Origin of the sequence: Actinoplanes sp. G11-F43, assembly GCF_050589265.1 — a bacterium.
Lineage (GTDB): Bacteria > Actinomycetota > Actinomycetes > Mycobacteriales > Micromonosporaceae > Actinoplanes.
The window spans coordinates 1-57,671 of the sequence record NZ_JBNZCE010000018.1 but is presented as its reverse complement, the minus strand read 5'-3'; the positions used below and the strand labels follow the sequence as shown (position 1 = coordinate 57,671).

Sequence of the window (57,671 nt, the reverse complement as noted above, 5' to 3'; positions counted from 1 at the left end):
GGGTTGCGCAGCATGGTCTGGAAGGTGACGCCGCCGATGCCGAAGCACAGGCCGGTGATCAGGGCCAGGACGGCGCGGGGCAGCCGGAGTTCACCGACGGTGAAGGAGGCGCCGGGCACGGTCTCGCCGAGGACGACCCGGAGCACCTCGCCGGGGGTGTAGAAGGTCTGCCCGACCATCAGGGACACGGCGAAGATCGCGGCGATGGCCACGACCAGCACGGTCAGCACCGCGCGCCGCCGCCGGCCGCGCCGGACCCGTCCACGGGTGACGGCTTCGAGCGTCGTGGTGGTCATAGTTCCCGGACCTTCTGGCGGCGGACGATGTAGATGAAGAACGGGGCGCCGATCAGCGCGGTGATGATGCCGGCCTCGATCTCGTCGGGGCGGTTCACCACCCGGCCGACCACGTCGGCGGCGGTCAGCAGACCGGCGCCGGCCAGGGCGCTGAACGGCAGCAGCCAGCGGTGGTCCAGGCCGACGAGCAGGCGGCACATGTGCGGGACGATCAGGCCGACGAAGGCGATCGGGCCGGCTACCGCGGTGGCGGCGCCGCACAGGACGACCGCGCCGAGGGCGGCCACGCCGCGGACCAGGGCGACCCGTTCGCCGAGTCCGGCGGCGAGTTCGTCGCCGAGGGCCAGGGAGTTCAGGGCGCGGGCGCTGAGCAGGCAGATGGCCAGCCCGGCGGCCAGGAACGGCACGACCTGGCCGATGCTCTCCCAGGCCGCTCCGCCGACTCCGCCGACCTGCCAGGACTGGAAGTTCTCGGCGACGTCGCCGCGGGGCAACACCACCGCGACGACCAGCGAGGCCAGTGCGGCGGAGGTGGCCGCGCCGGCGAGTGCGATCTTGAGCGGGGTGGCGCCGCCGCGGCCGAGGGAGCCGACCGCGTAGACGAAGATCGCCGAGAGGGCGGCGCCGGCGATGGCGTACCAGATGTACTGGGTGGCGGTGTAGAGGCCGATGGTGGTCATGCCGACCGCGATGGCCAGCATGGCGCCCATGTTGATGCCGAGGATGCCGGGGTCGGCGAGCGGGTTGCGGGTGACGCCCTGCATGACCGCGCCGGACAGGGCCAGGGCCGCGCCGACGAGGGCGGCGAGGACCGTACGCGGAATGCGTTTGACCACCGCCGCCTGGTTGAGGGTCTCGTCGGTGCCGCCGAACGCGGCCACGATGTCGGACCAGCCGACGATGCGGGACCCGAGGGCCACCGACGCCAGCATCACGAGGACCAGGGCGGCCAGGACGGCGAGCAGCCACCCCAGACGCACCCGGGCCGGGCGCCGCAGGATCGCGACGTCCGGCCCTTTCACTGATGTCATCAGATCTTGTCGGCGGCTGCGCCGAGCAGGTCGACGTAGTCCTTCAGCACGAAGGAGACGGCGAGCGGGGTGGGGTTGGCCGCGGTGGCCACCGGGGTGCTGCCGGGCAGCGAGACGAACGAGCCGCGCTGGATCGCCGGGATCTTGTTCAGCAGCGGGTCCTTCTGCAGGGTCGCCAGGGTGGTGCCCTCGGCGTCACCGTAGGTCACGATGATGTCGACGTCGCTGAGGTTCTGGACCTGTTCGGCGCTCTGGGTGAGGCTGAACTCCTCGGTGGCGGCCGACGCCTTCTCGATGCTGGCCGGGTGCTTCATGCCGAGGTCGGTGAAGAACTGGGCGCGGGTGTCGTGCGTGGTGTAGAAGCTGATCTTGCTGAGGTCGGTCGGGTCGATGTGGGTCAGGAACATCACCGACTTGCCGGCCAGCTTGGGGTAGCGGGCCGCCTCGGCCTTCATCTCCCCTTCGATCTTGGTGATCAGCGCGTCACCCTCGGCGGCCAGGCCCAGGGCCTTGCTCTCCAGCTTGATGCTGTCGCGCCACGAGGTGGCCCACGGCTTCTTCGGGTACGCCACCACCGGCGCGATCTTGCTGAGCGTGTCGTAGTCCTGCTGGGTCAGGCCCGAGTAGGCGGCCAGGATCACGTCCGGCTTGGTGTTCGCCACACCCTCGAAGTCGATGCCGTCGGTCTCGTCGAACAGCGGCGGGGTGGCGGCGCCCAGCTCCTTGAGCTTCGCGGCGTCCCACGGCAGCAGGCCGTCGCCGTCCTCGTCGCCGAAGTTGGCCTTGGCGTACCCTACCGGGACGATGCCCAGCGCCAGGGGGACCTCGTGGTTGGCCCACTGGACGGTGGCGACCCGCTCGGGCTTCTTCTCGATGGTGGTGGTGCCGAAGGCGTGCTCGATGCTGATCGGGAACGACGCCCCGGCAGCGGCGCTGCCGGTCGCGGCGGGGGTGTCTTCGCTGTCGGTTCCGCCGCAGGCGGTGAGCGCCAGGGCGGTGGTCGCGGCGACGATTCCCGCGAGGAACCGGGATGCACGCATGGTGTGAGCTCCAAACTTTACTGATAAGGCTTGGCTAACCTAACAGTAGGAGTTTCCGCGTCTTGATCGACTCCCTGTGATAGACGCGTCGCTATGTGAACGTCGGCCCTTGAGTTCAACCCAGGTTGAGGTTCTACCGTGGCGGCGTGTCATCTCCGGACGATCTGCTCACCGTCGGTGAGGTCATGGAACGGACCGGCGCGCCCGCGTCGGCGCTCCGGTTCTGGGAGGAGCTGGGGCTGATCGCCACCGAGCGCAGTTCCGGCAACCAGCGACGGTACCGCCGGCACATGCTGCGCCGGATCGCCCTGGTGCTGGCCGCCAAACGACTCGGCATCCCGCTCGGTGACGTCGCCGGCATCCTGGCCGTCCTGCCGGCCGGCCGGGCGCCGAGCCCGCGCGACTGGGAGCTGGTGTCGCAGCGCTGGCGCGACGACCTGGAGGCCCGCCGCCGCTACCTGGCCAATCTGGAGAGCCAGCTGACCGGCTGCCTCGGCTGCGGCTGCCTGTCGATGCCGTCGTGTTCGGTGCGCAACCCGGACGACCAGCTGCGACGCCAGGGCCAGGGCCCGGTGCGGCTGCTGCGCTGACCATCGGGTTTGGCGGGGGAGAGCCGGGGCATCCAGTCGCCGTGAAACTCCCCACCCCTCGTGGCCCGGTGTCGGCGGCCCTGGTCAGCGCCCTCGCCGGGGCGCCCCGCGAACTGTCCGGCGACCTGACGCCGGACGATGATCCGCTGACCGGCGAGGACCTGCAGCTGTCGTTGTTCGTCATGTACGAGCTGGCCTACCGTGGCTGGGACGGCGTCGACGACCGCTGGGAGTGGGAGCCGAGCCTGATCCGGTTGCGCACCGCAGCCGAGGAACGGTTCGAGGCCGGCCTGCGGGCGCTCGTCGCGCCGTACGACGACCGGCTCCCCGATGTGATCGACGCGCGCGGGATCGCCCGCACGCTGGTGGCGATGACCGGTGACGACAGTGGGCCGTCGCTCTCCGGCTACCTGCGGGGCCGGGCCACCCTCGCGCAGTTCCGGGAGTTCGCCGCACACCGGTCGGTCTACCACCTGCGTGAGGCCGATCCGCACACGTTCGCGATCCCCCGGCTGGGCGGCGCGGCCAAGGCCGCCCTCATCGAGATCCAGATCGACGAGTACGGGTCCGGCCGGGTCCACCGCATGCACCAGGAGCTGTTCAAGGCCACCATGACCGGGCTGGGACTGGACACCACCTACGGCGCGTACGTCGACGTGGTCCCCGCCCTGACCCTGGCCACCAACAACCTGATGTCGCTGTTCGGCCTGCACCGGCGCCGGCGCGGCGCGCTGCTCGGGCATCTGGCGGCCTACGAGATGACGTCGACCGGACCCAACCGGGCGTACGGCAACGGACTGCGCCGCCTCGGTGGGGACGCCGACGCGACCCGTTTCTACGACGAGCACGTGGAGGCGGACGCGGTGCACGAGCAGGTGGCGGCGTACGACATGTGCGGCGCCTTCTGTGCCGCCGAACCGGAGCGGGCGGCCGAGGTGCTGTTCGGCGCCCGCTGCGCGCTCGCCCTGGACGGATTGTGGGCGAGCGCGGTCCTCAGCAGCTGGGAGCGCGGCGAGAGTTCACTGCCCGGCCTGGTCTGACCGGGGCGCGGGCGTCTGCCGGCCGGCCTCGGCCCGGAACCGGATCGCCTTGTGGGTGCCGTCACAGAACGGCTTGGCCGCCGACTTGCCGCACCGGCACAGGGCGATCGTGTCGCGGCCCGGCTCGATCGCCGTACCGTCCTGTGCCAGCAGGGTGAAGTCCCCGCGCACCAGCAGCGGGCCGTCCTCGCAGACGACGACGCTGGCGCCCGGCACCTGATCTCCGATGGTCATGCGGGCCGCAATGCCCCGGACCCGGCGGCCGAAACCCGCCGGTCCGCGGTGAGCAGCACCAGGGCGATCCGTTCGGCGTGGGCGTAGGCGGGGCCGTCCAGTTCCTCGCCGTACGCGTCCGGATCCATCTCGCGGTAGCCCCACTCCAGATCGGTCCCGTCCAGATGGCCGTGCAGCGCCTCGTGGAACGGATCGGTGCCGTCGGTGATGCCGGTGCCGGCGAACAGCACCAGCGTCCCGCCGGGGGAGAGCCGCCGCACGGCGGTGTCCACGATCGCCAGCGACAGTTCGTGACCATGCGGGCCGCCGTCGCGGTAGGTACGCCCGACCGGATCGATCATGAACGGCGGATTGGTGACGATCAGGTCGAACATTCCGGGCACATCGTCGAGGAGGTCGCTCTTCACCGGGCGGACGTTCGGCGTACCGGCAAGCTCGGTGTTGACCTGGGCGAACCGTAACGCGGCCGGATTGATGTCCACCGCCAGCACCTCCGCCCCCGGCAGACGTTTGGCGATCGTGATCGCCCCGGCGCCGGTCCCGCAGCCGATGTCCACCGCCCGCCGCACCGGCCGGTCCCGGGCCTCGGCCACGGCGATCGCGGCGTCCGCCATCCGGTAGGTGTCCGGCCCGAAGAACACCGCGTCGGCCTCGGTGGTCGGGAACGCCGAGTGCGCGAAGATCTCGCCGTCGTAGCTGGAGTAGCGGACCAGGCTCCGGCTCAGGTCACCGTCGGTGACCAGCAGTCCGGCGGCGTCGACCAGCGCCACCAGGTGATCCGGCAGCACGCCGGGGGCGAACGGGCGACTCCAGCCGAACACGTCCCGGACGTCGCGGGCCACCTCGTTGCCGGGCCTGCGGTTGACCCGCTCGTGGGTGGCGGGGGTGGTCGTGGTGAATCGGTATCCGGAGTCGCGCAGCGCCGCACCGAGCGCCACCAGTGGTGTGGTGATCGTCATGTCGGCCCGGATCCCCCGCGTCACCGCCTTCAACCGCTCCGCCAAAGGTTGACGCTTCAACTAATGCGGCCTAGGGTTCGGCCATGACCAACCCCGTCGTCGCCACCGCCGGATCCACCGACCCGCGGGCCCCGCTCGTCGTCCTGCTGCACGGCCGCGGCTCCCACGAGCAGGAGATCCTCAGCCTCGCCGGGCACCTGCCGGCCGGGCCGGCCTACGCGGCGGTGCGCGCCCCGATCGCCGAGGGCGGCGGATTCGCCTGGTTCGCCAACCGGGGCATCGGCCGTCCGCTGCCCGAGTCGCTGCGAGCCAATGTCGACTGGTTCCGCGGCTGGCTCGATACGGTGGCCCCCGACGACCGCCCGGTCGTGCTGGTCGGATTCAGCGGGGGAGCGGCGTTCGCCGGCGGCGTGCTGCTCGACGATCCGCGACGGTTCGCCGGGGCAGCGGTGCTCTACGGCACCCTGCCGTTCGACGCCGGAGTGCCCACCACGCCCGGCCGGCTCACCGGGATCCCGGTCTTCGTCGCGCACGGTGAGCACGACACGGTCATCCCTCGCGACCTTCAGGACAAGACCTGGGCTTATGTACGTACGGAGTCCGGCGCCGTGGCCACCACCCGTCGTGACCCGGTCGGGCACGGCATCGCCCCGTCCGCACTGCGCGACCTGAGCGCGTGGGTGGAGAAGTTGGTATGACCATCCCGGAGTCGGCTGTCGCCCCGGTTCCGGGACCCGACGAGGACTGGGGCTATCGGGTGCGGGACGCCGGCCGGGCGCACCGGATCGCGGCCGGCGAACGGGTGATCGGCGCCAACCCGGGCTGACCGGTGCGGCCGGGTTCGTGGTCGGCGAGTGGACGCCACTCACCGCCACCGGCGCCGCGATCCTCGGCCATCCACTGCGCGCCGTCGTTCATCTGGCCCGTCACCTGCACCGTCGTGGTGAGACACGGCCGGCCGGATCGCGGGTGCCGACTGGGGCGCTCACCGACGCCGTGCCGGTCCAGCCGGGCGTCACCTACCGGCCGGCGATCACGCGCGTGGGAGCGTGTCACTGGAAAGGCTGACGGCTGCCAAAAATAAATGTTTGCTCTGTGGCAAAGGAGGGGACCAGGGATTTCGTTCATCCCCGGCCGGTAATTAGGAGTTCCCCCGCATGAGCGTGATGACCGACACCGCAGTCAGGACCGAGGCCGCGTCGAGCACCGAGCCGGCCAGCCAGCTGATCAACGCGATGGCCGCCCTCCCGGCCGGCCACCCGTCCCGGGCCCGGCTGCGTGACCAGGCCATCGAGGCGTGGATGCCGCTCGCCCGGCACCTTGCCAACCGCTACGCCAACCGCGGCGAGCCCCGCGACGACCTGCAGCAGGTGGCCGTCCTCGGCCTGATCAAGGCGGTCGACCGGTTCGAAGCCGACCGTGGTGTCGACTTCGCCGGCTTCGCCATCCCGACCATCGTCGGTGAGCTGAAGCGCCACTTCCGCGACAAGACCTGGTCGGTACGCGTCCCGCGCCGCCTCCAGGAACTCCGCCTCGCGATCACCGGCGCGAACAGTGCCCTCAGCCACACGCTGGGACGGTCGCCGACGGTCGCCGACATCGCCGAGTACCTGAACATCAGCGAGGACGAGGTCCTGGAGGGTCTGGAGGGCGCCCGCGCCTACAATTCGACCAGCCTCGCCACGCCGGTGACCGAGGGCGGCACCGAGCTGGGCGAGACCCTGGGCGGCGAGGACGCCGGCTTCGAACTGGCCGAACTGCGCATCGCCCTCGGCCCGGCCCTGGCCAGCCTGGACGAGCGCGAGCAGAAGATCGTCAGCCTGCGCTTCTACGGCAACCTGACCCAGAGCCAGATCGCCGAGCAGGTCGGCATCTCCCAGATGCACGTCTCCCGCTTGCTGGCGAAGGCCCTGACAAAGCTCCGTACCCGCCTGGACGGCGCCATCGCCTGACGGACCGGTCCGCGCTGCTCCATCCGCCGGCCGCATCACGTGTCGGACAGAACGTTCGTTCTTCCGCACGCCGCACGCCGCACGCCGCACGTCGCACGTCGTCGCATCGCTTGGCTGAAAGAACGTTCTTTCTCTCGTGCACCCGCCCGACAGGCAGAACGTTCTTTCTTCCATGCTGCGCGCCTCACGTTGCGCGCCTCTTGGTGGATAGAACGTTCGTTCCTCCGTCAGCCGCGCTTCGCGGGCAGAACGTTCGTTCTTCCGTGAGTCGCTTCGCGCTTCCCCTGGCGGATAGAACGTTCGTTCTGTCTTGCATCGCCAGGCGGGCAGAACGTTCGTTCTTCGGCAGGGCGGTCGACGGACATCTGCGCGTCTCGGGGCCCCGGGGCGGGGCTGACGGCTGACATCATGGCTCGGTGAACGTACGGGAAATCGGTGTCGCGTTTTTTGACCGCCTCAACCGGCATGATCCGTTGGGCGCGAGTCTTGTCGGATTGACCGCCTACGACGCGTTGTTGCCCGACCCGCGGGCTTCGGCCGACCGGGATGCCGCACGGTTCTTCCGCGCGACCGCCCGGTCGGCCGAGTCGTCTCCCGGCGACGACATCGACCGCGCGGTGCTGACCTGGATGGCCGACACCGCCGCCGACGAGGCCGAACACTGTCTGTGGGAGGCCAACGCGTCGGCGATGGCCTACGGTTCACCGCAGTCGTCGTACTTCATGGCCGGCCGCGACCACTCCCTGCCCGGTGCCGCCGCGTTCTTCGACGCCCTGGCCGACCGCTATCGCGACGCGTCCGGCCGTGGCCGCCCCAGCACGCGGGCTGGTCTGGAGCAGGCCGCCACCCAGTTGGAGGCCTACCCGACCGGCCCCCGCACGTCGCCCCAGGCATTCCCACCGCCGACCTCGGCCAACACACCCGCCGGTCAGCAGCCGACGCCGACCAGCGGGTCTACCGTGCAGGCGACCAGCGGGTCTACCGGGCGGTCCACCGGCGGGTTCGCCGGTCAGCAGTCGACGCCGGCCGGCGCCCCCGCCGGACCGGAGCCGGTTTCGGGGGACGCGGCGACCGGGCGGCGGCCGATCCCGGACGATGTGGCGGCCGCCATGCGCCGGCTGCTCGCCGCCTACCGTGGTGACCTGGCTGAAGTGGCCCGCGACGACGAGCACGTCGGTATCTCAGCGGTTCGGGGCGGCGAGGCCGGATATCTGGCCGCGGTCGCCGCGCACACCACCCTGCCGGTGACCCCGCGTCAGGTCCACGAGCTGGGCCGGGAATTGCTCGCCGACCTGGAGTCGCAGTGGTCGGCGCTCGGCAAGGAGGCTTTCGGCATCGGCGATCCCGCCGCCGTCCGAGCCCACCTGCGCGACGAACCCTCCCTCCGTTTCACCAGCGGCGACGAGATCCTCGCCACGGTGGCCGCCGCCCTGGAACGCGCGTCCGCCCGCACCGCCGACATCACCGCGATCGCCGCGTCCGCCCCGTGCGCGGTGGAGGAGGTGCCCGCCGAGGAGGCCGAATCCGCACCCGCCGCCTACTACTGGCCTCCGGCGGTGGACGGCAGCCAGCCCGGCAAGGTGTTCATCCTCACCGCTGATCCGGGGCAGCGTTCCCGGTTCGGTTTGGAGGCGCTGACGTTCCATGAGGCGGTGCCCGGCCACCATTTCCAGGCGGTGGCCACGCAGGGCCTGACAGAACTTCCCGACTTCCGCCGGTACGTCGACACCCGCCTCGGCGCCTACGTCGAAGGCTGGGCCCTCTACGCCGAACAGCTGGCCGACGAACTGGACCTCTACTCGTCACCGCTGACCCGTCTGGGTCGGGTGAGCCTGGCCGCCCTCCGAGCCGCCCGCCTGGTCACCGACACGGGCTTGCACGCTTTCGGCTGGTCCCGCCAGCAGGCCCGGAACTTCTTGACAGACAACACCGTCCTTTCCGTACGGGACGTACGCCAGGAGACCGACCGTTACATCGCCTGGCCCGGGCAGGCACTCGCGTACAGTGTCGGCGCCCGCGAGATCCTCCGTCTCCGCGAGTCCGCCCGCACCGCACTGGGCTCACGTTTTGATCTGGTGGCCTTCCACGACCAGGTCCTGGGAGCCGGAGCGGTCCCGATGCCGGTACTGGCCACCATCATCAACCGCTGGACCAGCCGATGATCGAACGGCTGACACCGGCTCACCTGCCCGAATGCGCCCGCCTCTACGTGGAGACTTTCAACGCCCCACCGTGGAACGAGGCCTGGCGCGAAGAGGACGCCACCCAGCGCCTGAAGGACTACCTCGACACCCCACGCTCCCACGGCGTAGGTCTGACCAGTCCCGACGGCACCATGCTGGGCTTGGCCCTCGGCCACCGAGAACGTTACGGCCCAGTAGACCATTTCCTCCTGAAGGAACTGTGCATCCACCCCGACCACCAGAGACAGGGCCATGGCACCACTCTGATGAACGCGCTGGAATCCCAACTCCCCGACATCCACCACTGGCACCTGGTAACCGCCAGAAATAGCGAGGCCGCCACTTTCTACCAAAAACTAAACTTCCGCCCAGCCGCCCGAATGGCAGTTTTCGTGCGCACCCCTCAGTAGGAAAACAAATCCTACGGTTTCCGGCCTCAGGAACAGCACGGAAACCACCACAACCCCGAGCGGCCCACAATACGTCGAGTGCCACCCCGGCCACCATCCCGCGCCGGCCACACTCATGCAAGAAAACCCGCCACGATAGCCGCAGAACCGCAGCCTTTGAACCCATCCGATATGTTCCGGACTCGCTGACCGGGATGAATGGTCCGCCCGAGCTGAGCGGGCTGGATGGGGGCGGGCAGGCGGCTGAGGTGGGCGGGTTCTCCCCACCGGGCGGGCTGACCGTCGGGGATCTGCGGGCCCGCGCCACCCGGCTGGACCTCGTCGACGTGCCTGGCGGTTGATCCAGTTCCGACGAGATCACCGGCCGGCGGGTGGCCGCCCACAACACCGAGATCGGGTGGCCGGCCCCGTGCTGGGCGACGGCCTGCGGCGAGCGAGCTCGGGCCTGGCCGGGCACGGGTGAGTGGCCGAGCACGGGTGAGTGGCCAGGCTCGTGGGCGGCCCGAGTCGGGAGGGCGGCAACCGTGCCGAGTCCCGCTGAACAGGCCGCCGTCGGTGAGCCCGCCGGATCCCCGTCGGGCTGAGGTGGTTGGCCCGAACGCTTGTGCGCTGCCGGTGGCTTGGAGTCCACCCCGTTCGGCGGGAACGAGGTGGACGGCAGCGGGAGCTTCAGGCCCGCTCGCAACGAGAGAGGATCTGGCATCGGAGGAGGAGCCGCAGGAGGAGTAGCAGGAGCAGGAGGGGCAGGAGGAGCAGGAGGAGCAGGAGGAGCAAGCGTCGGGGAAAGAGCCGGTGCCGGAGGAGGAACCGGTAGCGGGGTAGAAGCCGACGGTGAGATAAGGGTCGATGGCGGCGAGGAGATCGTCGGCGGGAGATACGCCGATTGCAGGGGAGAAGGCGGTCGCGGGGAAGAGGAAGGCGGTTGCGGGAGAGAGGGCACCCGCGCGGGAGCAACCGGCTGTAGGGAAGACCTCGACCGCGAGGGGGAAGCCGGTCGCGGAGGAGGGACCGGAGGCGGCGGGTAATAGTCCACCGTCTCCACGAAATCGTTTCCATGCAGGCGGCGTAACTTTTCCGCATGGCGACGTTTGAGACCCCAATAACGACGGACCGCGTGCTCGCGGCGGAACTCGTCCCGGCTGGGCGAATAGTTTCGCGCTCTTGTTCGGTCGCGGATCCCGGCATCACTGAATAGCGCCAACTGTCCCATGCCTGAAATTCTTCCGCATCCGGGACCCGAACTGTCAGCGCTGGATCATGCCAAATCCGGTCGGAAGATTGGCAGGTGACGTTGCCTACAAAAGGGAACGCGCGCGGTCCGGCGACACCGTTTCGGAGAGGTGGCGGACCAAGGTGTTGACCGCGTCCCGGCCGGCTCGGTTGGCGCCCACCGTGGACTGGGACGGGCCGAAACCGATCAGGTGTACGCGTGGTTCGCCGGTCACCTGGGTGCCGGTCAGGCGGATGCCACCCTCGGCGTTGCGCAAGGCCAGTGGATCCAGGTGGGTCAGCGACGCCTTGAAACCGGTCGCCCACAGGATCGCGTCCACCGAGGTGAACGAGCCGTCCGCCTCCCGTACCCCGTAGGGTTCGATCGCGGTGAACATCGGCCGGCGGCTCAGGGCGCCGCGCTCCCGGGCCGCCAGCGCGTACGGGGTCCAGATCAACCCGGTGTATGACACGACACTGCCGGTCGGGCGGCCGGCCTCGACGTCCGCGGTCACCTTGGCGATGGTTTCCCGGCCGGCCACCTCGGGCTCGAAACCGTCCCGGAAGACCGGCTCGCGACGGGTGTACCAGAACGTCTTCGTCACCCGGGAGATCTCCTCCAACTGCTGGAGTGCGGAGATCCCGCCGCCGACGACCGCCACCCGCATCCCGGCGAACCGTGCCGCCGACACATAGTCCCGCGTGTGCACCTGGAGGCCGGTGAACGTGTCGATCCCCGGATACCGCGGGCGGACCGGGTTGTCCCAGGTCCCGGTGGCGTTGATGATCGCCCGCGTGGCCCACGGCCCATGATCGGTCTCCACGATGAGCCCGCCGTCGGAGGAAGGGCGAACGGCGGTCACCCGCACCGGCCGTACGATAGGAAGTCCTGATTTTTCCTCAAAAGAGGCGAAATAGCGGGGTATGGCGGTCCGGCTCGGCTCGTCCGGGTCGATCGGTGGCTTGGGGAATCCCGGCAGGTCGAAGATCCCGTTGACGGTCGACATGTGCAGGGACTCCCAGCGCTCCCGCCACGCGCCGCCCGCACCGTCCGCCGCGTCGAGCACAACGAAGGTGTGCGCCCCAGGGCTGGGCGGAGGAGATGAAGGCGGCAGGGATGAAGGCGAGGGCGAAGAAGCGGGCGGAGAGGAGGGTGGCAGGGCAGAAGACGGAGGAGCGGAATACGACAGAAGGGAAGCCGGCGGAGAGGGCGACGGCAAGGCAGAAGGCAGAGGCTGGAGGGAATCCGGCGCTGAGGAAGAAGGAAGGGAACCAGGTGGAAGCGAGGGAGCCGGAAGGAAACCGCGCCGCCGCAGGTGATAGCCCGCCGAGAGCCCCGACTGCCCGCCGCCGATAACCACCACCGTAGCCGTCCTCATACGCCCGCCAACCCCCGCCACCGGCCGGGTATTTCCGGTCAGACCGGAGTTGTGATCCTCGCCGCCAACCGGTCCCGCAGCACGGTCAGCCGCTCGATCTCGGCGTTGAGCGCGGCCACCCGCCGCCCGGCGATCCCCTCGGACGTGGAGCACCTGCCGGGCACGTCGGCGAGGTCCAGCCGGCCGGCGCACGCTCGCAGGTCTCCGACGGTGAAGCCGCTGGCGAGCAGTTCCCGGATGGTCCGGATCCGGGCCACGTCCCGGGCCCCGTAGACACGCTGCCCGGTGGAGGTCCGCCGGGCCGGTGGCAGCAGCCCGTTGTCCTCATAGAACCGCAGCGCCCGCGGTGTGGCCCCGGCCGCCGCCGCAGCGTCCCCGATCCGCATCCGATCCCCCTACACCTCGATGATCACTGTGCCGGCATACCGCCCGGCCAGCACGTCCTGCATCGCCTGCGGCGCCGCCGCGATCCCACCGATCCGCTCATGCGGGAAATGGATCCTCCCCGCGATCCGGGTCAGCCATTCGCCCCGCACCGCGTGGTCCCCCATGGAACTGTATCCAGTGACAGCGATCTGTTTCAGCACCAGCGCGAACGAGTCGATCTCCACCGGCGCCGTGGTGCCCGGCCCGCTCGCCGACAACTGCCCCGACAGCGCACCGACCAGCGCGAACCTCGCCCCCGGCCGGGCCGCCGCGATGGCCGCCCGCAGATCGTCACCACCGACGGTGTCGAACAGCACGTCCACCTGCTCCGGCGCCGATCCCCGGGGCACCACCTCGTCGTAGCCGAATTCGGTCAGCATCCGTTCGGCTTTCCACGGCGACCCGGTACTGCCGACCACCCGCCCGGCACCGAGCAGGCGCGCCACCTGGCCGGCGATCGACCCCAGCGACCCGGCCCCACCGGAGACGAACACGGTCTCACCCGGCCGCACCTGAACAGCCCGGGTGAGCGCACCGTACGCGGTGGCCCCCTGCGCGAGATGCACCAGCGGATCCGGTAGCCGCTCGTCGAGGGGCAGGCAGGAGCCGACCGGCACGACCGCGTACTCCCGCCACCCCAGCAGATGCTCCACCAGATCACCGGCACGCAGCCCACTGTCCGACGGCGCCGACACCACCTCCCCGAGCGCCGGCCCGAACAGCGTGTCCCCGGCCCGCGGGCCACTCATCCCGGCGAGCAGGGTGCGCAACGCCGCGAACACAGTGAAATACCTGTTCCGGACCAGCACCTCACCCGCCCCGGCGACCGGAATCGGCACCTCGGCGACGGCCAGATCATCGGCCCGGGGCAGTCCGTGCGGGAGCGCCGCGACTCGGATTTCTCTCATGCCGGGGAAAGTACGACCTTCCCCATACGTCAAGGGCAAGCGCCGATGCCGTAGACAGTTCCCGTGACAGATGGATCTTCGATCAGGTCGGCGGGGCGGAATCTGGCCATCGCGACGCTGGCGTCCCGGATCGCCGGGTTCGTGCGCATCGTGGTGCTGGCGGCGGCTCTTGGGCTCGGCACCCGGCTGCTGGACACCTACAACGTCGCCAACACCCTGCCGAACCAGGTGTACGAGCTGATCGTCGGCGGCACCATGGCCAGCATCGTGGTGCCGTTGCTGACCCGGGCGGCGCTCAGCGAGGACGACGGCGGCGTCCTGTACGCGCAACGCCTGCTGTCCCTGATCGTCTACGTGCTCGGCGTGATGACCGCGGTGGCGATCGTGGCCGCGCCGCTGCTGATCGACCTGTACGCCCCCGGCTTCACCCCGGAACAGCGCGACCTGGCGATCGTTTTCAGCCGCTACTTCTTCCCGCAGATCCTGTTCTACGGCCTCAGCGCCACCGCCGCCGCGATCCTCAACATCCGCGGCCTGTTCGGTGCCCCGGCGTGGGCGCCCCTGGTCAACAGCGTGATCGTGATCGCGGTCGGCCTCACCTACGCGGCGATCGGCGGCAGCACCACGACCACCCTGTCCACCGATCATCTGCTGCTGCTCTCGGTCGGCACCACGGCCGGGGTGTTCGCCCAGATGACGCTGGTGGTGTGGGCGCTGCGCCGGTCCGGGTTCCCGATCCGGCTGCACCTGGATCCGCGCGGGATCGGCATCCGGCGGATCGGCAAGCTGGGCCTGTGGGTGCTGCTCGGGGTGGTGGCCCAGCAGATCCTGGTGGCGGCGGCGACCCGGGCCGCGTCGTGGAGTGGCGCCGGTGGCATCACCGCCTTCCAGAACGCCAACGCCATCTACCACGTGCCGTTCGCGGTGGTCGCCGTCTCGATCATGACGGCGATGCTGCCGCGGCTGAGTCAGTACGCCGCCCGCGAGGAGCACAACCGGGTGGTCACCGGGCTGTCCCGGGCGATCCGGACCGCGCTGGTGGTGATGGCCCCGATCGCGGCGGCGTTCCTCCTGCTCGGCCCGCAGATCGCGATCGTGCTTTTCGATCACGGCAACAGCAGTTCCGCTACGGTACGGGTCCTCGGGCTGGTCCTGGCCGCCTACGGTCTCGCACTGGTCCCGTTCACCAGTTACATGATTCTGCAGCGGGGCCTGTACGCCCTTCAGGACACCAGGACGGCCGCGGTGATCACGGCGGTGGTGGCCGCGGTCGGGGTGGCCGGCTGTGCGATCGCCGGCTGGCTGCTGCCGTCGGAGCACATCGTGATCGGTATTCCGGTGGCGTACGCGGCGGCCTACTTCACCGGCTTGAACCTGACCGCGATCGTGCTGCGCCGCCGCCTCGGATACATCGACGGCAAGCGCCTGATCCGCACCCATCTGCGGGTGGGTGTGGCCGTCGGCGCAGCGGTGGCCTGCGCCGTCCTGGCGAGCTGGGCGCTGCGCCCGGTGCTGGACCCGGCGGCCTGGACCGGCGCCCTGCTGACCGGCCTCGCGGCCGGTCTGGCCGGTGCGATCGGCTACCTGGCCGCCGGTCGCCTGCTGCGCCTGGCCGAACTCCGCCACCTGCTGCACGCCGCCCTCCCCGGCATCCGCACCTGGTGAACCCCGGCCGGTCCAGGAGCGCAGTTCGCGTGCCGATTTCCGGCTCGAATCGAGCCGGAAATCGGCACGCGAACTGACCGCGACCACGGACGGCCTCCAGGAGGACCGGCTGGGTGAAACGATGCCGGCCCGGCCGCGTGGCACGACGCTGGGCCGGTTGTGTGACACGATGCCGGGCCGGTTGTGTGACACGACGCTGGGCCGGTTGCGTGGCTCGACGCTGGGCCGGTTGCGTGGCTCGAAGTCGGGCCGGCCGGGTGATACGAGGCTGGACCGGTTGTGTCAGACGGATCCGGACTGGCCGCGCAGTTCGACGAGCAGTTCGGACAGGGCGGCGGGGTCGGCCGCACCGATCGGCGTGGTCCGCTCCCGCTGCCAGTGCTCGGACTGCCGCTCGTCGACCCACACCTCGGTGATCCGGAACTCGTCACCGGCCCGATACCCGGACGTCGGCATGCCCGGTCTCATCTCGGCCACCAGCGCCAGCCCGCCCGGCAGCTCACGGATCAGCTGGGTGTGCTCCCGGCTCTCGAGGTGGTACCCGTTGCCCAGCCACCCGGCGCGCATCAGCGCCAGGATCCGCTCCACGACGATCGGCCCGGTGCCGGGCACCGCGAACCCGGCCCGCTGCCGGTCCCCGAACGTCACCACCGGCCGGTTGACCTGTGGGAACGGTTGCAGGATCTCGTAGTCGGCGAACAGCTGCGCCCACCCGGTCAGCTCCTGGCCCAGATCGGCCGGATGCACGATGCCCAGCGGGGTGTCCCCGGCCACCACGGCGGTGTGATCCTCGCGGTCGGCGAGGCTGCCGTCCTCGGCCACCCGCAGCGCGCGGACCAGGCGCCGGCCGTCGTATTCCCCCCAGAGCAGCCGCCGGGCCAGCGGCCCGAGGATCGGATGCGGCAACAGGACACTGGGCAGGTCCCGTGCCGGGCGCAGCCGCCGCCGCAGCATGTCCTGCTCCAGCCGCCCGGTCTGGAACACCGCTGTCGCCCGCAACTCCTTCTTGAACCCCAGGAACCATTGGTACGCCTCGGGCCGGGTGTCCTTCACCCCCGGTTTCGGCGGGCGGGCCAGCATCCGGCCGTCGGCGGCCACCACGTGCGCGACCAGGTGCTCGTCCGGCCGGACCGGAAACGACCGCGGCCCGTAGTCGACGGCCAGCCCGGCGTCCAGACCGTGGGTGATCGCGGTCCGGTCGGCGAGCTGGGTGACCGTCAGCCCGCGCGCGGCGGCGGCCTGGCCGAGGTAGGCGGAGGCACGGTCGTTCATCGGGCCGCCCACCATGTTCGCCTCGATGGCCAGGAGGTGCCGCAGCGCGGTGTCGGTGCCGGCGGCGGCCAGCACCGCGTAGCCTTCGGCGGCCCGCGCGTGCCGGCCCTTCGCCGGCCAGGACCGGATCAGCGGCGCCAGTCTCTCGTTCGTCTCCTCGTCGCCGATGTGTGCCTGCGCGCACACCACCCACGCCTCGGCGGGTGGCATGCCGGCGTCCACCCAGCCGTCCAGCAGGGCCCGCCCGAACGCGGCCAGACCCGTCGGCTCGGCCTCGCCGATCAGCCGCAGCGTCTGCGGATCGGCCGGGCGGACCATCGGCTGGACGGCGGACGCCGACTCGACGGCCCGGGGCGGTTCGAGGTCACCGGGCGCCGGTTCGGGCGGGTCGTCCAGGCGTGAGCCGGTCAGCGCCCCGATCAGCCGGGTGACGTGGTCCTCCGGCATGAGCGCGCCGGCGGCCGTCCGCAGTGGTGGCAGGTTTTCCGGCAGCAGCCACTCAGGAGTGCGGCCGGAGCGGGCCGGAGCCGCGGGGGCGCCTGCCGAAAGGGCTTCGACCAGATCGTGCGCCGGTGGCCCGTACACCATCGCGGTTTTCAGCAGAATCGGACCGTGACCGCTCGCGGACAGGAACCGCAGGGCCTCCTCCGCGTTCTGCCGGGCCCGGCCCGGACGGCCCGCGGCGGCCGGGATCAGCGCCCGCGCCGCGGCCTCGGCGTGCCGGCACAGCCACAGCCGGGCCCACAGCCGCGCCGACCCGGTGTGCCGCAGCCAGCCCGCGACCAGGGTGGCCACCGCCGGACCGCGGAACGGCATCACCAGATGGCCCAGCAGGTCGGCGCTCTCGGCGGCCTCGCCGAGCGCGAACTCCTCAGCGTCCAGCTCGAACCGGGCCACCGCGACCCGGCCCATGTCGGCCCGCCGCCGGTGCCGCAGGAACCGGGAGGTGGACAGCAGCGCACGGGCCGGCGCGTCCGGCCCCTTCGCGATCAGCCAGGGGATCTGCTCGGGCGCCAGATCGGACAGCTTGCCGGCGCGGCTCGCCGCCAGCGGCCAGTCATCGCGCTCACGGCCGTGATCGAGCGCCGCGGCATGCGACCACCAGCGCTCCCGCTCGCCGTCACGCCAGGCCATCCCGGTCGGATCGTCGCAGGTCAGTCCATCGATCACGACCAGCTTACGCACTCGTCCCACCGCCACCGTCCCGCCTCCCCGCTTCGCCGGTCCGCAGACCGTACCGTGCAGGTGTGACACGTTCGCGACTCTCCTATCCGGAGGCCGTCCGGCTGCTGCTCGGCGGCGACGATCCGGTCACCCTGCTGGGCCGTGCGGCCGGTGGCGCGATGCTGGTCGCGGCCCCTTTCGCCGAGGGCGTGCTCTCCTGGTTCGACTACAAGGGTGAGGCGAACAACATTCTCCGGGAGCTGCTCGGGCGGGCTCCCGCGCGGATCCGGGCGGTCCGCGGGCGGCGGCACTTCGAGCTGCTGGAGGCCGCGCACACCGTGCTGGTGCTGGCGGCGTTTTTCGAGTCGCTCACCGAGCACGTGGGCGACCGGTTCGCCGAGCTGGAACTCACCGACGGTGACCGCGGGCGCATCGGCGCGGTGGACGCCGGGATCGCCATGCCGGACGCGATCACCGGGTTCACCGAGAACCTGCCGGCGGTCGAGCGCGCCTTCCGGGCCATGCACGCCACGTTCTGTGACTTCGCGGACGGCCTGGCGGCCGCGCAGGACATGACGATGCCCGAGGCCGGCGGCGTGGTCACGGTCGCGTCGCGGATCTACCGGGACAATTATGTACGCCTGTCGGTCGACATCCCCGAGTTCGGTGTCTGGGCACAGCTGGACGAGTTCGCCGCCACCCGCGCCGAGGTTCGCCGCCACACCGAGACCCTGACCGGAGTCGCCGCCCGGCTCGCCCGGCTCGTCGACGCCCCCGCCCCGGCCGCCGTCGCCGGGCTGGCCAGGCACTACGCGCGCGTGCTGGAACGGCCGTTGTGGCGCTCGGACGCCCCCGCCCCGGACGGCCTCGTCTTCCCGCCGGTCGCCGACGGTTTCGTCAGCCCCCGGTTCCGGCTGGCGGTCTGCGCGAACGACTCGGCACTCGGCGACGAGTCGTGGTGGCGCGACCGGGAGATCCGGGAGGACCTGGACGGCTTCCTGTCCGGCTACCTCACCGCCGTCGGCAGCACCCAGCGCCCGATGATCGTTCTCGGCCATCCCGGCGCGGGCAAGTCGCTGCTGACCGAGGTGCTGGCGGCCCGGATCCCGGCCACGGCGTACACCACGATCCGGGTGCCGCTGCGCCGCGTCGACCCGGACATGCCGGTCCACGACCAGATCGTCACCGCCGTCGAGATGATCACCCGGGAACGGCTGTCCTGGGGTGAACTGTGCCGGGGCGCCGACACCACCAAGGTGGTGCTGCTCGACGGCTTCGACGAGCTGGTGCAGGCCACCGGGGTCACCCAGTCGCACTACGTGGAGCAGGTCGCCGCCTTCCAGCGGGACGAGTGGGACCAGGACCGCCCGGTGATCGTGCTGATCACCTCCCGGACGCTGGTGATGGACCGGACCGTGGTGCGCGACGGCACACTCGTACTCAAGTTGGAGCCCTTCGACGAACCGCGGGTGGTGCGGTGGACGCGTGCCTGGAACACCGCCAACCGGTCCCGCCCCGGATTCCGGCCGCTGACCGGTCCGGAACTATGGCGGCACACCGAACTCGCCGGTCAGCCGCTGCTGCTGCTCATGCTGGCGGTGTACGCGTCCGAGAACGGTCACGGCGGCCTGGACACCGACGACCTGTCCAGCGATCAGTTGTACCGGCGGCTGCTCGACACGTTCATCCGCCGCCAGATCCGTGAGAAGTCCGGCGTGGACCTCGGCGACACCCGGTTCGCCCGGCTGGAGGCCGCCGCCCGCCGCGATCTCGCCGCGGTCGCCTTCGCCATGTTCACCAGGCGGCGGCAGTGGGTCGGCGAGGAGGATCTGAGCCGCGACCTGGAGGCGCTGCACCCGGAGGACGACCCGGGCGAGCCCGGCGTGGGCGAACCGGTGAGCCGGGCCCGCCGTACCGTCGCGGCCTTCTTCTTCGTCCATGTCGCCAAAACCGACGACGAGGTACGGGTACCGGGGCGCCGCTCGTACGAGTTCCTGCACGCCACGTTCGGTGAATACCTGGTCGCCGAGCACACCGTGGACCTGCTTTCCGAGCTGGCCGGGGACTGGGCGCGGGCGCGGAGCCGGGCGTACCAGCCCCGCCTCGACGACCGGGTGCTGCGGGCATTGTCGTCGCATCAGCCGTTCAGCAACGGCGAACGGATCCTGCCGTTCCTGATCGACATGATCTCGCTCCGGCCGGACCGGGACGACCTGCGTGAACTGGTGCTGGAACTGTTCCGGACCGCCCGGCAGCGGGTGTCCGACGACAGCTACCGCCCGACACCCTTCGACGTGGTCACCCGGGCCGCCGCCTACACCGCGAACCTCGCCCTGCTGGCGGTGATGTGCGGCCCCGGCCAGCGCCTTCCGGCCACCGACCTCACCGGATTCGAGTCGACCGTCCGACTGTGGCGTAGTGGGCTCGACCCTGAGGTCCAGCAGAGCCTGTTCGTCACGTTGCGCCGGTCGGGCGGCCTGCTGACCCTGGACAGCACGGGGGAGCACGTCTCGCTCGCCGTCCACGAGGCGGATCTCGTCGGCGACGTCTTCACCGGGGCGGCGCTGCGGGCCGGGCGGGCCACCCTGCTGACCGCGGAGACCGGGCGGCGGCCGGACGGCGACCCGGATCTGCAACGGTCCTTCCACGCCCGGGTGGTCCGGCTGCTGGTGCTGTGCTGGCCCGCCGCCGGGCTGGCCCGGCTCAACCCGTACGACGAGGAGCAGTACGCCGGCCTGGCCGCCTGGCTCGACGATAACGAGTTCCGGGACCCGCTGATGAGCAGCCTGTACGTCCTGGGACAGTGCCTGCTGCGAGACGGCATGGATCTCGCCGACGACACGCTCGACCGCCTGCTGCGGCACTTCGGCGACCGCTGGCGGCACTGTCCCGACTACGGGGAGATCCCGGTCGCACTGCTGGCCCTGAACCGGCCGGCACTGATGGACCGGCATCCGTGGCTACGGGACCTGGTACTCGGCACCGGCCTGTCCGCCTATCTGCACGAGGTGGCCCGCGTGCACCGGGACCGGGATCCCGGGCGCCTGGATCCGGTCGTCGCCGAACTCCGCCGCAGCCTGGCCGCCGCCGACATCGGGGTGGTCGTGCCGTCGATGGTCACCGGGCTGCGCTCAGACCCGCGCCTCATTCAGCAGCTGATGATCGGCCTGTCCGGCTTCGAGGACCTGGTCTGGTCGCAGATCGCACCGTCGGACCTGTCGCTCGCGCTCGGCCCGGCCTATGGATGGGACGAGCGGACCGCCCTGATCGTGGCGGACTACGTCGCCGCCCGCCGGGAGGAGGCCTTCGACGGCCCGGACGCCGAGGCGTTCCGGTCCCTCTGGGCGGGCACGACCACGCTGCCCGGCCGTTTCAGCGTGGGTGGCGTGCCGGTGACACCCGCGACCGGAACTCGGCAAGGGTGACGACCGCCGCGTTGACCTCCTCGACCGGGAAGATCGCGATGTCGGCGTCGTCCTCCTCCAGCTGGGGGAGCCACTCCTTGAGGAACACCTTGAGCGGGATGCGGATGGCGTGCTCGCCGTCCACGTCGCCCTCGTTCTCCAGACGGGCCACCGTGGCATAGGGCCAGATCGGCAGCAGGTTGCGGCGCCGGCCGTCCTCGGTGAACAGGATGTCGCCCTCGTCGCCCCACACCCACAGGGCGCCCCGCTCGGCGATCACCTCGAAGGTGCCGGCCGTCCGGTCCTCGGCGCCGAGGGCGAGCAGGCGCTCCGCCTCGCGGCGCGAGATGTCATCCGATGCCACAATATCTCCGATTTTCCGGTTCCGGTGTTCCGCGGCGATGCTATCGGGCATCAGCCGCGGAACACCGGGCGGCCGGTTCTTCGGCTACCTCTCTCCTGGCGGGCGGCCGTTTCTCACCCCAGGCGGCGGCGGTCGCCGAGCTGGTCGTCGATCGGCAGGTCGACGGCCTTCTGCTGAGCCAGCGGCGCGGTCACTCCGGCCCAGCGGCGCAGCGTGGCGGTGGCCGTGGCGGAGTCCTCCGGGGTCAGCCGGGCGATGTTGGCGCCGTGGTTCGCGCCGGGCGCCACGAACAGGTGCGAGTCCTTACGGCTCGGGGTGAAGCGCTCGGCACCCCACGGATCGTTCTCGCCGTACACGAAGAGCATCTGGGACGCCTTGGTACGCACCCACAGGTCCACGTCGATCATCGGCAGCGGGTTGTGGGGCCGGCGCAGCTCCTTGGGCAGGGACGAGTTCGCGGTGTACAGACCGGGGTGTGCCCGCAGCCCGCGCAGGTGCTCGAACTTCAGGCCGGGCGCGCCGAGCTGGGTGGCGGCCTGGTAGTAGTACGGCCAGTAGTACTCCAGGGACTGGTCGGTGTAGAAGCTCCACCCGGCGACCGAGTCGATCCAGTCGTACAACTCGTCGTCGGTGGCCGTCGCGGCCGGGACGGCGGCGCAGTCGGCGGCCACGCTGTACTGCCAGAACGCCCACACCGTGTCCAGCACGGTCATCTCGAACGAGCGGTCCGCGGTGCCCAGCGTGCGGCTGAAGGTCCAGCCGTTCTCGGCCGCGGCGGCCTCCACCCTGGGTACGAGACGGTCACGCCGCAGCAGCGCCTGCCGTTGCACCTCGTCCAGGGCGGCGCGGCACTCCGGCGTACCCACGGTGTCGAGGAATCTGTCGTACGCCCGGTCCTCGGGGTCGATGACGTCGTCGGGGGCCACGTAGGCGACCACACCGTCCACGTCGTTCGGGTAGAACCGGCGGTGGTAGACCGACGTCATACCGCCCTTGCTGCCACCGGTCTGGATCCACTTCGCCGGGTAGAGATCCTTGAACGCGCTGACGATCCGGTGCTCGTCGGTGGCCTCCTGCCAGATGGTCAGGTCGGACCAGTCGGCGGGCGCGGGCCGTGACGGGGTGAAGAACCGGTGCTCGACCGACACCTGGTTGGCGCCGAGCAGAGCGGTCGGCTCGGTCTGGGAGGGGCGCGGGCTGGCGGCCAGGCCGTAACCGTTGGTGGACAGCACCACCGGCTGCGTCTCGGACCGGTGCAGCAGGGTGACCCGCTGCTCGAAGGTGCCCCGGCCGGGATGCCGGTGATCGGCCGGCTGGCGGTAGGTGAGGACGAAGAACCGGTAGCCGGCACCCGCGGTCTCGGAGACGACGGTCAGTCCGGGGATGTCCTCCAGCTGGTCCAGCAGGGGATCATCGGCGGCTTGGGCGGCGGTGGCGGGGGTGAGGGCCATCAGCAGAGCCGCGGCCGCGATGCGTAGCTTCACGTCCCGCACGATATCGACGATCCGCTATCGCCGCGAGGGGCGGCCGCCGTACGGCAGCCGCCCCGTCAGCGTCAGGCGTAGCTGTAGCCCAGCGCGGTGATGTCGCGTACCGCGGACGGCGTACGACCGGCGCCGAACGGTCGCATCACCTCGTTGTTGTCGACTACGCCGGAGGTGAACCCGGTCCGCGGCTGGTAGGTGTCGACGCCGCGGTTCTGCTGCCACAGCCACCACAGCCGGTCGATGTTGCAGTGGTGCAGCCAGAACACCGGGTCGTTGGGGGCCTCACGGGTGCCCATGTGCCCGCCGACGTAGTTGTGCACCCGGTTGTGCAGCTCGATCTCGTTGCGGTTGCGGTAGCTGTTGGAGACCGACCCGTTCCACGGCGACTGGTCGTACACCGTGTAGCTCTGCACGTTGTTGACGTTGTTGCTGCTCGGACGGCTCGCGCCCTGGCCGAGACGGCGCTGCAGGAAGTTGGTGCTGATGCTGCTGCGGTACAGCGACCAGCCCCAGTTCGGGCTGAAGTTGCCGGAGTTCACACTGCCGTTGGTGATCGCGCCGCAGAAGTCGCTGGTGAACGGGGACGCCGAGGTGGTCCAGTCCCAGTACGGCATGAAGATGTTCGGGTCGCCGGTGACCGTCTGCATGTCCAGCTCCAGCAGCCGCAGATATTCGCGGTGCCACGGGAAGAACGACGGCGACTGGTGCGCGTGGCTGATGTTGTCGTTGGTCCGCGCGAAGTACGTGATGTGCTGGTCGATGTACCAGTTGTAGTTCCGCCCGTTGACGGACGTGGTCTTGAGCTGCCGGAGAGCGTTGGCGAACGCGGTCCTCTCCGCGCTCGTCATGGCAGCGATGCTCTTACGGACGGCCATGGATCAGGTGCCTTTCACGATTCGGGGGAGTGCGGAGTCCGGGCGCTGACGGCACGCGTCAGTGCGTGTGCTCCTGCGCGGCGCCGCTGCTGAGTTCGAGGTCTCCGAGAATGTCGACGACTTTCATCATCAGCTTGCGGAGACAGTTCGGGTTCAGCTCCAGTTCCACCGGGTCGTAATGGTTGATGGCGCTGATCAAACCGATTCCGGCGTACGGTTTCCGGCCGTCCGTGGGGAAGAACATGGTGGGGATCGCGGTGAGCGCCAGGGCCCGGTCGTTGATATAGACCTCGTTCTGTTTCGCGAGGCTGAGCACGGTGGCGCCGAGGGTGCCCGCACCGAGCGCGCCGTTGCTGAGCGCGCTGCCGGTCAGATCGCCGGCCAGGTTACCCATGTTGTACCGGCCGCGGATTCGTTTGCCCTTGTAGACCTCGCTGAAGTCGCGCGGGTCGCCGGGGGCCGCCTTGGTGCGGTCCGGGGCGGGCTTCGGGGTGTCCGGGTTGGCCAGGGCCTGCGCCCCGACCAGTGCGGAAGCGGCGGTAGCAGCTCCGGCCGCGCTGTAGCGCAGAACGTCGCGACGTTTCATATCAGCCATGGAAATCCTTGTCTGCCAACCGCACGGAGCAGTGATTTGTCATGTTCTGTCCCATGTAAGCAGATTGGGGCCGGAGCTCATAATCGTGTCCATCAGGGGTGGGAAAGAATGCTCCGATTGCCCCCGAACGGATTACCCGAACGATCTGTGCCGGGATTTTCCTGGCAAGTTGTGACCCGGGTTCGCGCCGTGTCGCAGAAAAGTTCCGGGGTAGAATCGGGATACTGAGTCACGCACTTCGGCGATAACGTCGCCGGCGCTATCCGAAAATATTCTTTCGAACGTCGATGAATGGCGTGTTGGGTGATGGTGGTTATGAATCAGGAACGGCAGAAGGCAGCGAAGAGCCGGGGCGGCGTCAAGCGGGCGGCGATCGTGCTGACCGCCGCGGTCGGCGTGCTGGCGGCGGCCGGTTCGGCCCTGGCCGGCACCGGTGAGCCGGACGAGCCGAAGGACGTCCCGGCGGCCGCGGTCCAGGGCCCGGCGGTCGACCAGGACGCGGGCGGCAACAAGAAGCCCGGCTTCTTCGAGACCTACCGCGGGCACCACATCATGGGCTGGGGTGCCGGCGAGTCGGCGTGCGCCTACATCGACGGCAAGCGGCTGGTGCTCTACCCGCAGGAGGGCGGCAAGTTCACCAGCGCGATCCTGGGCTTCCAGCCGCACGTCGGGGTTCGCAACATCACCAAGGCCTCGGTGAAGGCACTCGGTGAGCTGAAGCTGACCGACAAGGTGGAGCCGAGTACGGCCTGCCCGGAGTTCGCACCCCCGAAGACGGCGGCCCCGTCGCCGAGCACCTCGGCGACGGGCCCGGCGAAGCCCGCACCGGCGGCGCCCGCCCCGGCCGCTCCCGCCCCGGCCGCTCCCGCATCAGCCGCTCCGGCGAACAGCTGACAGCAAGCGTCCCGCCCGTCCCGGTGGACGGGCCGGACGCTGCCATGGGACGGCGGCGCCGGATGAGGGTCGGTTCGTAGATCACCGGCGTCACCCGGGCCACCGCGTACGGCCACCCGCTCGGGCAGTTCGGCGTCTGCCGGGCTGGAGAACTTGTCGCACCCTGCGGCTAACGTTCCGGGGCATGAGCGGGATTCCGGCGATCATCAGGCGTAACAGGTTCGTGCGGCGCGGCAGCGTGGACGTGCCACCGTTCGTGATCGACACGGACGGTGCCGCGGCCGCGGAGAAACTGCTGGCCGAGCATCTGGTCGCGGTCCGGCAGGTGATCACCGCCCCGGGCACCCCCGCGCCGCTGGCCGAGGCGGCCCTGGCCTGGCTCGACGGTGATCCGGAGGCGCCACCGGCCGGCGCGGCGGCCGTGGTCGCCGCACTGGTCATCCGGCTCGGCTGGGACCGGCACGCCACCGACGTGCTGATCCCGTTCGCCGATCTCTGGATCGCCCGCCGCGGCCTGACCTTCGCCGCCCGCGCCGCCGTCGAGCACATGCCGCTGGTCTGTGCGCAGAGCGATGCCGGCACCCTGCACCTGGCCGTCGACCCGCCGGGCGACCGGGGCCGGAGCGGGCCGTCCCTGGCGATCCTGCACCGGGTCCGGGCCGCGCTCGCCGCGGAGGCCGTCGACGTCACCGACGACCTGCTGCCCTACCGGGAGCGCGGCCTGCGGACGGCGGTCGCCACCTCGGTCCTGCTCCCGGAGCGGCGGGACTGGGTCGAGCACGACGTGCGGGCGGTGCTGGCCGCCGCGACACCGTCGCAGGACCTGGCCGTGGCGCTGCTGTGCGCGGTGAGCACCGCGGCCGAGGCCGAGGCACTCGCACCGCATGTGACCCGGTGGTGGACGCTGCCCGCCCCGCGCATCATGGCCACGCTCGCCGACGGGATCGGCCCCGCCGCCTCCGGCGCGTTGCTGATCTGGTTCGACGTGCAGCACCGGACCGCCGACCTGCAGAAACGGATCCTTGCGGTGCTCGTCGAGTTGGACGGTGACGCCGCGTTCACCGGGCTGCTCGACCGGATCGACCGGAAATACGTGGCCGCCGCGGTGCTCGACGCCGCGGCCCGCTTCCCGGCCCGGGCCATGCGGTTGTTCGCCGAGACCGGCTCGCCGCTGCTGCGCGCCCACGTGCTGGCCCATCCCGCATCGGTCGACGACGTGGCGCCGGAGCTCAGCCCGGACGCTGCGGCCCGTGTCCGGGAGACCACCGATTCTCCCGCCGTGGAGTATGCCCCGGCCGGCTCGGTTCCGCCGGTGCTCGCGAGCCCACCCTGGCTGAACCGGGTGAAAGCCCCGAAACCGGTGGTTGTCGACGGGCTGAGCGGCGACGATCCGGCGACCGTCGAGTGGCGTGACGGCGAACGCGACCGCTGGCTGAGCACCCCGGGCGACTGGGGCCCACCCTGGATGAGCTGGGAGCGGGTGGCCGAGGTGGTGGCCGCGGGCCGCAACGACTCGCTGGCCCCGATGCTGTTCACCGGCGGCCCCGACGAACTGGCCCGTCCGCTGCTGCCGGACTGGCGGTCGCAACAGGGGACGCTGTACTACGGGGCCTGGGTCAAGGTCGCCGCCGCCCGGTTCGGCCTCGACACGCTGCCGCTGTTGCTCGACGCCGCCGACCGGTCGGCCCCGCTGACCGGCGCGCTGCTGCCGTTCTCGTCGACGGCGATCGCGGTGTTCATGGCCGACCGCTACAGCCGGGTGAAACGGGCCCGGCCGGCCGCGCTCGCCTGGCTGCTGCGGCATCCGGACGTCGCGGCCCGGGCCCTGGTCCCGCTCGCCGCCGGACCCACCGGCCCGGACCGCCGCCAGGCCGAGGCGGCGCTGCTGGCCCTGCCGGTCACCGCGGTCCGCACCGCCGCCGAGGGGTACGGCCCGGCCGTCGTCGACGTCGTCACCACGCTGCTGGAACGCGATCCGCTGACCCTGCTGCCGGCCCGGATCCCGGCCAACCCGGCCTGGGCGGCACCGGCCACCCTGCCGCCGGTGCGGCTGCGCGACGGCTCCGGGGCGCTGCCACCCGCTGCCGTCGAAGCCCTGGTCACGATGCTGGCGATCTCCAAGATGGACGAGGCGTACGCCGGAGTCGCCCTGGTTGCCGCCGCGTGCGAGCCGACCGACCTGGCCGACTTCGGATGGGAGTTGATGGAGGCCTGGCAGCGTGCCGGTGCCGACCCCAAGCAGTCGTGGGTGCTGGACGCGCTGGCTCTGCTCGGCGACGACGGCACGGTCCGGCGGCTCACCCCGCTGATCCTCGCCTGGCCCGGTGACGGCGGGCACACCAAGGCGGTCGCCGGGGTCCGCGTGCTGGCCACGATCGGCACCGACGTGGCACTGATGCGGCTGTACGGGATCTCCCAGCGTTCCGGGTTCAAAGGGCTGAAGACAGCCGCCGAGGAGAAGATCGTCGAGGTGGCCGACTCGCTCGGCCTCACCGCGGAGCAGCTGGCCGACCGCCTGGTGCCCGACTTCGGGCTGGACGCCGACGGGACCACGACTCTCGACTACGGGTCGCGGCGGTTCCGGGTCGGCTTCGACGAGCAACTGGTGCCGTTCGTCACCGACGAGACCGGCCGGCGGCTGCGGGCCCTGCCGAAACCGTCGTCGCCGGAGGCGGAGGAGGCCCGCAAGCGGTTCACCACGCTGAAGAAGGACGTGCGTTCGGTCGCCGCCGACCAGATGCGGCGCCTGGAGCAGGCGATGGTCAACGGGCGGCGCTGGACCCCGGCGGAGTTCCGGGCGTATCTCACCGGTCATCCGCTGCTCGGGCACATCGTGCGACGGCTGATCTGGACCGTTTCCGGTGACGGATCATCGGGCCGTTCGTTCCGTGTGTGCGAGGACCTGTCTCTGGCCGACGTCGCCGATGAGCCGTACACCCTGCCCGATGACGCCACCGTCGGGGTCGCGCATCCCCTCGATCTGGGCGCTGATCTGGCCGGGTGGGCGACGGTGCTCGCCGACTACGAGATCCTCCAGCCGTTCCCGCAGCTGGGCCGGGAGACGTACCCACCAAGTGATCTTGATCGGGTCCTTCGCTCCGAGGTCCCCGCCGGCCGGCTGCTCGGGCTGGAGCGGCACGGCTGGCGCCGGGAGGCCCCGCAGGACGCCGGGGTGCAGAATCGCATCGAGCGGGTCATCGGCGACTTCACCGTGGTGGTCGAACTCGACCCGGGCATCGCCGTCGGCCTGCCCGACGAACTCGGCGATCAAAAACTGACCGAGATCAATGTGTACGGCCGGTCCCGGCTCGATCGTGCCCACGGCACCCATCCGTTCGGTGCGCTCGGTCCGGTCGCCGCCTCGGAGGTGATCCGCGACCTCAGTTTCGGTCGCTGATCTCGCGGGGCTCGCCCGGGTCCGCTCGTTCGTCCCGGTCTGGTGTCTGCTTTCCGCCCGCTCTCCGGCCGGGCGGAAGTGGACGCCTCCGATCCGTTTGGTGGGAAGGCTCACAGAAGCTGACGTACCCCGTCCACTTGGCTACGCTCGCGGCGTGACCAGTCCCGAAGATCGCCCGTTGCGCCGTGACGCGCGACTCAACCGGGACCGGGTCGTGCACGCCGCCCGCGAGGTGTTCGCCGAGCGCGGGCTCGCCGGCACGTTCCACGACGTGGCGAACCGGGCCGGCGTCGGCCTCGGGACCGTCTACCGGCGTTTCCCGGCCAAGGGGGACCTGATCGAGGCGGCCTTCCAGGACCGTCTCGCCGAGTTCGCCGACACCATCGAGGCCGCCCTGGAAGCCCCGACCGGATGGGACGGCCTGGTCGAGGTGCTGCGAACCGCCGCCGGGCTGTACGCCACCGACCGTGGCCTGCGTGACGTGGCACTCGCCAACGGGTTCGGGCCGCGGCACTTCGCGCGCGCCGGTGATCGCCTGGAGCCGCTGATGCGCCGGCTCGTCGACCGGGCCCGCGACGAGGGCAGTCTGCGGCCCGACGTGACCGCGGAAGACCTGCCGATCGTGCTCACCATGCTCAGCGAACTGGCCACCCACGGTGAGCCGGTCCGCCCCGGCATCCACAGCCGGTATCTCAATCTGCTTCTCGCCGGGCTGCGCGCCCCCGCCGCCGATGATCTCGGCGCGCCCCTGGACCGCGACGAACTCGACGCCATCGCCCGCCGCTGGCTGCCCCGCGCCTCATGAGCACGGTATCGATGTGCGCCGCCTCGACGTGTGCCGCCCCGGTCCGCGTTGCCTTGGCCCGCGTTGCCTCGATCCGCGCTGTCTCGGCCCGCGCTGTCTCGGCCCGCGCTGTCTCGGCCCGCCCTGTCTCGGCCCGCCCTGTCTCGGTCCACGCTGCCTCGATCCGCGCTGTCTCGGCCCGCGCCGCCTCGACGTGTACTGCCTCGATGGGTGCCGCCTCATGAGTACCGCCGAGTTCGACGCCTTCGGACCGTGGATCGACGAGGTGCGCACCGTCGACGGCCTCCCCCGGCTCTACCGCGACGCGGGTATCGACCCGGCCGAATACCGTCTGGTGCTGAAGGTTCCCCGAGACATCGAACGCCGCAACGCCAACCCCGGGATGCACCTGTACGACTACCTGATCGCCCTCGACGAGAAAACCCTCACGGTGTTGAGCCGTCAGGACGATCGGTATGACGAGGTCCGTCTGCCACTCGACCGGATCGCGGCGATCGAGGACAGTGTGCGGCTGCTCAACGGCCGTCTGATCATCCACACCGTCGACGGCACGGCGGTGGTCGTGTCGTACAACGGCTCGGCCAACGCCCCGGTCCGCGACCTGATCCGGATGATCCGCCGGTGGTACCTGCCGGACGCCCCGCCACCCGACGACGCCGTCATACCGGAGTTCGAGCCCCGGCTGGCCCGGGAGGACACCGGACTACTGACCGACCTGCGTCACCTGCTCGCGCGGGAACCCGGAATGAGACCGCTCCACCTCGCCGAACGCCGCCCGGTGATCGCGGCCTCCACCTGGGAACGCCTCTACCGCCGGATCTGGCCACTCGTCCTGCACGCGTCGATCGTGGTCACCGACGGCGCGGAGATCCAGATCATCCACCGGAGGGACTGGTTCACCGCGCCCGGCGACGACCTGTCACTGGCCCGTACCGTCCTGCCGCGGTCCCGCATCAGCCGCCTCACCGTCCAGGATCACGATCGCTACCTGGGCATCCACGTGATCACGGTCGAGGCTGGCGCCGCTTGCTTGCGCTTCCCGGCACCGGCTGGCCCGTTCACCGAGGCACTCCGGCGCCAGTAGGCGCCAGCCGACCTGCCGCGGTTCCCAATTCCCGGTTGGCGGTCAGCGGTTGGCGGTCCCAGGTCCCGATTGGCGGTCTTCGGTTCGCGGTTGGCGGTTGGCGGTCCCGGTTGGCGGTCTTCGGTTGGCGGTTGGCGGTCCCGGTTGGCGGTCTTCGGTTGGCGGTTGGCGGTCCCGGTTGGCGGTCTTCGGTTGGCGGTTGGCGGTTGGCGGTTGGCGGTCCCGGTTGGCGGTCTTCGGTTGGCGGTCTCCGGTTCGCGGTTGGCGGTCCCGGTTCGCGGTCTCCGGTCTCCGGCTGCCGGTTCCCGGTAACCGGTCTCCCGGCTGCTCGCTTGCCGATTGCTCGCCGGTCGCCGGGGTGCCGCTGCGAGAGTTCGCCGCTGGTGTCGCCAGGTGGGGATGAGCGTTAAGGACTTCCGGTGGTGTCGCCGGCCAGGACGAATCTCTCGGCGAGAACGACATTCATGCCGGCAAGGCAGGCGGCCCGTCGGTGGTCATACTTCGGCATCATCCGTAGGGCGTACTCCAGGCTGTCGGCCGCCAGGTCCAGATCTGACGGGTCGCCGAATCGCTGGAAGCGCCGTAGGTATGTCATCCCCAGGTCGCACAGACGTGTCACATGCCGGGTTGTCCCGGCCGGGGTGAGCAGGAAAGCCCCGACCGTGTGACGGGTATTGGCAGCCAGGTCGGCAGGGTCGCCAGTGAGGTCGAACCGGATTCCGTACGCCCGGCCCAGGCACTGCAACACGGTGGCCCGCCGCCGCTCCCACGGTATGACAGACCCTGGCCACGGTATGACAGACCCTGGCATGACAGACCCCGGCATGACAGACCCTGACATGACAGACCCTGGCATGGGAGACCACGGTGTTAAGGACCACGGTATTAGTACCGGCGCTGTCTCCAAGATGTCGATGGCCCGATCCAGAGCCGAGGCGTCGCCGGTCCTCTCATACCGCCGGATCGCCGCGCGGTAGCGTACGAGCGCCGTCCATCCCACCACATAGGGTTACTGACGGACGGGTGGACCGTCATCCTCCGGTATATACGGTCGCCGAGGATCCGCTCGCCACCGAACCAGGGGCGCCGTCGCCCACACCACGGATGGCCGGCGTCCGGTGCCATCCGTGGTCCGCCCCACCGTCAACCTCCAGTCGCTTCGACATCGACCAACACTCAGAGCCTGGGGTACACCTGGGCGGCGAAACTGTGGTCGAGTTCGTTGATGTCGAGGCCGCCGAGGATCGGGGTGCCGTCGAGGGTGAGGTCGCCGTCGATCTGGTAGCACATGATCGATGTCTGGTCGGTGATCGTGGTGCCGAAGATCGACGACTCCTCCAGCGGTGTCAGGATCTGGTCCACGACCTCCTGCTCGGACCACCCCTGCGAGCGCATGTACGCGGCGATCACCTTCTCCGGGTCGAGCCGGGCGATCAACGCGCCGCGCAGGTGCTCGTGCGGGAAGCCCAGCGTATGACCGGCCTCGTGGCGTACCACCCGGTGGAATTCGCTCTCCGGGGTGCGCATCGTGAACCCCTCCAGGTTCAACGTCGGCTCATCCCCGGGAATGAGGGAGACATCGGTTCCCTCGTACGACCAGAAGCCCCCGAAGCCCGGCGCGTCGTTCTCGGTGAGCCGGGCGACGCGTACCACCGGATCGGTGTCCGCCTCGTGGAAGCGCACCGCGGCGTCACGTCCCCAGGCGTTCATGTGCAGCAGGATCCGGTCGCGTAGTTCGCGGGACGGGCCGTCCAGGAACCCGACGGTCAGATCGACGCTCCCGCCCCACCATTTGTCCACCATGATCGACAGTCGGGCCGCGTCGTCATCACCGCTTCGATCGCCGCTGGTCAGGTCGTCGATGCTGATTCCGGCGGGCAGGTTCGCGGCATACATGTCGACCGCGTGTACCGCCGCCTTGACCCGGAGCCGCGGCGGCAACCGGCGTGGCGTACAGGTGATCAGTCGGTCCATGGTGATCCTCCCCGTCAGGATGTGATCCATAGGTCTGTGGTCGTCGACGTGTACCGCTCGACCGGCGCGGCGTCGGGAGCCGGCGCCCGGCCGCGGCTCATACCCCGGACCGCCTCGGCGAACCCGGTGGTCAGCCGCAGATGCCCGAGATCGACACCGGGCGCGGTGGTCCCGACGGCGACGAGCCGATCCACCCCCAGCGGTACGCCGGATGGCAGGTTCGCCTGGAACGGCCGCCCCAGCAGGTCACCGAGCCAGAACCGCTCGCGGGCCCGGGGTGGGAGGTGCGCGGTTCCGAGTACGGCCACCCGTCCACTGGCCGCCGCGTCCAGCAGGGTGACGTGCAGGCCGAAGCCGGAGTCGTTGTGCACCGCGAGCACCACTCCGGTTCCGGCCGTCACCTGGTAGCGGTGCCGATCGGTGCCGCCCACCTCGGGCAGTGCCGCGCTCTGAGCCACCGCCGGGTCCAGGGGCCGTGGACAGTCCAGAACCGAGATCCGCAGCAGGCCGGGCAGGTCACGGCAGCCGCGAGCCAGCCGGAACGGTGCGCTGTAGTGGTGGTAGTGCTCCAGGAGCGCACACAGTTCTCCGGCATTCCGGTACGGCACCGCCGGAAGTCCCGGGTGCACCCCGTCGGTGACGATCCAGTGCTCACCCTGTAGCGACACTTCGACATCAGCACGCTGTCGCCGATCGGCGACCCGCAGAAAGGGCGACGCCCGCAACTCGGCGAGCACCGGCCCAGCGAATGACGTTCCATCAAACCCAGGAAGCACAGACGAATCCGACCTGGGTACGGGGTTCAGCAAGGCTACCGTCAGCCGGGCTTCGGTGCCGGGCGCGACCAAGCGGCCGCGCGCTGCCGCGGGCAGGCTCAGTGGGGCCAGCGGGGTCGTGGTGCAGCGGGCCGGCTCGGCTGAGACGACCAGCAACTCGCCGACGATGTGCTCGCGGCTGCCCAGTGGCGGGAAAGTGGCCGGATCCGGGCCGTAGACGGCGATCCGGGCGCCCTCGGAGACCCCGGCCAGGGTGCCCGCGTTCAGTTCGAAGCGCTCGTCACCGAGCGGGCGGACGGCGAAACCGATGTCACCGTGGCCGCCGGGATCACCGCCGAACACCGCCCGGCCGAATCCACCGGACAGCCACGGCCATTGGCGCGGGTCGAGATCCTGGACGGCGGCTTCGACCTGCCGCCAGATGTCACCCCACCGCAGCCGTTCCAGCACCGCCGGGTCGAGATCCCGGAGCTGGTCGAGGATCGCCCGGGTGAGGTGGCCCATCACCGGTCCCGCGGAGGCGCCCTCGGTGGCGCGCTGATCGGCCCGGCAGGCGGCCACGATCTGAACGTCGCCGACCCGGGCGGTCAGTCCCCGGGCGGTCCCGGTGTCCGCAGTGCGGGGCAGGGGCACGATCTCGTCGGTCGGCAGGAACCGGACGGCCTCAGTCCTCCCTACCCGGACGGCCTGGCCGGCGTCATCCTTCCGGGCGGTCCCGGTGGTCTCGTCGGGGCGGACGGCCTCGCCGGCGTCATCCTCCCAGACGGTCCCGGTGGTCTCGTCCCGGCGGACGGCCTCGCCGGCTTCGGCCTCCCGGGTTGCTCCGGCGGCTGCGCAACAGTCCAGGACGACCGTCACGGACTGGCAGCGGGCCGCGATTCGCCTCAGGGCGGCGTTGAGCTGCCAGTCGGCCAGGAAACGCAGTTCTCGGCCGGCCCGGCGGTCCTTCGGCAGCAGCGCCTCCCGGGCGAACCGGTGGCCCTCGTCATCCTCCAGTACGAGCCGGGTGCCGTGCCCGGACCAGTGGATGAACACCCGGTCGCCGGGGGACACCGCGTCACCGGCGAGCCGGTCCAACTCGGCGGTGATGGCCGCCAGGGTGGCCGGGCGGCCCGGGATCCGGTTGTCGTGAGTCACCCCCGACCGTGGGCTGACCAGCCGGGTGATCCGCTCCGCCGGCACGCCGAGCCGGTCGAGCAGGATGCCCTGGATCGCGTCGACGTCGTTGACACATCCACGCAGCGAACCGCCCCCGTCATAGGCGTCGATGCCGACCAGCAGGACGTGCAGCCGCTCCGGATCCACCCCGACGAGCGTTCCCGGACACGGGGTAGGAGTCAAGGTGGACAGTATTCACCGCCGTGTGGCCGGGGGATAGCCGATCTCAGTGGCTGTGGCCCGTACCCGATGGTGGTCCGCCTTGGGGTTGAGCATGTCGACGACGGCGTCATCCCACGGTCGGTGCTCCACGATGTGCCGGATCGCGGCGGGCGGCAGGGTGACCTCGAAGACCTCCTCGGCGCACTCGGCGTACTTCTCGGTGATGTCGTCGAGCAGCACGTTCAGCAACCACGATCCGTCCGGGTTCACCTCGTCGTCGTCAGCGGGGGAGAAGTCGATGCCCTCGCCCGCGTGCCACCTGTCGTCCCCGGTCCGACGCCACAGTACGAAGGTCGCGTCCAGGCCGCCGCCCGGCCGGTTGAAGGCGGGTTCGTCCACCTCGGCCCGGAACTGCTCCGGCAGCCCGGTCAGCAGGTTGGGCCACAGTCGTCCCTCGGTATGAGTGAGCATCGGCGACTCGTGGTAGACGCCCCGGATGAAGACGCCGCCGGACCGGAAGACGATGTCGAACTCCTCGCCGCTGCCGTCACGCATCGCGGCCACCTCGCCGTCACCCCAGGTGCCGAAGGTGTAGTAGTCGGCGTCGATGATCGCGTCGAGGAGCGCCAGGGCCTGGCACCGCCGGCGGAGGACATCGATGCCGGGAAGTCGCGCGGCGATGTCGTAGACGGTCACGTCCGCGATGTTATCCGCTGGGATGAGCCGGATTAGGTGCGCCCGGGCGTGGCAGGCTGGTGCGGCCTGCCACGACCGGACGCGGAGTGTTCAGCTCGTTGATCACTCTGCTCGGCGTGTACGACGGTCTCCGGGCGTTCCGATGACAGTCGTGCGACATTCCCGAACCCACCGCACTGTCACCTGTCTGTCATATATCTGCGGAGTCACAGTCAAATCGGTCGGCGAAGCTCGTGTCGACAGTGAGGAGTGGACGGATGACTGCTGTTTCGGCCGGGCACGGCACGGGCGTACGACTGATCTGCGACGGGTGCGGCACCAGCACCGCGTCCGACGGCTGCGGCATGCACGATGCCGAGGTCGTCTACGTGGCGATGGCGACGAGCGGCTGGACCGGTACGGCGTTCGCCCGCGGCCCGCACCACTGCCCCGCCTGCGCGGCCGACATCGTCGCCTTCCCGGTCGGCCCCCGCCAGCGGCCCACCGGCGACGACCGGATCTCGCTGCGGCTGGACGCCACCGCCGCGATCGTCACCGTCACCGGTGACATCGACCTGGACGCCGCCGTCGAGCTCTGGTCCGTCCTCGAGGAGGCCGCCGCGGCCCGCCTGATCGTCGTCGTCGACCTTACCGACGCCGGTACGGTCGACTCGATCGGCGTCGGCGCATTGGTCCGTGGTCGTAATACCGTGCAGCGGCGCCGGGGTGAGCTGGTGCTCGCCGGGGCGTCGACGTTCCTCCAGGCGGTGCTCCGGACGATGCGGTTGAACACGGCATTCCCCATTTTCCGTACGGTCGATCACGCTCTGACGGTGACCCGCAGCCGGCGCGCGGTACCGACCGGAACGGCATGCTGATCGCCGTGTGCCGGGCCCCGGAAACCGACCGAGACTCCGGCTGCACCCCGCGTTTCCGCATGTGGCTGGCATGGCGGGTGTTCTCCGCCCGCAGCCACGACCGGTTGCGCGGCCACCGCACCTGCCGTCGCCCACGGCCGCGTCCCCGTCGTCCGCGGCGGTAGTTGAGCGCAGTCCCCGCCGGTTCCACCTGCTGCTTCACCCGTTCGACCGGCTGCTTTCGCCGGTTACGCCCGCCTCCCGGCGTCCTGTGGCATGTCGGCAGATGCCGCCCGCCGCTCTTCCTACCGCAAGGGGTCGGGCGGGAACAGGTCATGGCCCTCCCACGGGTCGACTGGCTCGGGATGATCCGGCTCGTCGGGACGGATGATCCGGGTCTTCGCCGGTGAGGCCGTCATCGGCATGGTCCTGGCGGGTTCGACCTGGGTATGAGGTGGTTGAAGCCTCGTCGGGGCCGGTTCGGCCCGGGTATGAGCAGGTTCGATTCTCGTCGGCGCGGGTTCGACCCGGGTCGGCGCGGGCTCGCCTCTCGGGGGCTCGCCTCTCGCGGGCTCAGTTCTCGCGGGCTCGGTTCTCGCCGGCGACGGTTCGATTCTGGTCGGCGGTGTCTCCGCCCGTGGGCGTGCGGGCTCGATTCTGGTCGGCGGTGTCTCCACCTGCGGGCGTGCGGGCTCGATTCTGGTCGGTGCTGGATCAGACCGTCGTGGTACTGGCTCCGCCCGTGGCTTGGATTCCGCTGGTGCTGGTGCTGGTGCTGGTGCTGGTGCTGGTGCCTGCCTGGCCGGGGCCGGACCTTGTTCCGGGCGAGGGGGTGGCGCGGGCTGTTTCAGCAGTTCCGAGGCAGTGGCGTGTTCCGCGGCGAGGCGGTTGCGGGCGGAATCGAAGACCGGTCCGGTCAGCCCGGCCAGCGGCTCGTCCCGCCAGAGCCCGAGCGCCCGCCGAACCTCCCCGGTGCCCGCCTCCACGTTGCCGGTGCGGAACTCCCCACGGGCACGTTCCAGCGCGGCCCGGAACATCCCGGTGTCGACGGCACCGGCCTCGGCACGCAGCACATATCCACCGTTCGTGAACGCGATCAGCGACGTCCGACCCGGGTCCAACACGCGGCGCAGTGCCCCGATATACCTCAGGACGATGTCGTCACCATTCGCCGGTGGGTCACCGTTCCAGAGCGCCCGGACGATCTCCGGCACCGGTACGGGTTGCCCCGCCCGTAGCAGCAGAAGCCCGAGAACCGCCTGCTGGTTACGGGGTCCGACATCGATCGGATCATCGCCCCGGTACGCCCGAACCGGCCCGAGAATCGAGAACCGCACCGCGTCCCCGGACGAGCTCTCGACCATCTCGTACCCCCGTCAGCCTGCGGTTTCTCCCGCTGGCATTGTGCCGCACGGAGGACCTGCACGCTCAGCCGGGAAGCCGCACCTCTGAGGCGAAGCGGTCCACATCCGGTCCGCTCCCGCCAGACACAGAGGGGTCCGCCATGCCGAAGGACACCGGTTCTCATGCCGATCGCGGTTCCGACCGTGATGCCGGAGGCGGTTCCGGTCGTGATGCCGGTGGCGGTTCCGACCGTGATGCCGGAGGCGGTTCCGGTCGTGATGCCGGTGGTGGTTCCGGTCGTCATACCGGCGCCGACCGGGTGGCCGAGCTCGCCGCGGCCGTCGTACCCGGGGCCTATCTCGCGTCGGGCTCCATGGCGGTGACCGCTATGACGGCGGCCGTGGTGGTCGCGGTGGTCGTCTTCCGCAGGCTCTGACGGAAATCTCCGCGGTCGATTGCACGCGGCACTCCCAGCACGCACCTTTAGGGCAACAGCGAAAGAGGCATCGCACCGCTGGAGGGAAGAAGGACCGATCGATCGGCATCCGGCGGCAAACGGACGCCGAGCGGCGGAAGCACCACCCCGGTACCACCTACCTGAGGAGAACGAGCGATGGGCCGATCACCGCCGAACCCGAGGAGTGCACCGTGGGCCTGCCGTTCGAGAAACCAGCCACGTTCGACGCCTACTACCTGGCCGACTTCCGGGCCCTGACCTGGTATGCGATCCGGATCGGGGCGTCATCCCCGGAAGAAGCCGAGGACATCACCCAGGATGTGATGGGAACGGTTCTGCGTCACTGGGATGAGATCGAGGCGCCGTACGCGTACGCCCGGACCGCCGTTCGTGGTCAGATCTGCCGGGTCAAGAATCGAACCGCCCGGCGTCGTGAGGCCGAGGTCCGCGCGACGGCACGGCAACCCGAGCGGTCGCTGACGCCGTTCGACGGCGACACGACCATGGTCCTCGCGTGGCTGCGCACGCTACCGGCGGCTCAGCGTGAGGTGCTCGCGCTGGCGACGGACGGATTCGAGCCGCTGGAGATCGCGCGGATCACCGGGCAGAACACCGCCACCGTACGATCCAATCTCCGCCACGGTCGCCGCAAACTGATCCGTCTGATGCTCGAATCGGCGGGGAAGGAGGCCGACGATGGACCAGACCGGCCAGGACGAGCTGGATCGGCTCCTGCGAAACGTCAACGAGTCAGCCCTGACGATCCTGAACGATCGGATCGATGTGGCACGACGGCTACTCGACCTGCGTCAGCGGTCTGACGGTATGAGACCGCGGGATGAGGCCGAGGACGCCTGAGGGATGCCCCACCCTCGGAGTGAGGGTGGGGCGTCGGCATGACGACCGAGGTATGACGACCAAGGCATGACGATCTAGGTGTTACGACGTGGGTATCACGACCAGTCGGAGCCGGTCGGGATCGCGTTGAGGACCGGTTCCGGGAACTCGCGGATCTTGTCCCAGGCGAACCAGTTCCGGTCGAACACGGCCGGGGACACCACCCACCGCTTCTGTCCGTTACTGATCAGGTAGACGCGCGGTGAGTTCTTCGACTTGGCCAGGACGGCGTCCTCGTCGATTGCGGACCGCTGCGGGATCTTGACAGTGTTGATGTCGGTGATGACGCCCTCCCAGTTGCGGAAGAGCGCGTCGAACGTCGCCGGGTTGGGAATCCAGCGGCGGTAGCCCTCCGGGTCGATGAGGTAGATCTCGGGCCGGTTCGGTGCCTTGATCCGAACGCCGGACAGATCCGGCCGGGGTTCCGGCTCACGGATCTCGGTGACCGATTCGCGGATCCCGGCGACCGAGCCGCCGGCGACCGCGACCGCTTTCCTGCTGCCGGCGACGCCCGCCGTGGTGGCGTCGAGGGCACCCGAGACGCTGGCATCGACGGCACCCGCGGTGCTCGCGTTGACGGCACCCGCGGTGCTCGCGTTGACAGCACCCGCGGTGCTCACGTTGACGGCACCCGCGGTGCTCGCGTTGACAGCACCCGCTGTGCGGTCGGCAACCGCTCCCGCGAGGCCGGCGGTGGTGTCGGGCGCCGCCATCCCCGCCGCCGGCGCGGCGAGAAGGCCGGCGACCAGACCGGTGAAAACGACACCGATACGTGCTGCGTGCATGATCTCCCCCGTGCTTCTGGAACGTGTTTGTCCAGGTCAGCCTAGGTATCCGGGGTTGGTCGGAGAGCGCTTAGCCGGGACCGGTGGCCGTTCGGGCCCATCGGGTGGACCGACGGGCCGATCGGACGGGAAGCCGGTCCCGGCTTCGGACAGGTCACCTATCATCCGGACGCTCAGTGACCGAAGATCTCAGCAGCCGAAGACCTCCGTGACCGAAACCTCAGTAGCCGAAGACCTGTGTGTAGTACGGGGTACCGTCCGCGGTGAAGGCCACGCCGACACCGGCCGTGGTGGAACGGCAGTTCAGGATGTTGGTGCGGTGACCGGAACTGTTCATCCAGCCATCGACCACCTCCTTGGTAGAGCGGTATCCCATCGCGATGTTCTCGGCGGACGGCTGGGCGTAACCGGCGGCCTTGGCCCGGGTGACGAATGTGGATCCACCATCGCCGGTGTGCGAGAGCGTGCCGGTCCGGGCCATCCAGGCGCTGTGGCCACGGGCGGCAGCGGTGAGCTTGTCGTCGAGAGTCAGCGCGGCGCAGCCGTTCGCGGTGCGCTGTTCGTTGATCAGCCGGCTGACCTCGGCTTCCAGCGTCTGCTCAGCTGACTTGGCCGGCGTGCTCCCGGTCGGTGCCGGCGTAGGCGCGGACTTGGTGGGAACGGGCTTAGAGGGTGTGGGCTTGGTAGGCGCGGGTGTAGAGGGCGCGGGTGTTGTCGGAGCGGGCTTGGTGGGAGCGGGCTTGGTGGGTGTGGGCTTGCTGGGCACCGACGTCGCGGGCGAGGTGGGCAGCGGTTTGGCCGGTGTCGTGGGCGCGGACGTGACCGGTGTGGACTTCGTCGGCGCGGGCACCGGCTTGGCGGGCCCGGACGTGGACGGCGCTGGCGTGGGCGTGGTGGGCAGGGCCGGAGTGGGCCACGAAGGAAGCGGGTTGAAAAGGCCGGGCGGCAACAGGCCCGGCAACCACGATCCGGGCTGCTGCGACGATCCGGGCGACCACGTGCCGGGGACCTGCGACGATCCGGGCGACCACGTGCCGGGGACCTGCGACGATCCGGGCAGCCACGTGCCGGGAGCCTGCGACGATCCGGGCAGCCACGTGCCGGGAGCCTGCGACGATCCGGGAACGCGCGATCCGGGCTTTTGCGACATGTCGGGCGTCCAGGAACCGGGCCGTGACGGGGCGGGCTGCGCCGTGACCGCCTCGGCCGGGCTCGCGATCATCATGGTGGCGCCGAGAGCGGCGATCGGGGTGAGGAGAGCGGTTACGGCGAGGCGGCGGCGAGGCTGGCGCACAGGCAGGCCCTTTCGAGTCGTGGTGAGTGCGTGCACCTTCGACTTCGGTTGGCTGCCGGGCCGCGATGATGGCAGAACCGGTGCGGGACCGTCGGAGAACGGTTGCCGGGGCTGGCGATCACGCCGGAAGCTGGCGATCACGCCGCCCGGACCGGTTCCATGGCGGTATGCGCGAGCCCGAGCAGGTGGTGACCAGACTGGACGCGGCCCGGTTCGTCGAGTCGATGATCGAGGACCTGCGGCTGCGCCCGGACGACTGGGAGAACCCGGTCCTGGAGATGTTCCTCGACGCGCTGGCCGCCTCCCTCCAGGACCGCGAGACCTGGCCGGAGCAGCCGGTCTGGCGGCTCCTGGCCGAGGCCCTGGCCATGGCCCGCCGCTATGAGTGACGGACGGTGAGGGCGTAGAACTTCACCTTGGCACCGTTGGTGGTGCTCTCCGAAGACGACTGGTTGTACGAGCCGGCCTTGAAATATTGACGATAAGGATTGAAGGCCGACGGAATGGTGTACGTGGTACGCGTACCGTTGATCGTCAGGTTGATCCGGTTGCCGGTCACGTTGATCACGTATGTCCACCGGGTGCCGAGCGCGACCGTGCCCACCTTGTGCAGGGTCTGGCCGCTGGCGTCCGGGGAGTTCTGGGTGCCGAGATAGATCTCACCGTTCGGGCGGTAGTACAGCTCGGCGAGCGGCTTCGTCGACGGACCACCGGTGCCGAGTTTGACCTGGCCGACGGCAACGTTCTTGGTCACCGACACGATCCGCAGCTGGGCGCTGAGGGTGTGGTCACCGGCCAGGGCCCAGTTCGCCGCGCTGCCGTCGGCGTTCATCTCCCGCAGCTCGGACCGTGCGTACTTGGAATTCGGGGTGGTGACGCCTTTCTCCGGCGCCCAGAACGTCATGGACCCGTCGTTCTTGTCGGTCCAGAAATAGGACGGATTGGTGTAGCCGGCTTTGAGTCGCGCCGGGGAGATGGTCTCCGGGCTGCCCGGCGATCCGATCGGCAGTTGGAGTGACCAGACCGCCAGGTCGAAGTTGCCGCCCGGCGGCAGAGCCGGATCGAGGGCTGCCGCCGACGCGGTGCCCGTGCCGGCGCCGATGGTGGCGACGGTGGACAGGCCGGCGACGAACAGGGTGCGTCTGCGCATGGGGGATGGCCTCTCGTCACGGTGGGGGAACGGCGTGCAGCCTATCGAAATCCATAAATAAAGTTAAGAGTTCGCGGCCGTGGTGGGAGGACTCCTCCCGCAGACCGTCCGAAGAGGTCACCACGGGGCGGAGACGGCGCGGACCGCCGCTTCATACCGTCGGTCCATGTCAAAGGCGAGGATGCCGGCGTTCGGCCGTGGAGCGGTGCTGGCCGCGGCCCTGGTGGTGATCCTGCCGGTTTCCTTCAGTCGGCTCTCGGGGTGCCGATCAACCGGGTCGGGCAGCCGGGGAATCCCGCAACCGGGCGGCACCGGTTCGGGCACCGGCCCGGCACCCGCCGACCTGGAATCTCTTTCCCATGCCCGGCCGACATACGCCGGACAAACGGGGGAGAACATTTCTTGCGACGTGCCAAGCTGCCGATGTTGCTGACAGCTCTGCCGCCGTCATCGCCGGTGCCGGTGCCGCTCTGCCGGCCGGTTCCGCCGCCCAGGCCGCTCCGGCCGCCAAGACCACGACCAGCTGCGTGACCGACGCCAAGCTCGTGCCGTCGTGTGGCGTGCTGTGGGGCGGCGCGGCCGGTGGGTTCACCCGCAAGCCCCGTGACCTCGAACACCGCAACTGGGAGAAGCTGTCCGGCCGGACCGCGACCATCTTCCACACCTACCACAAGGGCGACGAGGTCTTCCCGACCAAGGCCGAAATCGCGATGACCCAGGACACGGCCAAACCCCGCGTCCTGCTGCTGAACTGGAAGATCGCCTACGGCTCCACCTGGGCCGCCGTCGCCGCCGGCAAGCACGACACCCGCATCGACGCCTTCGCCAAAAGGATCAAGGCCTACGGCAAGAACGTCTTCCTCGTGCTCAACCACGAACCCGAGAACGACGTCAAGGCCGCCCAGAACTCCGGCATGCGGGCGAAGGACTTCGCCGCCATGTACCGCCACACCATCCAGCGCCTGCGCGCCCAGGGCGCCGGCAACGTCGTCAACGTGCTCGCCTACATGGGCAACGAGAAGTGGATGGCCCAGCAGTGGTGGGCCGACCTCTACCCCGGCGACGACGTCGTCGACTGGATCGGCCTGGACTCCTACGTCTCCGTCGAGAAGGGCTACTACCACCACGGCAAATTCGCCGACCTGCTCGACCGCAAGCCCAAAGGCGGCGGCCCCGGCTTCTACGACTGGGCCGTCACCAAGCACGCCGGCAAACCGCTGATGATCGCCGAGTGGGGCGGCTACCACCGCATCGGCAAGACCACCGACAAATCCGCCGTCTACCAGAGCGTCCTGCCCGAACTCGCCAAGCGCCCCGCCATCAAGGCCATCGTGCACTTCGACACCGAACACGACGACCAGGGCAACCGCGACATCAGCATCGACAGCACCCCGAACAGCCTGACCGCCTTCCGCACACTGGCCGCCAACCCCATCTTCAACGTCACGATCGGCTGACCCGTCAACGAGCCGCCACCCCACACCCCGTGGGTGGCGGCTCGTTCGTGTCCGGCCGACGCCTCCCCCGTACCTCAGCCTGGGTGATCGCCGTTCGCGGTGATCGTGCCGGGCCGGGCGGGAGGTCAGCGTTCCAGGATGGCGACGACGCCCTGGCCGCCGGCGGCGCAGATGCTGATCAGGCCTCGGCCGGCGCCCTTCCCGGCCAGCTGTTTGGCCAGCGAGGCGACGATGCGGCCGCCGGTGGCGGCGAACGGGTGGCCGGCGGCCAGGGAGGAGCCGTTGACGTTCAGCTTCGTCCGGTCGATCGGGCCCAGCGGGGCGTCCAGGCCCAGCCGGCTCTTGCAGAACTCCGGGGACTCCCACGCGGCCAGGGTGGACAGCACCTGGGAGGCGAACGCCTCGTGGATCTCGTAGAAGTCGAAGTCCCGCAACGTCAGGCCGTTACGGGCCAGCAGCCGGGGCACCGCGTAGGCGGGGGCCATCAGCAGGCCCTCGTCGCCGTGCACGTAGTCGACGGCGGCGGTCTCCGAGTCGGTGAACCAGGCCAGCACGGGCAGCGAACGGGCGGCCGCCCACTCCTCGGAGGCGAGCAGGACGGTGGAGGCGCCGTCGGTGAGCGGGGTGGAGTTGCCGGCGGTCATGGTGGCGCCGTCCCGGCCGTACACCGGCTTGAGCTGGGAAAGCTTCTCCAGACTGGTGTCGGCGCGCAGGTTCTGATCGCGGGTCAGCCCCAGATAGGGGGTGAGGAGATCATCGAAGAACCCGTTGTCGTACGCCGCCGCGAGACGCTGATGGGAGGTGAGCGCCAGTTCGTCCTGGGCCTCCCGGGTGATCTCCCAGTGCCGGGCGGTGATCGCGGCGTGCTCGCCCATCGACAGTCCGGTGCGGGGCTCGGCGTTGCGCGGCAGCTCCGGTTTGAGCGCGTGCTGCGGGCGCAGCTTGGCGGCGGCCTTCAACCGGGCGCCGAGGGTGCGGGCCCGGGCGAGCTCCAGCAGGGCCCGGCGCATGTGCTCGTTGAGCTGCAGCGGGGCGTCCGAGGTGGTGTCGACGCCGCCGGCCACCCCGGCGTCGATCCGGCCCAGCGCGATCTTGTCGGCGACCAGGATGGCCGCTTCCAGGCCGGTGCCGCAGGCCTGCTGGACGTCGTACGCCGGGGTGCGCGGGTCGAGCCGGGAACCGAGGACGACCTCACGGGTCAGATTGAAGTCGCGGGAGTGTTTGAGCACGGCACCGGCGGCCACCTCGCCGAGCCGCTCGCCGGCCAGCCCGAACCGGGCGATCAGGCCGTCCAGTGCGGCGGTCAGCATGTCCTGGTTCGACGCCTCGGCGTAGCGGCTGTTGGAGCGGGCGAACGGGATCCGGTTCCCACCCAGCACGGCTACCCGGCGTACGTTCGGCACGGCTGTCCTCCACATCGGCATCCTGCGGTTACTCACCGGTAGGCTACCCGCATGGCTGACAGGTACGCGAACTTCGCCAACTCCGGTCTCGGCCGGACCATGGTCAAGCGCCTCGGGCTGCCTGATCCGCCCCGGCTGCGCCGCCACCACGCCGGAGATCCGCTGGTCAGCGCCCCGGTGCTGGTCGGCACCACACCGGGCGGGCGGCTGGCCGGCCCGGTCGGCAAGCTGCTGGCCGAGGCCGGGGTGGAAACCGCCGATCAACTGCCCGACGGGGTACGGGTGAGCGCGCTCATTCTGGACGCCACCGGCATCACCGACTCGGCCGGGCTGCGGGCCGTGTACGACTTCTTCCACCCGTACGCCCGCAAGCTCCAGACCTCGGGCCGGGTGATCGTGCTCGGCACACCTCCGGAGACCACCGCGTCGCCGCGGGAGGCGACCGCGCAGCGGAGCCTGGAAGGGCTGACCCGCAGCATCGGCAAGGAGTTCGGCCACGGCACCACCGCCCAGCTGGTCCACGTGGCGCCCGGCGGTGAGGCGGCCGTCGCGTCCACGCTGCGGTTCCTGCTCAGCGGCCGGTCCGCCTACGTCTCCGGGCAGGTGATCCGGGTCGCCGCCGGGGACGCGCCCGCCCCGGCCGACTGGGACCGCCCACTCGACGGCAAGCTGGCGCTGGTCACCGGCGCCGCCCGGGGCATCGGCGCGGCCATCGCCCGGGTGCTGGCCCGCGACGGCGCCGAAGTGATCGCCCTGGACGTGCCGGCCGCCGGCGACGCGCTCGCCGACGTCGCCAACGAGACCCGCGGCCGGGCCCTGCAACTCGACCTGACCGGCGCCGACGCGCCGAAACGGCTGGCCGGATATCTGGCGGCCGGCCCGCGCGGTGGCGTCGACATCGTCGTGCACAACGCCGGCATCACCCGGGACAAGACCATCGCCCGGATGTCGGCGGACCGCTGGGACTCGGTGATCGGCGTCAACCTGACCGCGCCGGAACGCGTCAACGAACTGCTGCTGGACCGCGAACTGATCCCGTCCGGCGGCCGGATCGTCGGAGTCGCCTCGATCGCCGGCATCGCCGGGAACCGGGGCCAGACCAACTACGCCACCAGCAAGGCCGGGGTGATCGGCATGGTGCAGGCGTACGCGCCGGTGCTGGCCGGGCGGGGGATCACCGTCAACGCGGTGGCGCCCGGCTTCATCGAGACCGCGATGACCGCCCGGATGCCGCTCGGCCTGCGCGAGGCCGGCCGCCGGCTGAACAGCATGTCCCAGGGCGGACTGCCGGTCGACGTGGCCGAGACCGTCGCCTGGCTCGCCTCGCCCGGGTCGGCCACCGTCAACGGCAACGTGGTCCGGGTCTGCGGCCAGAGCCTGCTGGGGGCCTGACACGGTCGCCGTCGTCGAGGCCGGCGACGGGCCGGGCGCCACGGTGGCGTATGCGCGAACCCCTGAACCGGGACATCGACGACCGTTGTCATACCGGGCGGGCGCCCGATAGGTTACCGGCGAGTTGACCTGCTGCCGGAGGAGCCGCCGACGTGGAGTTCTGGCTCGATCTCAACGACGAACAGCGCGAACTGCGCGACTGGGTGCACGGCTTCGCCGCCTCGGTGATCCGGCCGGCCGCCGCGGAGTGGGACGAGCGCGAAGCGACGCCGTGGCCGATCCTCCAGGAGGCCGCCAAGATCGGGCTGTACGGCTTCGAATTCCTCGCGAACACCTGGTCGGACGGGACCGGGCTGAGTCTGCCGATCGCCAACGAGGAGCTGTTCTGGGGTGACGGCGGGATCGGGATGGCACTCTCCGGCACCTCGCTGGCGGTGGCGTCGATCTACGGCTCGGGCACCCCGGAGCAGATGGCCGAGTGGATCCCGCAGTGCTTCGGCGACGCCACGGACCCGAAGGTGGGGGCGTTCTGCAGCACCGAGCCGGAGGCCGGTTCGGACGTGGCGGCGATGCGTACCCGGGCGGTGTTCCAGGAGGCGACCGGAGAGTGGGTGCTGACCGGGCAGAAGGCGTACGCCACCAACGGCGGGATCGCGAACGTGCACGTGGTCACCGCCAGTGTGGACCCGTCGCTGGGGTCGCGCGGGCAGGCCGCGTTCGTGGTGCCGCCGGGCACCGCGGGGCTGGCGTCGACCCGGAAGCTGAAGAAGCTGGGGCTGCGGGCGTCACATACCGCCGACGTGTTCCTGGACGGCGTACGGCTGCCGGGAAGTTGTCTTCTGGGTGGTAAGGAGGCGCTGGATCAGCGGCTGGCCCGGGCCCGGGAGGGACAGCGGCGGTCCGGTCAGGCGGCGATGCGCACGTTCGAGCTGTCCCGTCCGGCGGTGGGCGCGCAGGCGCTGGGCATCGCGCGGGCCGCCTACGAGTACGCCCTGGAGTACGCGAAGACCCGGGTCCAGTTCGGCCGGCCGATCATCGAGCATCAGGCGGTGGCGTTCGCGCTGGCCGACATGCGTACCGAGATCGACGCGGCGCGGCTGCTGGTGTGGCGGGCGGCGTGGATGGGCCGCAACGACCGGCCGTTCACCGCCGGTGAGGGGTCGATGTCGAAGCTGAAGGCCGGTGAGGTGGCGGTGGCGGTCACCGAGAAGGCGGTGCAGATCCTGGGTGGCGCGGGTTATCTGCGGGAGCACCCGGTGGAGCGGATGTTCCGGGACGCCAAGATCTACACCATTTTCGAGGGTACGTCGGAGATCCAGCGCCTGGTCATCGCCCGTGCCGTCTCCGGTGTGCAGATCCACTGACCGGCGCAACGGCTGAACGGGAGTTTTCCTCGGACTGCGTGATCGGCTCCGCCGGGTGGACCTTCGGCATCCACTGTGGTCAAGGTGTGGACATGCGGTTACTGCGGGGTACGGCATTCGACGAGTTGTTCCGGGTGTTCGAGCGGACCGCGTTCCATCTGGAGGTGCGGGACTTCTACCGCACCCCGGAGGAGGCGTCCCCGTTCCAGCGGTTCCTGGACGGTGAACCGGACGACGCGGCCTGGCAGCGGCCCTGGCTGGACCTGGTGCGGGAGGTGACCGACGCCGGGCGCAGTGTGCGGCGGCTGCGGGTGGTGCCGGTGCCGCACCTGGACTACACCCGGTGGCTGCTGCACATCTCCGGCAACAACGTGGACGCCGGTGAGGACATCCGCTGGCTGCCCCGGACCGCCACCGCCGGGCTGTCGGTGGGGACCGACGACTTCTGGCTGTTCGACGACCGGCGGGTGGTGTTCACCCTGTTCTCCGCGGACGGCATGTTCGCCGGCGGGGCGGTCACCGACGATCCGGGGATCGTCCGGCACTGCGCGCGGGCCCGGACCGCGTTGTGGGCGGCCGGAATCCCGCACGACGAGTACCTCAAAGATTGACCCGGGTCCGCAGGTCGACGGCCTGGCGGCGGGGCAGGGTGGCCGGGTCGGGCAGGTCCAGCAGGTCGGTCTCCGGCGCGGCGATCAGCCCGTTGCGGTGGGCGATCAGCCGGCCCGCCGACACCAGGTCGTCGAGCATCGCGGCGAGCCGGGCCGCGCCGGCCCGGCTCCCGCTCCACCCGAACAGCCGCCCGGCCGCGGCCACCAGGTCGTCGCCTTCGACCAGTCCGGCGTCGAGCACCAGGTATTCCAGGGCGAGCTGCAGCTCGGCCTCGCTGACCTGCTCGGGTTTGCGGTTCACCCCGTCGCCGGGCACCCGGACGGCGGGGATCGGCGCCTCGGCGGCGGTGACGAAGGTGCCGTCGAACCCGGCCCGCGACGTGCTGATCGCCGCGTCCACCGCGGCCTTGGCCTGCGGGGTGAGCCGGTTGATCCCCCACGCCTCCCGGATCCGCCGGGTCAGCACCGCCACGTGCACCGGGCCCTCCACCTCGGCGATGTGCTCGACCGTGTGGATCAGCAGGGCGCGGGCCGCCGCGTCGTCCAGCCGCCCGGTGTCCGGCGACTCGACGACCGCCTTCTTGTACGGCAGCGCCCACTCGGGCCGTTGCGCCGGCCGGCTGTTCAGCGACTCGTCCGGCAGGTCGGCGAAGACGTCCGGGGCGGCCAGGGCGTTCTCGACGGCCACCCGCAGCCGGTTCCGCTCGGTCTCCGGGTTGGTGTACCAGGACACACTCCACACCCGGTGCAGGTGCCAGCCGAGCCCGTGCAGGATCTGGTCGTGCAGCCGGTCCCGGTCCCGGGCGGCGGTGGCCGGGCCGGGCGTCCCGTCGCAGCGCACCCCGAGGACCCAGGCGCCGGAGTGCCGGACCCCGACCCCGATCGGCAGGTGCGCGGCGTCGTATCCCCAGCCGGTCAGGGTCGCCAGGATCGACTCCTCCAGGGCCCCGGGGTGGGACGGTGTCGCGGCCGGGCCGCCCCGTTCGGCGTACTCCAGATAGGCGGCGAGCCGCCGCTCGCCCTCGCCGCCGGGTTCGTCCCGGCCGGCCGCGCTGATCGAGGACACCACCTCGACCAGCTGCCGGGCCCGGGTGATCGCCACGTCGAGGCGCCGCGCCCCGGTCGGCCCGCCGGCCGCGCCCAGGTCGGCGCCGGTGGACAGGATGATCACGTCGCGTTCGTCGCCCTGGGCCGCGTCGGCGCCCTCGACCACGAAGTCGCCGAGGAAACCCTCCAGGTCGGGCCGGCCGGCCAGGGCGGTCTCCACCGCCGCGGCGATCTCGTCGGCGTGCGCGGAGGTCAGGGTCACCACCCCCAGCGACAGCGCCGGGCGGGTGGTCAGATGGTGCAGGACCCGCTCGGCGACCAGGCCCGCCTCGCCGGCCGGGGCGGCCGGGTGCAGCCGCACGCCGAGGTCCGGGCCGGGTGGGTAGGCGCTCGGGAAGGTGACCAGCCGGTCCTGGTAGAACGCCTGATTGGCGAAGGCGATCAGGCTCGGATGCCGGCTGCGGTAGTGGTTGGTCAGCGCCAGCCGGGTGAACGCGCCGCAGTCGTTCGCCACCACCAGCACCGACGGCTGATCCCCGGCCGGGGGCAGCTGCGCGTCGTCACCGACGATCACCAGCGAGGTGCCCCGGTAGGCGCAGGCGGCAGCGGCGGCCGGGGTCATCCGGGACGCCTCGTCGATCACCACGACGTCGAACGCGGCCTGCCCCGGCAACAGCCGGCTGACCTCGGCGGGGGGCATCAGCAGGCACGGTTTGAGGGCGGTCACCGTGTCCCAGGCGGCGGCGAGCTGGTCCCGTACCGGCAGATGGCCCTGCTGTTTGTGTCCCTCGGCCCGGATCAGCGCCGGTACGCCGGTGTCGGTGACGATCGGGCGCCGCGAGTTCAGGGCCTCGATCACCGTGCCGGCCGCGTCCTGCAGCAACTCGGCGTCGAGCGTGCGGAACTCGGCGATCAGCTCGTCACGGGCCGCCGACACCAGCGGCTGCAATCGTTCGTCCTCGGCCAGGATCGCGTCGATCCAGGCCCGGTACGCGGCCCGCTCCAGCACCGCGCCCAGCTCGGCCACCTCGATCCCGTGATCGGCGCACCAGTCCACGGTGGTGTCCAGGCCGTATTCGGCGAGCACCCCCCGGGCCTGGAGGTAGTCGAACCACTCCTGCTGGCCCGGCTCGTCGTCGAGCAGGTCGCGCAGCAGGTCACGGGCCGTCTCGTAGCGGTCCAGGCTGGTCGCCAGCCGGACCTGCCGGGCCGGGCCGAACGCGTCGATCACCCGCTGGCGGGCCGTCTGCCAGGCCTCGATCACCGGCGCCATGTCCGGGGCCGGGCCGCCGGACGCCAGCGCCTGCGCCTGCTCGCTGTTGAGTGCCGCGTCGGTGCCGGTGCGCAGTGTGCGGGCGTGCGCGGTCCACTCGATGGCGTCCTCCAGCGCCCGCAGATCGGTGTTCCGGCCCTGGAAGACCGGGCCGAGCGTGATCTCGTACGACTGGGTGGCCGCCTGGAACGCCCGCTCGGCCTCGATCACGTCCCGGCGTACCTCGAGCACCCCGGTCGCCTCGGCGACGTTGAGGTCCCGGCCGACGGTGTCACCGAGGCCGCGCAGGACGGCGGCGGTGTCGCGCAGCGGGCCGACCTGCGCGCGCATCCAGTCGATCGCGTGCTGGACCGGGCCGTGGCCGAGGTCGGGGCGGGCGGCCGCCTCGGGTTCCGGGCGCAGGGTGGACCGCCAGTGCCGGAAGACGTCCCGGGCCTCGGTGACCGCCCGGTGCAGCGGGTCGTCGGCGTGCCGGGCGCAGACGTAGTCGACGACCTGCCCGAGTGCCTCCGGCGGCGCCACCCGCAACACCTCGGTGGCGGTCTGCAGGGCCCGGCCGATCGCCGGGAAGTCGGTGTCGAGGCGCTGCCAGAACCGGCCGAGCAGTCCGGCGTGCTGCCGTTCCGCGGCGACCAGGCCCTCGTGGGCGCGGCGCCAGGCGACGGCCAGGCCGAGTTCGGCGACCGCCTCGTCGACGGTCACGTCCGGCTGGGCCAGCCCGGCCACCGCCTCCTTGTCGCGCCGGTGCGGGGCCAGCAGTTTGCGGGCGCCCCGGTGCACGGTGGCGAAGCGTTCGGCCAGTTCCTCGACGGGTTCGGTGAGCACGTCGTCGGTGAAGATCTCCCGGGCCGCGGCGCGGGCGGTGTGCACCGCCTCGACGTGCAGCCGCAGGGTTCCGGCGGCGGCGTGCACCGCGGACTGGGCGCCGGGCGCGAACCAGGCCGGCTCCGGCTTGTCCGGCCGCGCCCCCAGCTCGGTGATCAGGCTGACCAGCTCGACGTCGGAGAAGGTGATCACCTCGGGCAGGCCCAGCCGGGCGGTGGCCCGGTCCAGTTCGCGGTGCTGGTGCTCGATCTCGTCGGCGTCCGCGGCGAACCGGCCGGCCAGGCTCTTCGCCTCGTCGGCGGTCAGCGGGCCGAGCTGGACCGCCGGCGGGTCCAGGCGCGGCGGCTCGGGCAGCGTGTCGATCTCCATCGGTTCGGCCAGCGTCTCCCAGGCCACCCCGGCCCGGGTGCGGACCGCGTCGGCGGCCCGGCGGCTCACCTCCAGACGCTCGGCCAGGTCCTCGGCGGCCTGCCGGACCGGGCGCAGGCTGCCCGCGGTCAGCCACTGGTCGGCCACCCCGTCCGGCCGCTGCGCCGCGTGCTCGGCGATCTCCCCCAGCTGCGCGGCGTCGATCGGCAGCCGCAGGTGGAAGGCGGCCGACACCGGCGTGTTCCCGGCGGCCGTGCCGGCCAGGTCCTCCAGCGCCAGGGTGGCCTCGGCCAGGGCCTCGGACAGCGGCTCCCGTTCGGCGACCTCCCGCCACCGGAACCCGCTGCGTTCGAGGGCCGGCCGCCAGGCGTGGGCCAGGCGCGCGGCGGCCGACTGGATCCGGTCCAGCGCGGCGTCGGTCAGGGTGGTGGCGACGAAGGCCGGCGCGGGCGCCTCCGGCACCGCGGCCAGGGCGGAGAACCGGCCGATGACGTCGTGCAGGCTGCGGGCCAGCGGCTCCCGGCGTTCGTGCACCGCGATGGCGTACGCGTTCAGCTGCTCCCGGCGTTCGCGCAGCGTCTCCCGGGCCGCCTCGTCCATTCCCGGCGCGGGCAGCGGCACCGCCTCCAGCGCCGACGCCAGGGCCGCGGCCACCTGCCGTCGCGACCCCCGGGAACCATGCAGGTCGAGCAGGTAGTTGCCCAGTCCGGCGGCGGCCAGCCGGCGCTGTGCGGTGTCCAGCGCGGACGCCTTCTCCGAGACGAACAGGACCGTCTTGCCGGCGTACGTCAGCGCGCCGATCATGTTGGCGATGGTCTGTGACTTACCGGTGCCGGGCGGGCCGTCGACGACGAAGCTGTGCCCCTCGCAGGCGGCCGCCACACAGGCCCGCTGCGCCGCGTCGGCGTCCAGCACCAGCGGCACGTCGTCCGGGGACGCCAGCACGTCGATCTCGGCCGGGGTGACCGGCGCGAACGCGAACGTCCCGGCGGTGCCGTCCGCCTCGGCCAGCGCCCGGACCACCGGGTGCGCGACGATCCGGTCCTCGTTCTCGGCCAGGTCCCGCCGGGTCGCCTCGGCCGCCGGGTCGAACCGGGCCAGCACCGCGCTCGGCGCCGTCCGCCAGCCGTCCCGCCCGGCCACCGCCGCCGCGATCCGGCCGGTCAGGTCGGCCACCCCGACCGTGGCCAGGTCCTCGGCCTCGGGCAGGACCACCCCGAGGGCGCCGAGCCGGGTGGTGAGCGCCGGGTTGACCATCGGGTCGCCGGAGCCGGCCCGCAGCCGGGGCGGGTCACCCGGGCCGAGGGCGACCAGCTCCACCGGGATCAGCAGCAGCGGGCTGGACCAGGACCGGCCGTCCGGCTCCTGCCAGTGCAGCAGGCCGACGGCGAGATGGAGCACGTCCACCCCGCGGTCGGCCTGTTCCTGCTGGGCGTGCCGGCGCATCCGCCGCAGCAGCGGCTGCAGCACCCCGTCCGGCAGGTCGGTGCGCAGCACCCGGTTGCCGCCGCGGCCGCCCGCCCCGCTGAGGGTGCAGTCCCGGCCGTGGCGCAGCGCCTCCACCACCCCGGCCGGATCCGGGGCGACGATCTCCACCAGGTCGGCCCCGCCGCGCGGCAGGTTGAGGAGACGGTTGGCACCATCGGGCTCGGCGATCCCGTCGCGCCATGCCGTCAGCGCCGCCCGGACGTCGTCACCCGGGCGGCCGTGTCCTTCAGCATTCGGCCGCATAAGCCCATTCCAGCAACTAGGACGCATCCACGTTGCCGATTTGCCCGGTTGACCCGCAAATCAGGACTCCCGGCGGGCCACCAGAACCGCGTCGTGAACGGTGATCTCCCGGCCCTCCGGGTCGGTCGCCGCCCGCGGACGGGCCTCCGCCGTGACCACCTTCCACTCCCCCGGCGCCAGCAGCCCGGCGATCTCCTCCGGCGTGAACAGCATGTCCGGGAAGTGCATCCGGCCCACCGAGGTCGCCAGATCCGACGGGTGATGCCCGGCCACCAGCAGCGTCCCGCCCGGCGCCACCGCACCCGCCAGCCGGGTGTAGAGCTCCCGGCGGGCATCCGGCGGCAGATGCATGAACTGGGCGCTGACCAGGTCGAACCCCTCACCCGGACGCTCCGACCGCAGATCCGCGTGCCGGAACGTGATCCGCTCCCCGACACCCGCCTCCGCCGCGTGCCCCGCCGCCCGGCCCAGCGCCACCGTGGAGATGTCCACCGCGGTCACCTCCCAGCCGCGCTTCGCCAGCCACACCGCGTCCGCGCCCTCACCACAGCCCACATCCATCGCCCGGCCCGCCGGCAGGTCACCGGCCTCGGCCACCAGCACCGGATTCGGGCGGCCGCTCCACACCCGGTCCCGGCCGCGGTAGCGCTCCTCCCAGGCGTCCTCCTCGAACATGGTGGCGATCCGGTGCCGGTACCCGGCCACCGCCTCCCGGGTGTCCTCGGCGATCAGATCCATGTTGATCGCGGCGCCCGCGGTCTGCCCGCCGGCCGCCGCCACCACCACCGTCGCGCCCAGGTTGGTGACGTTGCCGGCTACCCACACACCCGGGACCGAGGTCGCGCCCATCTCGTTCGCCGGGATCCGGCTGCCCACGGCGAACCCGTTCATCTCGAACGGGCTCGGCTCCAGGCCCAGTGACTCGGCCACCCCCGACCGAGCGGTGAACCGTGGCGCTACCACAACCGCATCCAGCGCGACAACCCCGCCGTCGGCTAGCCGTACACCAGACACCTTTCCGCCGTCCGTCTCCAGCCGCTCGATGATCTCCGGCACCATCGGGATCCCCCGCGCGGCCAGCTCTTCGGCCTGCTCCGGGCTCGGTGCGGCAGTACCGTTCAGCAGCAGCACGACGTGCGGGCTGATCTGCCGCCACATCTGCGCCTGGTGCACGCTCATCGGCCCGCCCGCGATCACACCGAGACGTTGGTCACGAAGTTCCCAGCCATGGCAGTACGGGCAGTGCGCCACGTCCGTACCCCAGCGCTCGGCCAGCCCCGGAATCTCCGGCAACTCGTCCACCAGCCCCGTGGTAATCAGCAGCCGCCGCCCGCGCACCACCGCACCGTCGTCGAGCGTCACCGCGAACCCGGCCCCGTCCCGGACCGCGCTCCGGGCCCGCCCGTCCACGAACCGCCCGCCGTACCCGGCCACCTCGTCCCGCCCCGCCACCAGCAGATCCCCCGGCGGCGTACCGTCGCGTCCCAGGAAGTTGTGCATGTGCGCGGCCGGCGCGTTCCGGGGCTCCCCGCTGTCCACCACCAGCACCGAACGCCGGGACCGCACCAGAGCGAGGGCCCCACTGAGCCCCGCCGCCCCGCCACCGATCACGACGACGTCAAAGGTCTGCTCTTCCATAGCGTTCCCTCCAAGAAGCTGCCCGTTTCGGCATGCGTCCCACCGTGCCCGCCCCTCCACGATCCGGCAATCAACGTTGCCGTTTCAGCAAAACCCCCCGTCACCGCCCGCACCGCTCGACCCCGGCCACCACCGCCGAAGCCCGTCCCCTCACGCCGTCGCCATCTTCATCGCGGGCGCCGTCGCGGGAGTCACGGTCACGGGCTTCGGCGTTCCCCAGCCGGGCGGCCAGACACCACCCGCCACCTCACGAGGCCGCGTTTCCGGCATATTCGGTACGCCACAAGCCGCGCTGGATCCTGGTCGATGCACCACCGGATCGACCAAGATCCTGGAACGGGGAATGAAACCCGTTAATCGGATCGCAGCACGCACCGCCAACGCGCCCCGCCAGCCCGTCTCTCCTCCATCGATCTGAGGGTTCCGCTCCCCTCACACCCGCTTTCCGGCTCCCCGTTTCGCGTTTTCCGGCTTCCCGTTTCGCGATTTCCGGCTTCCAGTAACCGATTTCTGCGCGATTCCTGCCTTTCCCGCGCCCTTCCCGCGGCAGGAAAGCGAACTGAACCCTTATCAGGATCGACGTGTCAGCGGACGATGACGTTGCGAAGAGGGGTACCGGCGGCGTACGCGGCAAGGTTTTCGGACAGCAGGACGGCGGCGTTCTCGGGCCGGCCGCCTGCCGCGTGCGGGGTGATGATGATGTTCGGTTCGGACCACAGGGGTGAAGTCGCCGGGAGCGGTTCGGACTCGAAGACGTCCAGGGCCGCGCCGGCCAGGCGGCCCTCGCGGATCGCGGACAGCAGGGCGTGCTCGTCCAGGGTGGCGCCACGGCCCACGTTGATCACCCAGGCATGAGCGGGCAGGGCCGCCAGCACCTCGGCGCCGACGATGCCGGCGGTTTCCGGGGTCGCCGGGAGGATGTTGATCAGGAGGTCGGTGGACGGGAGCCGGGCGGGGAGATCGGATTCGGTCACCACCGGGAAGCCGTGCCGGGTGCCGGCGGTTCGGGCCACGCCTGTCACGTTGGCGCCCAGTGCGGCCAGCAGCGGGGCCAGCCGGGCGGCGATGCCACCGAAGCCCCAGATCACCACATTCGCGTCACCCAGGGTGCGGAAGGAACCGGTGGGGCGGACCGGCTGGACGCCGCCGAGTTCGCCGGCCCAGCGGTGGCCGATCTGGGCGCGGATCAGCAGGTTCAGCCGGCGGGCGGCGGCCAGGACCAGGCCGAGCGTGTGCTCCGCGACGGTACGGTCGTGCAACCCCAGTCCCGCTGTCACCACCACGTCGTCGGCGAAACCGGCCCCCAGCACCGCGTCGGGTCCGGCCGCGAGGGTCTGCACCCAGCGCAGCGAGGTGAGCCGGCCGGCCGCGTCGGTGAGGTTGCCGGCCGAGTTGCCCCAGACCACCAGGACTTCGGCGTCGGTGTGTTCCTCGGGAACGGGCTGATGTACGTCGTACACGGCGGTCACCACCCCGGCGGGCAGTTCCGGATCGAGGGCGATGGTGCCGGGCAGGAGAACCTTCATACCCGCCAGCCTGCCACCGCGCCGATTGGGCCGCCCCGTCCGGCGCGGTGGCAGGCCGGCGAGAAAGAACGTTCGTTCTCGCACCAGCCCCGCGTGGGTGATCCGCTCAGCCGAGATCTTGGAGGATTCACTACCGTTTTGAGCCTCCTGCTTGGCCGCTGACCCGCTCGTGGCCAATTCCCCCCGCGAAATGTCCACCTCCAGCTCAACCCAGACAGATCTTGGCGGATTTACCACCTATTTGAGCCCTCTTCCCGACTGCTGGCCCGCTCGCGGTCAATTCCTCGCGCGAGTGTCCGCCTTCCAGCTCCACCTTGGCCGATCTTGGAGGATTTACCACCGTTTCCGGTGGTAAATCCTCCAAGATCTCGGGCGGGCGAGTCGCTCCCGCAAGGGATTGACCGAAAAGGATTAGGTGGCCGAGAATAAATCTCTTTTGCGGTGGTAAATCCTCCAAGATCGCGGGCAAACCCATCGCCTCAGCGAGCGATTGACCCGGAGCTCGGCATCGAACTCGGACGAAGTCTCGTTTTGGGCAGCGAAATCACCACAATCGCAGTTTTGGCGGTGGCGCACGTGGAGATTTTGGCGGTGGTCCGCCCGGAGGATGGACCGCGAGCGGGTCGACCGCCGAGACCAGCAAGATAGAACGTTCGTTCTCGCAAGGGAACGAACAGCGTCACGACACAACGTTCGCTCTCGCGCGAGAACGACCGGCACCGCGACAGAACGTTCGTTCTCGCGAAACAACGACCCACCCCGCCACGGAACGTTCGCTCTCCCGAAACAACGACCCACCCCGCCACGGAACGTTCGCTCTCCCGAAACAACGACCCACCCCGC

47 protein-coding genes (1 of these 47 running past the window's edge) are annotated in these 57,671 nt (G+C 70.9%); 22 read left to right on the top strand and 25 right to left on the bottom strand.

Annotation, left to right across the window (positions count from 1 at the left end; genetic code table 11):
- The 3 genes in view from ACQ0O7_RS22175 to ACQ0O7_RS22165 are tightly spaced (each overlapping or abutting the next) and all read right to left on the bottom strand, a layout consistent with a single transcriptional unit that may run on beyond the window.
- Positions 1-296: the start of a FecCD family ABC transporter permease gene (locus tag ACQ0O7_RS22175; RefSeq protein WP_430784071.1), read on the bottom strand. 739 nt of this gene lie to the left of the window's left edge; the window shows 296 of its 1,035 coding nt (coding positions 1-296); it begins with the start codon at positions 294-296; its stop codon lies beyond the left edge, outside the window.
- Entirely contained in the window at positions 293-1,327 is a 1,035-nt protein-coding gene (locus ACQ0O7_RS22170) for a FecCD family ABC transporter permease (RefSeq protein ID WP_430784070.1), read from the bottom strand. The genes ACQ0O7_RS22175 and ACQ0O7_RS22170 overlap by 4 nt, the downstream gene beginning before the upstream one ends.
- A complete protein-coding gene (locus ACQ0O7_RS22165) occupies positions 1,327-2,367 on the bottom strand; it encodes an iron-siderophore ABC transporter substrate-binding protein (RefSeq protein ID WP_430784069.1) in 1,041 nt (346 codons plus the stop codon). Before ACQ0O7_RS22165 ends, ACQ0O7_RS22170 begins: the two co-directional genes overlap by 1 nt.
- A gap of 146 nt (positions 2,368-2,513) precedes the next feature.
- Between ACQ0O7_RS22165 and soxR the strand changes: the two genes are divergently transcribed.
- Both soxR and ACQ0O7_RS22155 read left to right on the top strand, forming a co-directional pair.
- Complete coding sequence (soxR, locus tag ACQ0O7_RS22160) at positions 2,514-2,957, top strand: redox-sensitive transcriptional activator SoxR (protein WP_430784068.1); 444 nt, start codon at positions 2,514-2,516, stop codon at positions 2,955-2,957.
- A gap of 41 nt (positions 2,958-2,998) precedes the next feature.
- Entirely contained in the window at positions 2,999-3,997 is a 999-nt protein-coding gene (locus ACQ0O7_RS22155) for an iron-containing redox enzyme family protein (protein WP_430784067.1), read from the top strand.
- On the opposite strand, the gene ACQ0O7_RS22150 is transcribed toward ACQ0O7_RS22155, so the two are convergent.
- Together ACQ0O7_RS22150 and ACQ0O7_RS22145 are read right to left on the bottom strand one after the other, a co-directional pair.
- Entirely contained in the window at positions 3,977-4,231 is a 255-nt protein-coding gene (locus tag ACQ0O7_RS22150; RefSeq protein WP_430784066.1) for a CDGSH iron-sulfur domain-containing protein, read from the bottom strand. The genes ACQ0O7_RS22155 and ACQ0O7_RS22150 overlap by 21 nt on opposite strands.
- Positions 4,228-5,214, bottom strand: coding sequence for a methyltransferase (locus ACQ0O7_RS22145; protein ID WP_430784065.1), 987 nt, complete (start codon positions 5,212-5,214; stop codon positions 4,228-4,230). Before ACQ0O7_RS22145 ends, ACQ0O7_RS22150 begins: the two co-directional genes overlap by 4 nt.
- 59 nt (positions 5,215-5,273) lie before the next feature.
- On the opposite strand from ACQ0O7_RS22145, the gene ACQ0O7_RS22140 reads away from it, so the two are divergent.
- The 6 genes from ACQ0O7_RS22140 to ACQ0O7_RS22115 all read left to right on the top strand — a co-directional run bounded on the left by ACQ0O7_RS22140 (position 5,274) and on the right by ACQ0O7_RS22115 (position 10,076).
- Positions 5,274-5,888 (top strand): alpha/beta hydrolase, encoded by a 615-nt coding sequence (locus ACQ0O7_RS22140; protein WP_430784064.1) that lies wholly within the window; start codon positions 5,274-5,276, stop codon positions 5,886-5,888.
- Entirely contained in the window at positions 5,885-6,016 is a 132-nt protein-coding gene (locus tag ACQ0O7_RS22135; RefSeq protein ID WP_430784063.1) for a hypothetical protein, read from the top strand. The genes ACQ0O7_RS22140 and ACQ0O7_RS22135 overlap by 4 nt, the downstream gene beginning before the upstream one ends.
- Positions 6,017-6,347: 331 nt before the next feature.
- Complete coding sequence (locus tag ACQ0O7_RS22130) at positions 6,348-7,142, top strand: RNA polymerase sigma factor SigF (RefSeq protein WP_430784062.1); 795 nt, start codon at positions 6,348-6,350, stop codon at positions 7,140-7,142.
- Positions 7,143-7,558: 416 nt separating this feature from the next.
- On the top strand, positions 7,559-9,304 hold the full coding sequence (locus tag ACQ0O7_RS22125; protein ID WP_430784061.1) for a DUF885 domain-containing protein: 1,746 nt from the start codon (positions 7,559-7,561) through the stop codon (positions 9,302-9,304).
- Positions 9,301-9,735 (top strand): GNAT family N-acetyltransferase, encoded by a 435-nt coding sequence (locus ACQ0O7_RS22120; protein ID WP_430784060.1) that lies wholly within the window; start codon positions 9,301-9,303, stop codon positions 9,733-9,735. Before ACQ0O7_RS22125 ends, ACQ0O7_RS22120 begins: the two co-directional genes overlap by 4 nt.
- Positions 9,736-9,929: 194 nt before the next feature.
- Positions 9,930-10,076, top strand: coding sequence for a hypothetical protein (locus ACQ0O7_RS22115; protein ID WP_430784059.1), 147 nt, complete (start codon positions 9,930-9,932; stop codon positions 10,074-10,076).
- Positions 10,077-11,030: 954 nt separating this feature from the next.
- On the opposite strand, the gene ACQ0O7_RS22110 is transcribed toward ACQ0O7_RS22115, so the two are convergent.
- The 3 genes from ACQ0O7_RS22110 to ACQ0O7_RS22100 all read right to left on the bottom strand — a co-directional run bounded on the left by ACQ0O7_RS22110 (position 11,031) and on the right by ACQ0O7_RS22100 (position 13,657).
- Positions 11,031-12,011 carry a flavin-containing monooxygenase gene (locus ACQ0O7_RS22110; RefSeq protein WP_430784058.1) on the bottom strand — a complete coding sequence of 327 codons (981 nt, stop codon included), beginning with the start codon at positions 12,009-12,011 and terminating at the stop codon, positions 11,031-11,033.
- Between the two features lie 350 nt (positions 12,012-12,361).
- Positions 12,362-12,709, bottom strand: a complete 348-nt coding sequence (locus ACQ0O7_RS22105) for a MerR family transcriptional regulator (protein ID WP_430784057.1) — start codon at positions 12,707-12,709, stop codon at positions 12,362-12,364.
- Between the two features lie 9 nt (positions 12,710-12,718).
- On the bottom strand, positions 12,719-13,657 hold the full coding sequence (locus ACQ0O7_RS22100; protein WP_430784056.1) for an MDR family NADP-dependent oxidoreductase: 939 nt from the start codon (positions 13,655-13,657) through the stop codon (positions 12,719-12,721).
- Positions 13,658-13,759: 102 nt separating this feature from the next.
- On the opposite strand from ACQ0O7_RS22100, the gene murJ reads away from it, so the two are divergent.
- The gene (gene murJ / locus ACQ0O7_RS22095; RefSeq protein ID WP_430784245.1) at positions 13,760-15,322 is read left to right on the top strand and encodes a murein biosynthesis integral membrane protein MurJ; all 1,563 of its coding nucleotides are present in this window, start codon (positions 13,760-13,762) and stop codon (positions 15,320-15,322) included.
- A gap of 282 nt (positions 15,323-15,604) precedes the next feature.
- Here murJ and ACQ0O7_RS22090 read toward each other — a convergent pair whose 3' ends face one another.
- Positions 15,605-17,779, bottom strand: coding sequence for a DUF4132 domain-containing protein (locus tag ACQ0O7_RS22090; RefSeq protein ID WP_430784055.1), 2,175 nt, complete (start codon positions 17,777-17,779; stop codon positions 15,605-15,607).
- Positions 17,780-17,841: 62 nt separating this feature from the next.
- Here ACQ0O7_RS22090 and ACQ0O7_RS22085 point away from each other — a divergent pair, with 62 nt between their 5' ends.
- On the top strand, positions 17,842-21,183 hold the full coding sequence (locus ACQ0O7_RS22085) for an NACHT domain-containing protein (RefSeq protein WP_430784054.1): 3,342 nt from the start codon (positions 17,842-17,844) through the stop codon (positions 21,181-21,183).
- On the opposite strand, the gene ACQ0O7_RS22080 is transcribed toward ACQ0O7_RS22085, so the two are convergent.
- From ACQ0O7_RS22080 to ACQ0O7_RS22065, 4 genes are all read right to left on the bottom strand, one after another.
- Complete coding sequence (locus tag ACQ0O7_RS22080) at positions 21,131-21,526, bottom strand: DUF2750 domain-containing protein (RefSeq protein ID WP_430784053.1); 396 nt, start codon at positions 21,524-21,526, stop codon at positions 21,131-21,133. The two genes, ACQ0O7_RS22085 and ACQ0O7_RS22080, sit on opposite strands and share 53 nt — an antisense overlap.
- Before the next feature lie 113 nt (positions 21,527-21,639).
- Complete coding sequence (locus ACQ0O7_RS22075) at positions 21,640-23,010, bottom strand: S28 family serine protease (RefSeq protein ID WP_430784052.1); 1,371 nt, start codon at positions 23,008-23,010, stop codon at positions 21,640-21,642.
- Between the two features lie 71 nt (positions 23,011-23,081).
- Positions 23,082-23,861 (bottom strand): tyrosinase family protein, encoded by a 780-nt coding sequence (locus tag ACQ0O7_RS22070; RefSeq protein ID WP_430784051.1) that lies wholly within the window; start codon positions 23,859-23,861, stop codon positions 23,082-23,084.
- An 85-nt stretch (positions 23,862-23,946) separates the two neighbouring features.
- Positions 23,947-24,474 (bottom strand): tyrosinase family oxidase copper chaperone, encoded by a 528-nt coding sequence (locus tag ACQ0O7_RS22065; RefSeq protein ID WP_430784050.1) that lies wholly within the window; start codon positions 24,472-24,474, stop codon positions 23,947-23,949.
- 324 nt (positions 24,475-24,798) lie between these two features.
- Here ACQ0O7_RS22065 and ACQ0O7_RS22060 point away from each other — a divergent pair, with 324 nt between their 5' ends.
- From ACQ0O7_RS22060 to ACQ0O7_RS22045, 4 genes are all read left to right on the top strand, one after another.
- Positions 24,799-25,377, top strand: a complete 579-nt coding sequence (locus ACQ0O7_RS22060) for a hypothetical protein (RefSeq protein ID WP_430784049.1) — start codon at positions 24,799-24,801, stop codon at positions 25,375-25,377.
- Positions 25,378-25,561: 184 nt separating this feature from the next.
- On the top strand, positions 25,562-28,774 hold the full coding sequence (locus ACQ0O7_RS22055; protein ID WP_430784048.1) for a DUF4132 domain-containing protein: 3,213 nt from the start codon (positions 25,562-25,564) through the stop codon (positions 28,772-28,774).
- A gap of 154 nt (positions 28,775-28,928) precedes the next feature.
- Entirely contained in the window at positions 28,929-29,579 is a 651-nt protein-coding gene (locus tag ACQ0O7_RS22050) for a TetR/AcrR family transcriptional regulator (RefSeq protein ID WP_430784047.1), read from the top strand.
- A 220-nt stretch (positions 29,580-29,799) separates the two neighbouring features.
- On the top strand, positions 29,800-30,663 hold the full coding sequence (locus tag ACQ0O7_RS22045; RefSeq protein WP_430784046.1) for a hypothetical protein: 864 nt from the start codon (positions 29,800-29,802) through the stop codon (positions 30,661-30,663).
- A 406-nt stretch (positions 30,664-31,069) separates the two neighbouring features.
- On the opposite strand, the gene ACQ0O7_RS22040 is transcribed toward ACQ0O7_RS22045, so the two are convergent.
- The 4 genes from ACQ0O7_RS22040 to ACQ0O7_RS22025 form a co-directional block, all read right to left on the bottom strand.
- Complete coding sequence (locus tag ACQ0O7_RS22040; RefSeq protein WP_430784045.1) at positions 31,070-31,258, bottom strand: hypothetical protein; 189 nt, start codon at positions 31,256-31,258, stop codon at positions 31,070-31,072.
- Between the two features lie 581 nt (positions 31,259-31,839).
- Positions 31,840-32,637, bottom strand: coding sequence for a hypothetical protein (locus ACQ0O7_RS22035; protein WP_430784044.1), 798 nt, complete (start codon positions 32,635-32,637; stop codon positions 31,840-31,842).
- Between the two features lie 14 nt (positions 32,638-32,651).
- A complete protein-coding gene (locus tag ACQ0O7_RS22030; protein ID WP_430784043.1) occupies positions 32,652-34,718 on the bottom strand; it encodes a caspase family protein in 2,067 nt (688 codons plus the stop codon).
- A gap of 48 nt (positions 34,719-34,766) precedes the next feature.
- Positions 34,767-35,429 carry a hypothetical protein gene (locus ACQ0O7_RS22025; protein WP_430784042.1) on the bottom strand — a complete coding sequence of 221 codons (663 nt, stop codon included), beginning with the start codon at positions 35,427-35,429 and terminating at the stop codon, positions 34,767-34,769.
- 257 nt (positions 35,430-35,686) lie between these two features.
- Between ACQ0O7_RS22025 and ACQ0O7_RS22020 the strand changes: the two genes are divergently transcribed.
- Positions 35,687-36,286, top strand: a complete 600-nt coding sequence (locus ACQ0O7_RS22020; protein WP_430784041.1) for an STAS domain-containing protein — start codon at positions 35,687-35,689, stop codon at positions 36,284-36,286.
- Positions 36,287-36,570: 284 nt separating this feature from the next.
- Here the strand turns inward: ACQ0O7_RS22020 and ACQ0O7_RS22015 are convergent, their stop codons facing one another.
- On the bottom strand, positions 36,571-37,302 hold the full coding sequence (locus ACQ0O7_RS22015) for a hypothetical protein (protein WP_430784244.1): 732 nt from the start codon (positions 37,300-37,302) through the stop codon (positions 36,571-36,573).
- A 467-nt stretch (positions 37,303-37,769) separates the two neighbouring features.
- Between ACQ0O7_RS22015 and ACQ0O7_RS22010 the strand changes: the two genes are divergently transcribed.
- Together ACQ0O7_RS22010 and ACQ0O7_RS22005 are read left to right on the top strand one after the other, a co-directional pair.
- Positions 37,770-38,045 carry a hypothetical protein gene (locus ACQ0O7_RS22010; protein ID WP_430784040.1) on the top strand — a complete coding sequence of 92 codons (276 nt, stop codon included), beginning with the start codon at positions 37,770-37,772 and terminating at the stop codon, positions 38,043-38,045.
- 212 nt (positions 38,046-38,257) lie between these two features.
- Entirely contained in the window at positions 38,258-38,887 is a 630-nt protein-coding gene (locus tag ACQ0O7_RS22005; RefSeq protein ID WP_430784039.1) for an RNA polymerase sigma factor, read from the top strand.
- 132 nt (positions 38,888-39,019) lie between these two features.
- Here ACQ0O7_RS22005 and ACQ0O7_RS22000 read toward each other — a convergent pair whose 3' ends face one another.
- Positions 39,020-39,748, bottom strand: coding sequence for a hypothetical protein (locus tag ACQ0O7_RS22000; RefSeq protein ID WP_430784038.1), 729 nt, complete (start codon positions 39,746-39,748; stop codon positions 39,020-39,022).
- 220 nt (positions 39,749-39,968) lie between these two features.
- The gene (locus ACQ0O7_RS21995) at positions 39,969-41,042 is read right to left on the bottom strand and encodes a CAP domain-containing protein (protein WP_430784037.1); all 1,074 of its coding nucleotides are present in this window, start codon (positions 41,040-41,042) and stop codon (positions 39,969-39,971) included.
- Positions 41,043-41,209: 167 nt separating this feature from the next.
- Between ACQ0O7_RS21995 and ACQ0O7_RS21990 the strand changes: the two genes are divergently transcribed.
- Positions 41,210-41,431: a DUF7660 family protein gene (locus ACQ0O7_RS21990; RefSeq protein ID WP_430784036.1), complete on the top strand. Its 222-nt coding sequence runs from the start codon at positions 41,210-41,212 to the stop codon at positions 41,429-41,431.
- On the opposite strand, the gene ACQ0O7_RS21985 is transcribed toward ACQ0O7_RS21990, so the two are convergent.
- A complete protein-coding gene (locus ACQ0O7_RS21985; RefSeq protein WP_430784035.1) occupies positions 41,422-42,192 on the bottom strand; it encodes a polysaccharide lyase family 7 protein in 771 nt (256 codons plus the stop codon). The two genes, ACQ0O7_RS21990 and ACQ0O7_RS21985, sit on opposite strands and share 10 nt — an antisense overlap.
- A gap of 527 nt (positions 42,193-42,719) precedes the next feature.
- Between ACQ0O7_RS21985 and ACQ0O7_RS21980 the strand changes: the two genes are divergently transcribed.
- A complete protein-coding gene (locus ACQ0O7_RS21980) occupies positions 42,720-43,649 on the top strand; it encodes a glycoside hydrolase family 26 protein (RefSeq protein ID WP_430784034.1) in 930 nt (309 codons plus the stop codon).
- 125 nt (positions 43,650-43,774) lie between these two features.
- On the opposite strand, the gene ACQ0O7_RS21975 is transcribed toward ACQ0O7_RS21980, so the two are convergent.
- A complete protein-coding gene (locus ACQ0O7_RS21975; protein ID WP_430784033.1) occupies positions 43,775-45,052 on the bottom strand; it encodes an acetyl-CoA C-acetyltransferase in 1,278 nt (425 codons plus the stop codon).
- A gap of 51 nt (positions 45,053-45,103) precedes the next feature.
- Here ACQ0O7_RS21975 and ACQ0O7_RS21970 point away from each other — a divergent pair, with 51 nt between their 5' ends.
- From ACQ0O7_RS21970 to ACQ0O7_RS21960, 3 genes are all read left to right on the top strand, one after another.
- A complete protein-coding gene (locus tag ACQ0O7_RS21970; protein WP_430784032.1) occupies positions 45,104-46,444 on the top strand; it encodes a 3-oxoacyl-ACP reductase in 1,341 nt (446 codons plus the stop codon).
- 152 nt (positions 46,445-46,596) lie between these two features.
- Positions 46,597-47,808: an acyl-CoA dehydrogenase family protein gene (locus tag ACQ0O7_RS21965; protein WP_430784031.1), complete on the top strand. Its 1,212-nt coding sequence runs from the start codon at positions 46,597-46,599 to the stop codon at positions 47,806-47,808.
- 92 nt (positions 47,809-47,900) lie between these two features.
- Positions 47,901-48,419: a DUF6879 family protein gene (locus tag ACQ0O7_RS21960; RefSeq protein WP_430784030.1), complete on the top strand. Its 519-nt coding sequence runs from the start codon at positions 47,901-47,903 to the stop codon at positions 48,417-48,419.
- Here ACQ0O7_RS21960 and ACQ0O7_RS21955 read toward each other — a convergent pair.
- The 3 genes from ACQ0O7_RS21955 to ACQ0O7_RS21945 all read right to left on the bottom strand — a co-directional run bounded on the left by ACQ0O7_RS21955 (position 48,409) and on the right by ACQ0O7_RS21945 (position 56,828).
- On the bottom strand, positions 48,409-53,664 hold the full coding sequence (locus tag ACQ0O7_RS21955; RefSeq protein ID WP_430784029.1) for a DUF3320 domain-containing protein: 5,256 nt from the start codon (positions 53,662-53,664) through the stop codon (positions 48,409-48,411). The two genes, ACQ0O7_RS21960 and ACQ0O7_RS21955, sit on opposite strands and share 11 nt — an antisense overlap.
- 60 nt (positions 53,665-53,724) lie before the next feature.
- Positions 53,725-55,302: an FAD-dependent oxidoreductase gene (locus tag ACQ0O7_RS21950; protein WP_430784028.1), complete on the bottom strand. Its 1,578-nt coding sequence runs from the start codon at positions 55,300-55,302 to the stop codon at positions 53,725-53,727.
- Positions 55,303-55,886: 584 nt separating this feature from the next.
- Complete coding sequence (locus ACQ0O7_RS21945; protein ID WP_430784027.1) at positions 55,887-56,828, bottom strand: phosphoglycerate dehydrogenase; 942 nt, start codon at positions 56,826-56,828, stop codon at positions 55,887-55,889.
- Positions 56,829-57,671: the final 843 nt, after the last annotated feature.

Bases quoted from the DNA above. Each gene is read 5' to 3' on its own strand.
- ACQ0O7_RS22170 (WP_430784070.1), bottom strand. From the start codon at position 1,327: ATGACATCAGTGAAAGGGCCGGACGTCGCGATCCTGCGGCGCCCGGCC.
- ACQ0O7_RS22165 (WP_430784069.1), bottom strand. From the start codon at position 2,367: ATGCGTGCATCCCGGTTCCTCGCGGGAATCGTCGCCGCGACCACCGCC.
- ACQ0O7_RS22150 (WP_430784066.1), bottom strand. From the start codon at position 4,231: ATGACCATCGGAGATCAGGTGCCGGGCGCCAGCGTCGTCGTCTGCGAG.
- ACQ0O7_RS22140 (WP_430784064.1), top strand. From the start codon at position 5,274: ATGACCAACCCCGTCGTCGCCACCGCCGGATCCACCGACCCGCGGGCC.
- ACQ0O7_RS22135 (WP_430784063.1), top strand. From the start codon at position 5,885: ATGACCATCCCGGAGTCGGCTGTCGCCCCGGTTCCGGGACCCGACGAG.
- ACQ0O7_RS22130 (WP_430784062.1), top strand. From the start codon at position 6,348: ATGAGCGTGATGACCGACACCGCAGTCAGGACCGAGGCCGCGTCGAGC.
- ACQ0O7_RS22120 (WP_430784060.1), top strand. From the start codon at position 9,301: ATGATCGAACGGCTGACACCGGCTCACCTGCCCGAATGCGCCCGCCTC.
- ACQ0O7_RS22115 (WP_430784059.1), top strand. From the start codon at position 9,930: ATGAATGGTCCGCCCGAGCTGAGCGGGCTGGATGGGGGCGGGCAGGCG.
- ACQ0O7_RS22105 (WP_430784057.1), bottom strand. From the start codon at position 12,709: ATGCGGATCGGGGACGCTGCGGCGGCGGCCGGGGCCACACCGCGGGCG.
- ACQ0O7_RS22100 (WP_430784056.1), bottom strand. From the start codon at position 13,657: ATGAGAGAAATCCGAGTCGCGGCGCTCCCGCACGGACTGCCCCGGGCC.
- ACQ0O7_RS22070 (WP_430784051.1), bottom strand. From the start codon at position 23,861: ATGACGAGCGCGGAGAGGACCGCGTTCGCCAACGCTCTCCGGCAGCTC.
- ACQ0O7_RS22065 (WP_430784050.1), bottom strand. From the start codon at position 24,474: ATGAAACGTCGCGACGTTCTGCGCTACAGCGCGGCCGGAGCTGCTACC.
- ACQ0O7_RS22060 (WP_430784049.1), top strand. From the start codon at position 24,799: ATGAATCAGGAACGGCAGAAGGCAGCGAAGAGCCGGGGCGGCGTCAAG.
- ACQ0O7_RS22055 (WP_430784048.1), top strand. From the start codon at position 25,562: ATGAGCGGGATTCCGGCGATCATCAGGCGTAACAGGTTCGTGCGGCGC.
- ACQ0O7_RS22045 (WP_430784046.1), top strand. From the start codon at position 29,800: ATGAGTACCGCCGAGTTCGACGCCTTCGGACCGTGGATCGACGAGGTG.
- ACQ0O7_RS22040 (WP_430784045.1), bottom strand. From the start codon at position 31,258: ATGACATACCTACGGCGCTTCCAGCGATTCGGCGACCCGTCAGATCTG.
- ACQ0O7_RS22035 (WP_430784044.1), bottom strand. From the start codon at position 32,637: ATGGACCGACTGATCACCTGTACGCCACGCCGGTTGCCGCCGCGGCTC.
- ACQ0O7_RS22020 (WP_430784041.1), top strand. From the start codon at position 35,687: ATGACTGCTGTTTCGGCCGGGCACGGCACGGGCGTACGACTGATCTGC.
- ACQ0O7_RS22015 (WP_430784244.1), bottom strand. From the start codon at position 37,302: ATGTTCCGGGCCGCGCTGGAACGTGCCCGTGGGGAGTTCCGCACCGGC.
- ACQ0O7_RS22010 (WP_430784040.1), top strand. From the start codon at position 37,770: ATGCCGAAGGACACCGGTTCTCATGCCGATCGCGGTTCCGACCGTGAT.
- ACQ0O7_RS22000 (WP_430784038.1), bottom strand. From the start codon at position 39,748: ATGCACGCAGCACGTATCGGTGTCGTTTTCACCGGTCTGGTCGCCGGC.
- ACQ0O7_RS21990 (WP_430784036.1), top strand. From the start codon at position 41,210: ATGCGCGAGCCCGAGCAGGTGGTGACCAGACTGGACGCGGCCCGGTTC.
- ACQ0O7_RS21985 (WP_430784035.1), bottom strand. From the start codon at position 42,192: ATGCGCAGACGCACCCTGTTCGTCGCCGGCCTGTCCACCGTCGCCACC.
- ACQ0O7_RS21970 (WP_430784032.1), top strand. From the start codon at position 45,104: ATGGCTGACAGGTACGCGAACTTCGCCAACTCCGGTCTCGGCCGGACC.
- ACQ0O7_RS21960 (WP_430784030.1), top strand. From the start codon at position 47,901: ATGCGGTTACTGCGGGGTACGGCATTCGACGAGTTGTTCCGGGTGTTC.
- ACQ0O7_RS21955 (WP_430784029.1), bottom strand. From the start codon at position 53,664: ATGCGGCCGAATGCTGAAGGACACGGCCGCCCGGGTGACGACGTCCGG.
- ACQ0O7_RS21950 (WP_430784028.1), bottom strand. From the start codon at position 55,302: ATGGAAGAGCAGACCTTTGACGTCGTCGTGATCGGTGGCGGGGCGGCG.
- ACQ0O7_RS21945 (WP_430784027.1), bottom strand. From the start codon at position 56,828: ATGAAGGTTCTCCTGCCCGGCACCATCGCCCTCGATCCGGAACTGCCC.